The sequence below is a fragment of the Rhodococcus sp. AQ5-07 genome (genome assembly GCF_009707305.1).
In the GTDB taxonomy this organism is placed as follows: domain Bacteria; phylum Actinomycetota; class Actinomycetes; order Mycobacteriales; family Mycobacteriaceae; genus Rhodococcus_F; species Rhodococcus_F erythropolis.
The window spans coordinates 6,054,944-6,109,673 of record NZ_CP046099.1; the positions used below are offsets into that span (position 1 = coordinate 6,054,944).

Consider the following 54,730-nt stretch of genomic DNA (forward strand, 5'->3'; position numbering starts at 1 on the left):
CAAGTGCGGCGATCTTCCCGATTGCCGCGTCCACCTTGCCGTTACGCATGTGGTTGTTCTTGTCTTTCAAGAAGATTGCGACTACGTAGACGTCCCCGTCGCCGAAGTCGACGACTCCTACCTCGTTGCGAACGCCGGCTAGGAACGTGCCGGTCTTGCCGGAGATCGTCGGGCCGTCGACGTACGCGGAGGAGAGGCGGTGAGGCGCGAACTGCAGGCCCATTACCCGCCGCACTTCGGCACAGGCCTCGGCGTCTGCAGCCTTGTCCGTCCAGATGAGGCTGAGCAGTTCGGTCATCTCGCGCGGGGTGCTGGTGTTGCCACCGCGCGCGTTCAACGACTCGCCCGCTGCGATTGCCGCGACGAACTCGTCCTCGGGCAGTCCGAACGGGTTGCCGGTGGAGGTGTTCTGCAAAGTTGCGTAATTCTCGGTCGAGAGTTCCTCGAGAGCAAGCGAAATGATGCCTTCGCAGTCGGTGGTGATGTCGGTCGAGTTCAATCCGAGCGAGCGGAGTCGGCTCATGATGTTCTTGGTACCGACCATCTCTTGCAGGATGTCGGTGGCAGTGTTGTCGCTGACCTGCATCATGAGTAGGCCCAAGTCCCGGATCGATACTTCGACGTCGTCCGTCATCGCTGAAATCCCGGAGGGCCCGATGGTGCGCCTGTCTGCAGGGACCTTGATCCGGTCAGCCAGTTGTATGCGCCCCTCGGATGCCTGGGCGGCGACCTCGAGCATGACGGGAACCTTGTAGGTCGAGGCGGTCACCGAACGTGCATCGGCGCCGGAACCGATTTCGAGTTTTCCGTCGAGGCTGCGGACGTGAAACGCAACGGTGGCGTTTGCGTCGTCACACACGTCGGCGATGGAGGCGAGGATCCTGAGGGGGTTGGTGCTCATGTTCTTCCGTTCCGGGTAGTTGTTGTGGAGGAGAATGTTTCGATCAAGGCAGTGACCTGATCATGAACTCGCGGAGTGAGGCGGGGCGTAAAGATGACAACGCGCCTCGCCTGAGGGCGTGGAATACGTCGGAGGCGAGACCGTGTCGCAGATCGCGCCGATGCGCAGGTGACATCTCTCGTGAAAGACACAGCCGCTCGGCGGGTTGTCAGGCTTCGGGGGCTCGCCGGTGAGGATGATTCGCTCTCGCGCAGCTTCGGAGAACAGTGTCGGCGATGCCGAGGCCAATGCCCGCGTGTACGGGTGTGCGGGGTCGGTCAGAATGCTCTCGGTCGAACCGTACTCCTGCACCTGACCCAGATACAGGACGGCAACCTCGTCGCAGAAGAATCGAACGACTCCTAGATCATGGCTGATGAAAAGGAAGGATGTTCCGGAGTCCTCTTGAATGTCCTTGAGGAGATTGAGGATCTGTGCCTGTACCGAAACGTCCAGGGCGGAGACAGGTTCGTCGGCGACGATGAGTTGCGGTTTCGCGGCGACGGCGCGTGCGATGGCCACTCGCTGGCACTGCCCGCCGGAAAGCTGGTGCGCGTACATATCTCCGTACGACGCACTCAGTCCGGCGCGGTCGAGCAAGTCGTCGACGTCCTTGCGTCGCGCCGAATGCCCGCCGATGCGTAGGGGTTCGGCGACGGCACGCCAGATTGGCAGCTTCGGATCGATCGATGCTCGCGGGTTCTGGAAGATCATCTGCACAGATCCCGGGGCTCGCTTGCGAGAGGACTTGCCGGTGACACGCTGCCCCAGTATTTCCAGGTTGCCGCCGGACGGCTCGAGCAGGCCGGTCACAACCCGACCGAGAGTTGACTTTCCGCTTCCGCTTTCGCCGACCAGTCCGAGAGACCGCCCTGCCGGGATCGACAGGTCGACGCCCCGAAGTGCCTGCACGGCACGGCCGCCCAGACGGGTGCGGAAGGAATGGGTGATCCCCTCCAATCGGGCTACTTCGCGTGTGGAAACGAATTGGTGCGTAGTCATCGAGCCACCTCACTTGCCGAAACGTGCTGATGTGAGCCTGTCATCGGGTGCAGACAGGCCGCGAGACTGTGTCCACTCCTTTCGAGTTCGGGTGAGATGGAAAGACATTCGTCTCCCGCGCGATCGCAGCGTGGCGCGAAGTGGCAACCGTGCTTTCGGTCAGGCAACGCCGGAACGATCCCTCGTACCGTCTTCAAGCGTCGTGCACCCGAGTTCATACTTTCCAAACAGTCGACCAGCGCATGCGTGTAGGGGTGCTCCGGTTCACGCAGTACGTTGTCGACCGATCCGGATTCGACGATCTTGCCCGCGTACATCACGTACGCCCGGTTGCAGTGTTGTGAAACCAGTCCGAGATCGTGCGAGATGAACATCATGGACATCCCCTCGTCTGCTATGAGACTTTGCAACAGATCCATGATCTGCGCCTGCACGGTGGTGTCCAGGGCGGTGGTCGGCTCATCGGCGATCAGCATCGTCGGTTCGCAGGCCAGAGCCATTGCGATCAGTACACGTTGTCGCATGCCACCGGACAGTTCGAAAGGAAACGCTCCGGCAACCCGATCCGGGGCCGGAATCCCGACTCGGGCCAGCAGTTCGCGTACTCGTTTGGCGGCAACGCGTTTGGAGAGCTTGTGGTGGATGCGGACGAGATCGCCGAGTTGTCGTTCGATGCTCACTACCGGGTTCAGCGAGGTTCCGGGGTCCTGGGGGATCATCGCAATGTCTGTGCCTCGAAGCGGCGCCAGCGCACCACGGTCGGACATGTCGAATCGTCGGCCGTCGAAGACCATCTCTCCATGCGCAGCCAGGGACCCTTCGAGGAGACCGAGTACGGAGTACGACGTTACTGATTTGCCGCAACCGCTTTCACCGACCAGAGCGACGCTCTCACCCGAATCTATGTGGAAGCTGACTCCGTCCACTGGTCGCAGTGCGGGATTGTCGGACAGAGCTACGTGGAGATCCGTGATCGACAGTAGCGGTTTCGTCATCGGTTGCTCCTCGGGTCGAGCGCGTGGCGAAGGCCGTCTCCGCAGACCAGCAACGTGATGACGACGAGGGCGATGGTGCATCCGGGGACTATCGACATCAAAGGCAGGTCGATGCTGTGGGTCGACCCGAGGGCGAGCATGTTGCCGAGAGACGAGGTCGGTGGCTGGATACCGAGGCCGACGAAGCTGAGCCCGGCTTCGGCGATGACGGTGAAGGCGAAGATCAAGGTCAGCTGAACCGACACTGATTCGATCATGTTCGGCGTGACGTGCCGAACGATGATGCGCCAGGTCGGAACTCCGCTCACGGCTGCGCTGTCGATGTATTCCTCTTCACGAATCTTGAGCACGACACTGCGGGTGACCCGTGCCAGATACGGCGTGTAGCCCGCAACGAGAGCGATGATCGTACTGGTGACTCCGGCTCCCATCGCGGCGATGAGCGCGAGCGCGAGCAGCAACGACGGCAAGGCCAACCCGACATCGATGAGTCGAGCAATGACGGTGTTCGCAATTCCCCGGGTGAAACCTGCCAGCATTCCCAGCGGTAGCCCGATGACCATGACACCCAACGTCACGGCAGCACTGACGGCGAGTGACGTGCGGAGTCCGAACAGCAGACGGCTCAACTGATCTCGACCCAGATCGTCGGTTCCGAGGAGATGCTCACCGCTGGGTGGGGCGAGAGTCGAGGTGAGATCTTGGACGTTGGGGGAGTGCGGCGCGAGAAGAGGCGCGAGCACGGCCGCCGACACCAGTACGAACAGAATGCTCCATGCCACCTTCTGACCAGGCAAGGAGAGAATGCGGGCCATGAATCGACGCCGCTGACGTGTGCTCGGCGCGATTGGGGAAGACGGGGAAAGCGCAGCCCCGAATGACTCAGTCATTGTCGGTCCTGACTCTGGGATCGATGAGGGAATAGACGACATCCATCAGAAGATTGACAGATACGACAACGATGACCAGCACGAGGATGCAACCCTGCACCACTGTGTAGTCGCGAGCCAAGACGGATTGAACGAGGAGTCGGCCCATACCGGGAACGGCAAAAGCATTTTCGACGAGGAGTGCTCCGCCCATCAGCGCGCCCATCTCCAGTCCGGCGATCGTCACAGTGGGAAGTAGTGCGTTCCGTAGTGCGTATCGAGAGTAAACGCGACGCTCGGGGATGCCGAATGACCTTGCCGTCCGGACGTAATCGGAGTTGAGTGTGCCGATCAAGGATGCACGCGTAGTCTCGAAGAGCAGAGTCGACATACCGACACCCAGCGCAATGGTCGGAAGAATCATGTGTTGGAAATGTGCGCCGATACCGTCACTGAGCGACGAGTATCCGAACGTCGGCAAGACGTTCTGGAACGCGATGATCAACAGGAGAGCCAACCAGAAGCTTGGTACTGCGATACCCAGAGTTCCGACCAGTCGCACACTCCGGTTCGCGCGATCGCTGGTGAACCTCGAAGCGAGGACGCTCAGTGGTACCGCCACCAACAATGCGAAGGCAAGCGCGTACATGCCCAGTTGGAGTGTGACGACGATGCGGTCGGACAGCAAGGTTGTCACCGAGTCGTTGAGCACCAACGACTTTCCGAGGTCGCCGCGAGCGGCTGCGGACAGCCAGTCGAAATACTGGACCACCACCGGCTTGTCGAGGCCGAGTTCGGAACGAATACGTGCGATCTGCTCTGGACTGACGGACCCGCCGGGACCGCTTACCGTGCGAGCGGGGTCCCCTGGGATTGTCCGAAGAAGTACGAACATCAGGAAAGTTGCGGCGAGTCCGACGATTCCCAGCTGCGCGGCATTGATCAACAGGGTGCGCGCGATTCGACGCAGCCGGCCGGACGAGGGCGCGGGCTCTCTCTTCTTCGGCGGCATATCGGAATCAGGTACCGCTTCGATCACGCTCACTTCGCGAGCCAAACCCTCGAGAGCGGATTGGTGCCACCCTCCGTGAATTCGTATCCGCCGACCGACGGGCTGGTTGCGGCGATCTTCTGCGGGTACACGGTGAACGCTGCGTATGCATTGTCCGCGATCAGCTTGGATGCCTGCTGGTACATCTGTGCCCGTTGCTGCGGATCCTGTTCGGCGCGGGCAGCGTCGAGCAGCTTGTCGAGTTCAGGATCGTTGATCGAAGAGGCGTTCAGATCGCCCTTACTGTGGAACAAGGGGTAGAGAATCTCGTCGGGATCGACGGTGGCCGTGGTCTGGCCGCTGTTCATGACCGTGAAATTCTTTGCGGTGTAGATCTTCTGAGCCCAGGATCCGAACTCCTCTTTGCTCAGGTCGACTTTGACACCGACGTTCTGGAGCTGTTCGGCAACCGCATCGGCTTCTGTCGAGAACGGGGCCTGGGTGAAGGTGCTGAACGGAACCGTCGTACCGAAGTCGAAGTTTCCGTTCTTCAGGAATTCCTTTGCCTTGTCTGTTGAAAACGTCTGTGAGGCAAGGCCGGAGAGGTCCGAGTATGCATCGCCGATTTTCGGGCTGAGGGGCCCACTCGCCGGGTCGGCGTATCCCTGGTAAATGCCCTGTGCGATACCGTCACGCTTGATCGCCGCAGAGAATCCGCGGCGGACGTCGACGTTGTCGAAAGGCTTGACCGCCTGGTTGAAACTGACGTAGTTGAACGTGTTGCTGATCGACGTCTTGATGACCGAGTTGCCTCGGCTTTTGACTTGTGCGAGTTGGGCCGGTGTCACACCGAGGACATCGAGTTCCCCGTTGACGAATGCCTGCATCGAGGTGGTCGGGTCCGGAAGGATCGAGATCTTGATCGAGTCCAGGTAGTTGTCGTCAGCCCAGTAGTCGTCGTTGCGGACGAGCCTGATGTACTGACCGGTCTTGTACTCCTCGAACTTGTACGGACCGGTGCCCACCGAAGCTTTGAACGGATCGGTCTTGGCGTATTGCGTCACGGCGGTGGGGGACATCATCATCACCCGTCCACGGCGCAACGAGGCGACGAACCCTCCGGCCGGGGTGGAGAGATTCATGGTTACTTCATTGGGTGCGCTGACCTCGACCGACTCCAAAGACGGAGGCAGGTTCGCACCCGTTCCGTTCGGGTCGAGCAATCGATCGAGATTGAATTTGACGGCTTCGGCATCGAACGGCGTTCCGTCGGTGAACTTCACACCGTCGCGGAGGGCGAAGACGTATTGAGTGGGGGAAGTCTGCTTCCAGGACGTAGCAAGTTCGGGTACCGCCTGACCGTCCTGGAAGTCGACCAGTCCGTTGTAGGCGAGGGTGGCGATCGATGCCGTGCCCACCGAGGTGACGGCTATGGTTCCCATGTCGAACGCAGGTGCAATCGGTTCTGCGCCGATAGAAACTCGCAGTTCACCGCCCCGCTGCGGCTCGCCGGCGGGCTCGGACGAAGCGCCTGCGTCCTTAGCTGCGCCTGAACAACCACCGAGAACCAGTGCGAGTGCTGTTGCAGTTCCGATCAGAGCGGTACGCCTCGAGAACCGCGTCATTGTTATGTCCATCAGATCCACCTTCGGGCCGTTCGTTCGGAACGGCGGGTTCGTACGGAGCCTTGCGAGGATGCATTAGGTGTAATACCTTACCGATTGGATGTCAAGGAATTTCAGTGAACTAGCCCTGAAGTACACCCCGAGAAACGGAATCGAAAAGATGGAAATCGAAGATCATGCAGTGGCTCCACACATCGACCTCGCCAGGCTCGACTCGCTGATTCCAGTCGGGGTCGCCGTCGCAGCGGTGGCCAGTGCCATCACCGAACTTCACGAGGGGAGGCTCGAACAACCACCGCGAACGGTCGTGGCGGACGGCCAGTTGCTCGTGATGTCTGCACTGCATCGGTCCACCCGCGACGCCGTTGTCAAGACGTTGACGATCTACGACATCGACGGAAGTAGGCGCATCGAAGGCACTGTGCTCTGGTACGACGGAGCCACCGGGCTTCCGCGGTTCAGTGTGGAAGCCCACCGGTTCACCGCGCTGCGAACCGGTGCGGTCTCTGGCGTGGCAACGGACGTACTGGCGCCGGAAAGGGTCCGGCGTCTGGCGATCCTCGGCTCCGGCGCCCAGGCCGCGACACAACTTGATTCCTGCTGTGCAGTAAGGGAATTCGAAGAGATTTCGGTATACAGTCGGACCCTCGCCCATGCACAACGATTTGTCGACGAAGCGAAAGTTCGGCATCCAGCACTCCGGTTTTCGGTAGCAGGGTCGGCAAACCAATGTGTCGCAAATGCTGACGTAGTGTGTTGTGCGACCGGTGCCACGTCACCGTTGTTCGACCTCGCAGCACTACCGGCAAACGTCCACGTCAATGCAGTCGGATCTTTCCGTCCGTCGATGACGGAACTGCCTGCCGGGCTCATCGATGCCTCGAGGGTCACCGTGCTGGACGACGTGGCCGGATGCTTGGAGGGGTCGGGCGAAGTTCGGTCGGCAATCGAGCGAGAGTTCCCCATCTCCGACCTCCGATCACTGGGCGCGGTAATGGAATCCGGCGTGGAGCGTCACGGTCGCACGGTGTTCAAGTCGGTCGGGTGTGCAGCACTCGACTGGGGTGTCGGCAAAGCGATCGCGGACAGACTCGAGAGCGTCGTACTCTCCTGAGGGATGACAAAGGCCCGCCCGACGATTCACTTGTCGGGACAGGCCTTTCGGTGACGTCTGCTCGCGCTGGCACATGCGTTCTAGCTGGTCGCATCCTTCTGGATCAGGAGCATCGCGTCGTCGACCGGATCGAAGTACAGAGCCGGATCGGCAACTAGTGCAGCGTCGTCTCCGTGAGTTTGCATGGTGACGACCCAGGCGCGATCGTCGTGTTCAACGTAGTAGGCACCCGCAAGGACCCCGATGGAGCTGCCGCCCTTGAATCCGCCGTAGGTGAACCATTTCGCGGACTCGTCACCGAGCGCCGGATCTTCGGCCAGTATGTCTCGAACCGGTGCACCGCTCTCGGTCGTCGCCATCTCTTGCAACGAGACCAACGCGGCACGCAGGTCGGCGGGCGAGGCGAACCAGTCGATGTCGAAAGGCCATGCGGGGGTGGTGAATGCTGACGCCGGGATGTCCACCAGGCCGCCAGGTAGTGCCGCCAGTATTGCTCGACGCTCGTCCGGGGTTCCGTCGCGCCAGGCGATACGTTGTGCGCCATCGTTGCCCCAGCCGAGTTGGAACAGTGCGCGGGTCGGCTTCAGTGGAATGTTGAGGGAAGGATCCGCCATGCCCATCGGGGCGAATCCGGCCTCGACCTGCTCGCGCCCGACAGCAGCGATCAGCATGTCGGTGGCGGTGTTGTCGCTGATCGAGATCATCTTGCCGGCGGTCTCCCGGACCGTGACTTCGGTTCCCGACGGCAGGTCCTGCATTGTCCCGCCGGGCATCGACTTGAGGTCGTCGGTGATGGTGAGCTTCTGATCCCACGAGAGTGTCCCGTTCTGGACAGCCGTCGCGACCGCGCCGAGAACGTACAGCTTGATCGTTGACCCTGTGGGCTGTGGTGAGGTGTCGCCGACACCGAAGACTTCGGCGTTCTTTCCGCCGGTGACCTCGGTGACGGTCAAGTTCGTCGGCGCGGGAAGTGCTTTGACAGCTGCCTCGAGCTCTTGCCACGATGCGGCAGGCACATGATCGTCTTTGGTCGGTGTTATCGCCATTCCAAGGACCAACCCGCTGCCGTCGACGACGACGTTTATGTCGAACGCGCCGCCGGTGGTACTGGTGATGGAAACGGTGCCGTCGGTATCGCCTCCCTTGTAATTCACTGTTGTCCAGAGCTGTCCGGCTCGGATGGAGTCGAAGTCCGCAGGCGTCAGGACAACTGGTGCGGTGGGTCCGAAGTGCTCGGCGATTTCTTCCTGGGGCAATGGCGCGCTCGTGTTGAACGCACTGAGAAGCCAGCTGATCTGCTTGCCGACGGGGCTGTCGGGGATCGTGACTGTCGTGGGTGTCTCGGTGGCGGAGACCTTTGTGCTGTTGTCCGAGGTTTGTGCAGAATCCGGCCCGGAAGTACATGCGGCGAGGGCGAATACCGCTGCGGAGGCAAGTGCCACCAGCGTGAGCGGGCGACTCTTCCTGCGTGTGTGTTCGAGTTTCATGGACTCATTTCATCAGCGTTCTCTTCGGCGCGCGTCCGTCTGAGGTGTAGACGTACTCAGCCTGAAGTACTGAATCGGTTCATCCTCGAGTACCGTCAACTACTCGTCGTGGTGACACGCATAGTGAAGCTGGACAAAACGGAGAAATGCTGCACCCGAGTAACTTTCGTGAGGACTGCCCGAGTTAGTTCTTGGTCGCGGCCAGGAAAGAAGGCTGCGTCGACAGTGCGGCGATCTCTTCGGGGAGATCAGGAATCCGGCGATCGTACAGATCTGCCAACCCCACCGAGCTGAAGCGTCGGACGGTCCAATTGTGTTCAGTGAGCCACCGGCCGGGATCGGATCGTTTGTCGCTGTAGAACAGTTGCGAAATGTCCAGGTCTCCGAACGGGTTCTCGGCAAAGTACTTGGATCTGATGGTCGCCAGCTTCTTCGGGTCCGTGCCGGCCGGAAAGTCGTTCACTGCCAACCGACTACCAGTGGCCGAGAGTTCGTCGATCCGCTCGAACAGGGCGTCGTGGGCCGGGCCGGGGAGATAAGCGAGCAGGCCTTCTGCGGACCATGCAGTAGGTTCCTTCGGATCGAAACCGGCCTCCGCGAGCGCAGCCGGCCAGTCGTTGCGCAGATCCGTAGGCACAGTGCGTCGATCAGTTTTCGGCTGGGCGTCGCGCGCCGCGAGCACTTCGGCTTTGAACTCCAGTACCTTTGGTTGATCTACTTCGAACACTGTGGATTCTGAGTTCCAATCCAGCCGGTACGCACGCGAATCCAACCCCGCCGCAACGATTACCGCCTGCTTTACTCCGGATTCGGTTGACGACAAGAAGAATTCGTCGAAGAACCTGGTTCGCAATCCCATGAAACCGCCGAAGGGTGTGTCGTCGAGGAGTGCCGGATCTTTCAGAAGAGCTGTGAAATGCGGCTCCGCTGCAGCTTCTACGAACCACGATGCGAACTTGTCTTCGATGATCGCGTCCGAGCGGGCGCTTTCCAATGCGCGGAAGGTCGCCACTGCAAGCGCGGTGAGTCCGACGCTACTGACGATGTCCCACGTATCTCCATCGCTCCGCATTTTCTGGGTGTCCTTCCGCTCTGGACGACTGAGCCGAACCCTCTCGACTTTACGCCCGAGCGACCCCTTGCCGCCTGGAACGGAACGGTCGGAACTGGGGCGCGAACAACAACGAACCGGCATCGGAACATTGTGTAGTGCAAGGCGTTCGGTTTGAAGTCAGCCCTGCCAGGAATCTGCCAGGGTTGTGCCAGTGGACGGCCAGGATGCAGGACTTCACTGGTGTGTGCCCCGTTCGGGACAGCCAGAGAGCGTCTGGAGAAATCTTCGGAGAAGGGATCGATCATGACACGACTATCCGCACCGGAACAACGTAGGAAGTACTTCTGGACCAAGCTCGCGGTGACGGGTGCGGTATTGACCGTACCCATTGCCGTGCTCGCCGCACCGGCCTCGGCAGATACTGTGAATCATGATGTAACACAGGCCGATAACAGTTGGTACGGAGATCAGGGGGGCGATCACTCACACGATTGGGACCGTGGTGGAAACGGCGGCTGGAACCAGGGTGGTAGCTGGAATCAGGGCAACGACTGGGGCAATCAGAACCAATGGCAAGGCGGGCAAGATCAGGCACCCGCGCCGACAGTGAACCCCTTCGCCGGACTGTTCGGATCCAGCTGATCCCCCGGCTACACGACGAATTTCGGGTCGAGAGAGATTGTAAGCCCATGTTGCAGGAAGGCTCGCTCGAGATGTTGGCCGCCGCGGCACGGAGCGGTAGCCATGAAGCCATGACCGATTTGTACGCAGTGTTTCGCCCGATGGTTGTGCTGCGGTGCCGCGCCGAGCTTGATCGGGCCGTCTCCGACTCCGCCGCGGATGCTGCATGCATCTCTGTTCTCACGGCAGTTCGTGACGGATCGGCGGCGAATCAGCCTTTCCTGCGCCTGCTGTACGTGAGTACAAGCGTCGCGATTGCTCGGGCGGCATCCGACCGGTTCAGCAGTGGGCCGCTCCCGCCTCCAACAGCGCTCCCGGTTGTCGAACGCGATGTCCTGGTGTTGCGGTTGATCGTCGGCCTCGACAGTGAGGCGACGGCAACATCGCTCGCCCGTACGACCGACCAGGTGTCACTCGACCTGCATCGTGCGCTGCAGCGCCTGCGAAAGTTGAGTTCTCCGAATGCAATCAGGGAGACGTTGGTGTCTACCTGAGGACGTTCGGAATGCGCAGGTTCAGGCGGGAACGGATCCCTGCCTTACTGGCCGGCGATGTATTCGATCGACGGTCCGGCGGTCCAACCACCGTCGACGGCGATCTCGGAACCTGTTGTGTACGAGGCATCGTCGGAAAGTAGGTAGGTGACCGCACCGACCAACTCCTCCGGGCGACCGACACGGCGATACGGATTGTTGGGGAATGCGCCCTCTTCGAGGCTGATGCCCGTCGGCGCAGTCATGGGGGTGAGGACCATGCCGGGGTGTACGGAGTTGACCCGAATCTTGTCGCGACCGAGTTCGACGGCGGCGATCTTGCTCAGCCCACGCACGCCCCACTTGGCTGCGCCGTAACCGCTGGTCAGAGCCATGCCCATCAGGCCGGCGGCCGAGGAGATGTTCACGATGGATCCGCCGCCTGCTGCCTTCATGAACGGCACCACCGTGTGGATACCGGTGTGTACGGACACCAGGTTGATCTGGATGATGCGTTGGAACGTCTCGAGCGGTTCTTCGGCGACCGTCTGGCCGGAAGCCGAGATTCCGGCATTGTTGACCAAACCGTTGAGCGCGCCGAATTCGGATACCGCGTACTCGGCGGCGGACTTCCAAGACGCCGGATCGGTGACGTCGAGGTGAACGTAACGTGCTGCGTCGCCGAGAGATTCGGCCACTGCTCGACCGTCCTCGTCGAGTAGGTCGCCGATGACGACGCGGCCGTTACGCGCGACGATGCCGCGCGCAAACGCCTCGCCCAGGCCGCGTGCGCCGCCAGTGACGAGAACGATTTTTCCGGAGAGATCCTGAGTCATGATTGTTCCTAACCTGTTGGTGTTGCGAGATATGGCTTCGAGAACGCGCCGAGCGCGCGGGTGATGGCCTTGGGTGCGGGGGTCCGGAGGTCTGCCATCTCGCGCAGTGCGGCCACTACCGCCAGTGTTGCCTGGCCCGAAGCCGCTGTCGTGTCGAGCGAGCCTTCTGGCCGATCGATCAGACGTGCAACTTCTGGGCGGATCAGTTCCATCGTCTCGAAAGTTGCTGATTCCCACACTCTCCGGAGTGCCGCGTCATCGAAGATGATGGGCATCAGTGACCGAGTCATCGGCTCGAAGGACTCGCCGACCGATGCGATAAAGGCCGTCTTCACTGCCGCTGAGAGTCCGTATTCGCGGGATTGCGCGCTGAGGGCGGTGGCAAGACTGCGGTTTCCCTCGTCGAGCATCGGCCAGATGCTCTCTTCCTTGGTGGCAAAGCAGCGATAGAAGGTGCGCTCGGAGATTTCTGCCCGTTCGGCGAGCTCCGCGATGGTCGTCGAAGTGTCGCCGCGTTCGACGAAAGCGGCAGCGCAACTCTGCGAGACGCGGAGAAGTAGTGCAGTGCGGCGGGCTGTTGCCATATCCGCACTGTACCAAAAGTGGCAGAAACTGCCACAAGCTGTGCCGGTCGGTCAGCCGGTGCTGCCTTCGATGCCGGATACCTCCTGCTCAACGGCGCTCTTGATGTTCAGCAGCGTCTTGCGGATGTTGCCGCGCTGAAAGTCGGCGAACGTCTTTCCGCCGGTGGCAACCTTGTCGAATATGTCCGCCGCAAAATCCGGCCAGCCCCGTCTGTCGTCGATCCACGTTTCGGTAACTCGGGTTCCACCGGGGACGGGCTGAAATCGGTACCGCCAGGTTGCAATAGCGGCAGAGATTCGTGGCGTGGCAAGGCCGATCTTGTGAACACGGAATTCGAACAGTTTCCCGGTGTCGGCAGCGGTGACGGTGCATCTTGTGGTCCACTGCGCGCGCCCACGTTTGTTGTGCCCGTCGAACTCCATACCCAGGAAAGCGCTTTCGCGGTCTCCCCGCAAGGTAGCTCCCAGGTTTTCGGGACTCTAGTCGCCCATGCGAGTGGGATCGCTGATGAGCTCGTAGAGAGAAAGCGCGTCGACATTGACGACGACGCTGTCGGAGACGGTGAGTTCGCGAGCCATTTCGGTTTCAGTTTCTTTCTGTCGAACGTGGATGGAATCGGTGCTGATTATTACCCGTGCGGTTTCAGTTGGATCTTGACCGCGCCTTCCTGCTTTTTCTGAAAGATCTCGTAGGCGTGTGGCGCCTGATCGAGCGGCAGCTGATGAGTGGAAAAGGTGTCGACGCCGAGTGGGTCGTCATCAGTGAGCAAAGGCATGATGTCGTCTACCCACTTCTTGACGTTCGCCTGACCCATCCTGAGCTGAATCTGCTTGTCGAACATAGTCATCAGCGGCAGTGGATCAACCATGCCGCCGTATACACCGATCAGAGAAATCGTCCCCCCGCGCCGAACGATGTCGATGGCCGAATAGACCGCACCGAGTCGATCGATTCCTGCGTTACGCATCGCAGGCGCGGCAAGAGCATCGGGAAGGAGTCCGACGAACTGCTGCGCGAGCTTTCCGATCGGAGACCCGTGAGCTTCCATTCCGACAGCATCGATCACCGAATCGGTTCCACGGCCGTTCGTCGCATCTCTGACTGCGTCACCGATCTTGCTGCCGTAGTCGTCGAGATTGAGGGTTTCGATCCCGCGTTCGGCAAGGCGTGCAAGGCGTTCGGGTACACGGTCCACGCCGATTACTCGAAATCCCTTGTGGTGAGCGATGCGGGCCGCCATGTCACCGATCGGTCCGAGACCGAGGATGGTCACGGACCCACCCGGCGGGATGTCGGCGTATTCAACCGACTGCCAGGCTGTGGGAAGCACGTCGGAGAGGTAGACGAATCGCGAATCCGCGGGACCTTCGGGAACTTTGATGTGTGTGAAATGTGCTTGCGGTACTCGAAGGTACTCGGCCTGCCCGCCTGGCACCGAGCCGTACAGCTCGGAGAAGCCGAACAACGCTGCGCCCGTTCCCTGATCGCGGACCTGAGTCGTCTCGCACTGTGTGTAGAGGCTCGAATCACACATGAAACAGTTGCCACACGAGATCTGGAACGGGATCACGACGCGGTCGCCTATCTCGAGATTCGTGACTTCCGAGCCGACTTCTTCGACGATGCCCATCGGTTCATGACCGAGAATGTCGCCGGCATTCATGAACGCACCCAGAGTCTCGTACAGGTGCAGATCGGATCCGCAGATATTCGTCGTGGTGACCTTGATGATCGCGTCACTGGGGTCGACGATCTTCGGGTCCGGAACCGTATCGACGCTTACTTTTCGTTTGCCTTGCCAAGTCACTGCGTGCACTGGGATCGACCTCTCATCGCGGAAATGCTGTTCGCAGTCACCTGCCCGAAAGCGCTGAAATGCAAACAAAACCGGTGAGGGTTGCGGGAAGTGCTGAGAGCGTTAGATTGAGAGGGAGGCGGGCCGAGGCTCCTGAAAGGCCGCACGCCGTATGACTGACAGGACCAAATGACGGGGATGACCGCATGACCGAGAAAGACAACAACGACCAGTCGCCCAAGGGTGGGCACCCAGGGCCCGTGGACAAGGGCGGCGACGGCGGAATGGCAACTCGAGAACAGGCGCCTGAACTGGTCGAGGAGACCTCCGAGAAGAAGTCTGACGACAAGTAGTTTCCTTTTACTCCGCGTTGGGTAACAACGGGGATAGGCCGCATCGGACCGTCCCGGAATCAATGCGGGCGAGGTTCCTCGAGGTTGAGCAGCCAGCCACGGGAACCGCCTTAAGCATCTCCCAGTTCGTGGTTCAGCCGGGTTAGAAGTTCAACCCTGTAACAGCAAGTGATCGAACCGGGTCCGCAGAAGTGTCGGGACCCGGAAATCGTCCAGCGTGCGAACTATCAACTGCTCGGCAACATCCCTGAGTTTCACGTTGGTCTCCTGCGAACGCCACACGAGGATGTCGAAAGCTCGATCGGCAGAGATCCCGTAGATCACCATGAGCATGCCTTTGGCTTGCTCGATCACCCCGCGAGAAGCAGTGATTTCGTTGACCAGCACGTCGACAGATGCTTTCACCGTGCTGTCCAGGGTTTCGGTGACGTCGATGTAGAAGCCTGAGCTGCCGACCACAGCACCCGACTCGTCCACGACGCTGTCGCCGACGACGATTACCGAGTGAGTGTCCCCTGCGGTGTCGATGATGCGGTGGCGGCTGCTGAACGGGCCGCCTGAAGTGCGGATGGCGTGCAGTGTTTGGGCAACGTGTCTTCGGTCGTCGGGATGCTTGTGCGCGAGCATCAATTCCGTCGTCGGAGCCACTTGGTCGGGTTCGTATCCGTGAATCCGTGCGACTTCGTCCGACCACTCCCACCGGTCGCCGTTGCGGTGATAAAGAAAGCCGCCCACCCGGTGTGGAGCCCCCGATCCCGACGTTCGCCCCATCCCGTCCTCGTTCACCACACACGCCCCCTCGTTCTCGACCTCGTCCCAACCGGCGTACTCGCCAGTTAGTTATATCGGACAAATCCGGCGGAGGTGGTGTCGGTCCCATATTTCGGAGCATCGTCTGGATCGCTACCGCATGGGTCGGGGAAACCGGCGCTCAGAGTACGTGGCGACGGTCCCACTTCAGTCGCGGCTGAAGCAGTGTTGCCGCTGTGTCCATTCGGTGATCGCCGCCGCGATGGCCGCAGGCTGATCCTCGGGGGCGAGATGTCCTGCGGGACCGCACTGTTTCACCTCGAGATTTGCGATATTCGATCGGCTCCACGCGACTTCGTCAGGTCCGATCATGAGAAGTTCGGAGGGGCCGCTGAAGGTGAGAAGGAGTTTGGGTACCTCGCTGCTTTCTGCGAGCCAATCGCTGTACGCCGCCACTCGTGCATTCACGTCGCCGGGACTTCCTTCGACGGGGAAGGACCGTGGCCACTCGAGAAGGGGCCGGCGACTCTCCGGCGAGGGGTAAGGGGCGCGATAGGTTTCAGCATCGGTTTCGGACAGTTCTCCGAGAACTGTTCTGTGAAGCGCAATTTCGAGGAAGAAGTTTTCGTCGAGTACCTTGGTCTCGCCGATACCGGGAGCTCTCAGGGCCTCGACCCGCGCTCGTGCGTCTCCCGGGAAGTGCTCGTCCCAGGTCATCGGACGCAGGATCGTTTCGAAGAAGGCAACACCTCGAACGCGTTCGGGATGGCGGGCAGCCCAGTCCAGTGCAAGTGCCCCGCCCCAGTCGTGTCCGACGAGTACGACGTCGTCGAGATCCATCTGGTCGAACCATGCGTCGAGGTAGCGGGCGGTGTCGAGAAAACCGTAGTCGATTGGCGGTTTGCCCGACGCGCCCATTCCGATGAGGTCAGGGGCAAGCGCTTGGCCGAGATTTCCTATCTGCGGGAGGATGTTTCGCCACAGGTAGGAGGATGTGGGGTTCCCGTGGATAAGTACGAAGGGTGTTCCGTCTCCGCACGAGCGGTAGGCCACAGTCGAGTCGAGCACGGGAATTGTGGGCATTGCGACTCCTCAAATAGTTTCCATGTACCCTAATTTAGATAGTAGCCATGTATTCTATTTGAATGCAAGATCGAGAAATATGGACGACGGGGTCGCTGGTGTGGCACCTTGGCTTGCGCTGGCGGGCGGGGGTTGACCGAGCGATCGCCCACCTCGGGTTGACCCACGCCCAGTATTCGGTGCTCGCGTCTCTCCATGGTCTGGTGAGTGCGGGGGAGAGGCCTAGTCAGCGAGAACTCGCCGCGCACACGGGGTTGCAGCGAATCTACATATCCAAGCTCGTGCGAGCGTTGGAGAAGAGCGGGTTTGTTGTCAGCGAACGAGACAGTCGCGATGCGAGAGCCGTTTGCCTCGATCTCAGTGACGAGGGGAAACGAGTCATAGAACTCGCTAAAGACATTGTCCGCCAATTGGATGCAAAGAATACGGAAGTGCTGACGAAAACCGGTGGGCGGGAACTGGCCGAGCTCCACCGCGCCCTCGGTGCGTTACTCGACGCCACCGAAGCCGGCGATGAATGAAGTCCGACCTACTTACTTGGCGCTACGTTCGGCGGCGACGGCAGCGGGTTCGGGTGAGCCGGCCGGCTGGGGCCTGAGGCTGTCGGCACCGATGTTGTAGACGTCACTCGTCGTGGCGAGGGAGTTGGACGTGGTGGACGAGGGAAGCCCGGCGCGCCAGTTGACGATTGGATTCAGAACGCCGAACGGGCCACATCCGGAAGCTGTCGGGACGGCGAAGGGCTGTCCGGTGTGCCCGGTGTTTCGAACGACGGCAGTATCCGGGAAACCTGGAACCTCTTCGAGGACGCCGTATTCGGTCACATCCAAGTTGAGTTGAACGGGGTTGCTGTCCGAGCCCAGGTAGCATTTGCCGCCGAGGAGAGGGTTCGCGATCTTCAATTTGACGGGTAGCTTCACGCCAAGCTGGAATGCATCCACGGTGGGGAGTGCAGACGTCGACTCGACGGTGGCCGAGGCCTTGTTCAGTCCGAAGAGATTGTTGAATGGTAGGTCGATTCCGAGTGCGCCCCCGGGGATGTCGATAGGTTCGGCGTAGATCCCCCGACTGTTGTCGTTCGGTGGGATGAAGACTTGGTCGAATCCGAATTCAGCCTCTGGATTCTCCCGGTAGGCAACTCCGCCTGCGATACGCATCGCCCCGGCGGGAATGCCGACGGAAAGCTTGCCGATCTTCATGTTTCCGCCGGTAACCGTGACGTCCATACAGGTGCTGGTCTCGGGATTGTCGATCGGACATGAATCCCAACCGCCGAAGGGGATCTCCGCTGCCGGGGCGGCTCCTGCAATACCTGCTGACAAGCTTCCCACCGCTGTGACGGTGGCGAACACAGTTGCGGTGGCGAGTGCGCCGAAAAGCCCACGCGACGTCGAACGTCGGGACATGTTTTTCTCCTTTGGGTACAACCGACCAGTCGGGATTGTGATGATGAGTGACGGTAGTCACGTGTGACTTGGATGTACAGACAATTTGAAACAATTCCGACAAAAGTATTACTGCGATCGCCTTCGCTGCTACTTGTGGCTGTGAGGATTGAAATTTGTTGCAGTGCTCTGTGTCTCGTCATTCACCCACGAATCGCTGTGAGGTGCTACGACCCGAAAGGCGTTCGTCGACGGGAATATCGGACTCCTGTCGAATCGAGGGGGCAATGTTTTGTCGGAGTCGCCAACGAGGGAAGTCAGGGCGAGTAACTTTGTCGAACAGCGGCTGATCGGTACTCCGGGCAGCTGCCCGAGAGAACGGATCGCCATGACGCTGATGCTGCCGCTCGACTCGATGTTCCTTCTGATGGAGTCACGGGAGCATCCCATGCACGTCGGTGGCCTGTCGCTTTTCGTTCCGCCGGAAGGAGACGACGGCGAATTCGCCAGGTCGCTCTACCGTTCGCTCACCGACGTCGACTCGATTCGCCCCCTCTTCCGCCGCAAGCCGGTGCAGTTCTTGTCGAACTTCGCGCCGGTGCGTTGGACGGAGGACACGGATGTCGATCTCGAGTATCACGTCCGGTTGCTCGCGCTGCCCAAGCCGGGACGAGTCCGCGAATTGCTCGAGCTGACCTCCATGCTCCACGGCACGCTGCTCGATCGGCATCGGCCGCTGTGGGAGGCGTACGTGATCGAAGGTCTCGCCGACGGCCGAGTTGCCGTGTACATGAAGACGCACCACGCACTCATGGATGGTGTGTCTGCTGTTCAGGCGTGGTACCGCAGCCTCTCGTCGGACCCGCTCGATCGAGAATCGATGCCTCCGTGGGCGCAGCGACCTTCTTCGGGGCGGGTTCGAGCCAGTCGCGGGCTGGACCTGCAGAGGCGGGTGGGCTCCGTGATCGAGACCGTGCAAGATGTGGTCGGGGTGGGCCCTGCGATTGTGAACGCCGCTGCCTCGGCGGTGAAGGACCACGTCGCACCGTTACCGTTTGCTGCTCCGAAATCGATCTTCAACGTCCCGATCACCGGCGCGAGGCGTGTCGCCGCGCAGTCGTGGCCGATCGAGCGCCTGCGCAAGGTCAGTTGCGTTGCAGACGTGACGCTCAACGATGCGGTGTTGGCTATGTGCGCGGGCGCGCTGCGGCGTTACCTGATCGAACTGGACGAGTTGCCGGACAAACCGTTGATCGCGATGGTGCCGGTATCACTTCGTAAAGGCGATGAGGGTGAGGCTTCCGGCAATGCTGTTGGTGCGGTGTTGTGTGATCTGGCAACCGAATTGGCGGATCCGGCGGCCAGACTTCAGAGAGTTCACGACTCGATGAGTAGCGCCAAGTCCCTGATGTCGGGCCTGACGCCCCTGCAGATCACGGCGCTCAGTGCATTGAATGTTGCCGGCCTCGGGTTGCCGCTGATCCCTGGTTCATCCCGACTGATCACCGGGCGCCCAGTCTTCAATCTGGTGATTTCCAACGTCCCCGGCCCGACGACGACGCGATACTGGAACGGCGCGAAGCTCGAGAGCTGTTATCCGGCATCGATTCCGTTGGACGGGCAGGCAATGAACATCACCGTCATCGGCTACGCGGACACCATGCAGTTCGGTCTCGTCGGTTGCCGCCGCAATGTTCCGCACCTGCAGCGGCTCCTGGGCCACCTCGAGGAATCACTGAGTGAACTCGAAGCCGCCGCAGGCTGATCAATTCGATTCGGGCATTCAGACGTCACGTCCGTTCACGACCAACTGGTGGACGTCCAGTTCTTTGTCGTCGAGGCCGAAGCTGATGATGCGTTCGGGGTGGATACGGATGATCGGTGCGTCGAGACCATGCGCACCAGCGCCCGCAACATCCAAAGCCTCTGCCCGTCCACGGATTTCGACGCACCTGACCCGCCATGGATCTACAGATGCGATGTCGTCCACGACAAACGCGACCCGCCCGTTCTCCGCGACGTTGTGAAACTTACGGCTGCCCGTCATGTTGTAACCGCTGATGTCGATCGTGGCTGTATCCGGGTTGTAGTGGAATCCGACCGGACTGACTTGCAGCGTTCCATTCCGTTGAACCGTCGCGAGGCGTCCGAGAGTCTGTGTGGCCAGGTAGTCGAGTTCGATTCGGGTGAATGTCATGAAATCACGCTAGAACCTGAACTGCTGTAGAGGTCAAGATCTCCGAACGTGCAACTCATTCCGTCTCGTCAAGGCCCTCTTCTGCTTCGTCGACCCGGCGCTCGGCCTCGCGAAGCTCATCCTCGGACTCTCGAACCGCGACACCGGCAGCCTTCTCGGTGTTCTCGGCGAACTGTCGTTCCTGTTCTGCGTGTTCGAGATCGGCGCGGAGTTCTTCGATGCGGCGGTCGAGGTCGGACAGCTTTGACCTGGCATCCTCGAACTGGGCGGTCTCGGCCTTGACCCGTCGTCGGATTTTCTCGAGGTCTGCCCTGGCTTCCTTCAATTCTGCTTTCGCCTTGGCTTGTTCGGCCTTGCGATCCGGAGCAGTGGATTTGGCCGGAGCGCTGTCTTCGGTGTGGATCGCGGGGGCATCGTGTACGGAATCCTCCTCCACTACAGCAAGTCCCGCCGGCCCGAAACCGCTGTAACTGGCAGCGGTCACAACTCGTCCGAGTCGGACCTGCGCGGCAGTCTCCTCGTCGGACAGGGCGGCATTGAGGGTCTGCGCGACATCACGTAACGCATCCTCGCCGGCATTCTTTCCACGCGAAGCCGCGATCTCACCGGATTTGTGGGCGAGACTTCGCACCACCTGCTGCCTCTGTGTCGTCAGCCGTCGCAAGTCCTGACCTGAGAGATGGCGTTGGGCGTCGCGTAGCGATTCGCCAAGCGCGAGAAGTGCATCCAGATCTTCGGATAGATTGCGCGAAATGAGATTGACCAACCATCCCACGGTGGTTGGCTTCCGAAGTTTTCCGATCTCCGCGGCCAGTGTGCGGTCGTTGTCCTCCCGGGCGGCCTTCACATGCTTTGTACGCGCCTCGACGAACTCGCCGGGGTCGAGGCCGTAGAGTTCGTCGGCGACATCATCGAGGGTCACACGTCCATACTGTCATTCGGCGAGTGGTTCGAAGACTGTCTTCCAGTCGTTTTTGATGCTCACCACTGTCCACCCCTTTGCGCGCGAGGCGTCGAGTGCGTGCTCGGCTCCGTCCACGTAGTCGAACTCGCGTTCCGGATCGTCATGGAGCACCAGAAGACGAAGTGCCGGAATGTTCGCGTGTTCGGCGAACTGCAACATCGGTAGGTCACCGTTGCTGTTTCCGGCCGCGATGACAGGTCGTCGGCCGATTCGGTTCCATATCTGTACGGGCTTGGCCGGCCCGTCGTCGACGACATCGGTTTGGGGCTGACGAAGGATCGTGCCGCTCTGGCCGTCGTCCTTCCACGTCAATGCCACGCCGCTGCCGATGACGCGATCTCGGGGGATGCCGTAGACCTCCTGACTGATCGGCCGCATGAAATCACGTCCGCCGCCAGAGACTATGTAGTTGGAGAAGCCTTTGGCCGCAAGGTAATCGAGCAACTCCACCATGGGCGAATAGCTGCAGTGCAAATATTTGCGATCGAGAGTGGGATGCGAAGCAGTGCGCAGGTAGGTATCGGCGTGGGTTTCGAATTCGTCGACTGTGACTTCGGCGAATGCCGCCAGGACACCGGCCGCGAGCACCTTCAGTGCGCTGTCGTCGCCGCGATAGTGCTTCGAGATCACATCGTTCAACCAGACGTAGTCCTGTTCGAACGCCGCCTGCCACGGTTGACGGTTGCGAAGAGTCGGATCCTGGTTGGTCATCTCGACGAGGCGGCGCAAGATGAAGTCGAGTTGGATCGGCATCGGCTTCTCACACCACAGGGTTCCGTCGTTGTCGAAGACTGCGATCCGGTCTTCCGGTGCGATTTCGTCCGGACTTCCCTCAGTCGTCGCGCGTTCGACGAATTGCCTGATGGCCTGTTTCGGCGTGCCGTCCTGCCAGCTCGGAAGCGGGTCAGGGTTATCGGAGGTGGAGGCTTCAACGAATTGACTGCTCATGTGGTCCCTGGCTTCCAGTGAGGCGATGACAGACCCGGCACTTTCATACTCGGACCTCCTGCCGAAGATGGCATCGCCCATTTCGGGCGACAGCGCTTCGGTGAGCACAATCGGGGTATGCGATTGACCATGCAGCCGTAGAGGCTGGCATTCAGATCACCTACAAGGAGCCAGGTCATGGCCAACGCATTCAAAGGCGTCGTCAACCTCGATATTCGCGATTCGATTCCCGACTGGAGCCCGTACGAGCAGCCGAAGGCTGCCGCCGGCACGCCGAACATTCTCTACATCGTTCTCGACGACGTCGGATTCGGCGCCTTGGGTTGCTACGGGGGACCGATCGAGACGCCGAACATCGACCGCATCGCGGGCAACGGATTGCGGTACGGGCAGTGGCACACCACAGCGCTGTGCTCGCCGACGCGATCGTGTCTGCTCACCGGCCGGAACCACACGACCAACGGAATGGCTTGCATCAGTGAGTGCGCGGTCGGGTTTCCCGGCGGGAACGGTCACATCCCTCCCGAATGTGCCACGCTCGCCGAGGTTCTGGTCGAGCAGGGGTTCAGTACCGCGATGGTCGGGAAATGGCACCTCTGCGCCGAAGACGAGATGAATCTTGCTTCCACGAAACGGAATTGGCCGGTCGGTCGCGGATTCGAGCGGTTCTACGGCTTTCTCGGTGCCGAGACCAATCAGTGGTATCCCGACCTCGTCCACGACAACCACCCCGTCGAACAGCCGTCGACGCCGGAAGAGGGGTATCACTTCAGCGTCGACATCACCGACAGAGCGCTCGAATACATCGGCGACGTGAAGTCGATAGCTCCGGACCGGCCTATATTTCTCTACTACGCACCCGGGTGCGCACACGCTCCACATCACGCGCCCCGCGAATGGGCCGATCGCTACGCGGGCAGGTTCGACGCAGGGTACGAAGCCATGCGGGATGAGATTCTGGCGAGGCAGAAGGACATGGGACTTGTCCCGAACGACACGACTCTGCCCTCACTCAACCCGATAGGCACTCCTGACACCCGCACCGGACCTGACGGTAAACCGTTCCCGCCGCTGGATTTCACCCGCCCCTGGGACACCCTCTCCGCTGACGAGCAGCGACTGTTCTCACGGATGGCGGAGGTGTACGCGGGCTTCCTCTCGCACTGCGACGATCAGATCGGACGCCTGCTCGAATACCTCGAAGAAATCGAGCAGCTGGACAACACGATCATCGTGGTGGTTTCCGACAACGGTGCCAGTGGTGAGGGCGGACCCGACGGTTCAGTCAACGAGAACAAAATCGCGAACGGGGTACCCGACGACCTCGCCGAGAACCTGGCAAAGCTGGACGAGTTGGGCAGCACCGAGACGTACAACCACTATCCCAACGGGTGGGCGATGGCGTTCAACACGCCCTTCAAGATGTGGAAGCGGTACTCGTTCAACGGCGGAACCTGCGACCCCTGCATCATCTCGTGGCCGGAGGGCATCGACGCCCGAGGTGAGATTCGAGATCAGTACCACCATGCCATCGACGTCGTCCCGACTCTGCTCGACTGCGTCGGTGTCGACTTGCCCGACACGGTGAAGGGATACACCCAGCACCCGATCCAAGGCGTGAGCATGCGGTACAGCTTCGACGCAGGCAACATCCCCACCGCCAAGCACACCCAGTTCTATTCGATGCTCGGAGGACGAGGGATTTGGCATGACGGGTGGAAGGCCGTCACCACGCACCCGACTCTGAGCGGGTGGGGTCATTTCTCGGAAGACACCTGGGAGCTCTACCACACGGAGGTGGACCGAGCCGAGCTCCGGAACCTTGCCGGCGAAGAACCCGGCAGGCTCGCCGAGCTCGTGGGGTTGTGGTTCCACGAGGCCGGCGCCAATCAAGCTCTGCCACTGGATGATCGGTCCGGTGTCGAACTCCTCACCACACCTCGCCCCCAGCTGGCTCCGCCGCGCAACCGGTACGTCTACCGTCCAGGGGGAGCCGAGGTACCGGAAGCCGTCGCTGTCAACCTTCGTAATCGTTCATACTCGATCGGGGCAGTTGTCGACTTGGCCGAACCGGGTGCGGCCGGTGTGCTGTTCTCGCATGGCGGCAGGTTCGGTGGTCACTCGCTGTACGTCAAGGACAACCGACTGCATTACGTGTACAACTTCCTCGGCAGTGAACAGCAGAAGATCGATGCCACCGAAGACCTTCCCATCGGCGAAAATGTAATCTTGGCAGCAACTTTCGACAAGGAAGGTGAGGATCCGCCGGGCACTGCGCACGGGGTGCTCGGCCTCTACTACGGCGATCGGAAAGTCGGTGAGGGCAGAATCCGCACTCAGCCAGGCAAGTTCAGCATCGGCGGTGGCGAAGGGCTCAATGCAGGCCGTGACAGCGGGGAGCCTGTGACCGACGACTACCCGGGTACCTCACCATGGGCGTTTACCGGTGGAACGCTCAGCCGGGTGGCGATCGACGTCAGTGGGGAACCGTACGTCGACCTCGAACGCGAAGCAGTGGCGATGCTCTCGCGTGAATGACAGATCCGCGTGCGTCTAATCCGAGCTGGGTGGAAGGTATCTCACGGTGGGTACTCCGCCGGGACCGTCCAGGCGGACTTCGGCATCGACCTGGTAGACCTCGGCTATCAGGTCGGCGGTGAGGACCTCGGTCGGGCTTCCGTGGGCAACGATGGAGCCACGGTTCAGCATCACTATCGAATCGCAGAACATGGCGGCCAGATTCAGATCGTGCAATGCCATGATCGTGGTGGTGGGCAGGCGACGCACGAGCGCGAGCAATTCGAGTTGATGGTTGATGTCCAGGTGATTGGTCGGTTCGTCGAGCAGCAACTCGTGAGGTTCCTGAGCGAGGGCGCGCGCGATCTGCACGCGTTGGCGCTCCCCGCCGGACAGGGTGTGCCACGACCGGTCGAGCATCCCGGAGAGGTTGGTGTGTTCGATCGCCGCGCGGACGGCGTCGCGGTCGGAACCTGAATGCCCGCCCCACAATCCGCGGTGCGGGGTGCGTCCCAATTCGACGACCTCGGCTACCGTCAGGTCGATCTCCGTGTTGCTGTGCTGATCGACGGTGGCAATCCGACGCGCGACATCTCGGCGTTTCCAGTCAGGCAACGGAGTTCGGTCCAGAGTCACCTCCCCGATTGTCGGACGGTTCTGCCCGGCAAGCAGTTTCAGCAGTGTCGATTTTCCCGAACCGTTGGGGCCGAGAAGCCCCACCGTACTTCCGACGGTGGGGGACACGTCGAGGGCGTCGACTATGAGCGCCCCGCCGACCCGCCAGCTGACGCCGGCCGCTTCGAGTGTCATGGCCTGGCCTTTCGTCTCCAGAGGATGACGGCAAACGCAGGCACGCCGACCAACGCGGTTACCACACCGGCCGGGAGTTCCTGCGGCGCAATGGCTGTACGTGCCACAGCGTCGACCCAGACCAGGAAGATCGAGCCGATCAGTGCGGACGCGGGCAGCAGTCGCCGATGGCTCGGACCGACGAGAGCCCGTGCCGCATGCGGGAGGACGAGGCCCACAAAGCCAATGGCGCCTGCGACGCTCACGATCACCGCCGTCATCAAAGCTGTTGCCAACAACAGGGTCACGCGCACTCGCCACACGTTCACCCCCAGCGACGACGCCGCGTCCTCGCCGAAGGCAAAGGCGTCGAGTGCGCGGGAGTGAGTCAGACAGACCACGAGGCCGACGGCGACCACCGCAGCGCAGAGCGCGACGTCGAGCCAGTCGGCGCCGCCGAGTGAGCCCAGGAGCCAGAACATCACGCCGCGAGTCTGCTCGGGATCGGCCGAGGTGATCACGATGAACGAGGTGAGCGCCGAGAACAGTTGGGTCGCGGCGACTCCGGCCAGGATCACCCGATCCGGCGTGCCGCCGGCCGCATGGGCGAGCAGCAACACAAGGGCGAAGGAGATCACCGCGCCGATGAAGGCGCCGCTCGACAAGCCGATCACCCCCGACCCGACTCCGAGGATCACGATCAGTACGGCACCGGTCGAGGCGCCGGACGAGATACCGAGGACAAATGGATCAGCCAGTGGATTGCGAAGCAGAGACTGCATGATCGCCCCGCACAGCCCGAGGCCCGCACCGCAGAGCGCAGCGAGCAGAGTACGTGGCAGACGAAGATCCCACACGATGCCGTCGCGGATAGGGGTGACGTCCGCCGCGGTACCGCCGAGATGGCCGACGACGATCGAGGCCACCTCACCGACCGACAGACCGGCCGGCCCCAACGTGATCGCCACGGCGGCCGACCCGGCCAGCGTGACAACACCGATCACCCACAGCAGGGCGACGGTCGTCGGGTTGTGACGCAGGCGAACTCTTGTCGTCATCTCACGCCGTAGACCACGTAGTCGTCGAACAGTTGCCAGACCGTTCCCGACTCTCGAAAACCTGCTTGCGCGAGCGCCGCCAACTGGAAGTCGACGGCAGTGGGCGCGGTAGCGTCGCGTCCGGCGAATCTGCGCTCTCGCTCGTCGGTCATTGGTCCGATGCCGGGAGTTGCCCGCAACTCCTCCCACCAGCTGTCCCACTCGGGAGCACCGGCAGCAAAGGCGGAGCGTTGCGTCTGCTCGTCGTGAGCCTTCGCCCATCGACCGATGACAGGGAAGCGGCTGTCGAAGCGAAAGTGATCACCGTTGAGCAGGACTCCGTCAGGACTCAGCAGTTCGCGGCACTGCCGGTACACCTCGACGAGCTGTTGTGGTTGTAACCAGTGCAGCGCTGTTGTCGACACTATCGCCTGCACCGGTGCAGTCACCGAAGTCGGCCAATCGGTGCTCAGCAGGTCTGCGTCGACCAGCTGCAGTCGGTCTCCGAAACGAGTCGACGACTGACGGGCGACTTCCAGCAGCATCGGGTCGTAATCGATCCCCACAACGCTCGCGTGCTTGAACTTCTCGAGGACCTGGGCGCTCAGTGAGCCCGGTCCGCAGGCCAGGTCGACAACCGTGAACGGGGTGTGCGCGTACTGCAATTCGAGAACGTCGAGAATCGCGTCGAAGCGCTTTTCACGGTCGGCGATGTATGCCGCCTGCTGGTCGTCCCACTGACGCACCAGTTCACTGATCTCCGCGGACATCTAGACCACACCCAACTGGCGCAGCCCGTCGGAGAGCTGTTCGATGCCACCGACATTGCGGATCGAGGGATCCATCGTCGTTCCCTCGAGGATGATGTAACGCTTGTTCTTCACTGCGGTGAGCTTGCTGGCGACCGGGTCCGATTCGAGGAACGCGATCTTGTCTGCGGCACTGTCGCCGTCTCCGCCGCGGTCGAGATCTGCGAGCACCAGCACGGTCGGGTCTCGATCGAGCACACTCTCCCAACCGATTTCGGGCCAGTACTGTTTATTGTCGTCGAAGGCGTTCTTCGCGCCCACCGCGTCGGTCATGATTCCCGGTGCACCGCAGCACCCGGCGAAGTACGGAGTCTTCGTGGCTGCATACCACCACGCCAGCGTCACGTTTTCGGCTCCCAGCGACGCCGTGGCGGTGGCCGCGCGATCCTTCAAACTCTCGGTCAACTCGACACCTTTGTCCTTGACGTCGAACAGTGTTGCCACGTCGCCGATTTCGGCGTATAAGTCGTCGAGTGTGAGGGCCTTGCTCTGCTCGGCATCCTGACCGGTGCACTCGCTGGGCGACTGGTACGTCGCGACCCCGAGGTCGGTGAACTTGGTCCGGTCGGCGATGCCTTCCGAGGTGAACGTGTAATTGAAGGTCGTGTAGACCATGTCCGGTTCGCGTTCGAGGACACTCTCGAAGGACGGGAACTCGGTGTCGAAAGCTTGAACCTGACCGCGTGCCTCACGTAACTCGGGGAGTACGTCGTCGTCGCTCATGGCGTAGCCGGCCATCCGGTCCTGCACTCCCAGTGCGAACAGCATTTCGGCCGCAGGCTGATTTACCGCGATCGCCCGTTCGATCGGTCGCTCCACCGTGACGTCTCGGCCACAGTTCTGGACTGTCACGTGCGATTGTTCGGAAGAGTTGGATTGTCGGGCAGCACTGTCGTCGGAGGAGCAGGCAACCAACGACGCGCTCAACAAGGCCGCGACGGCAGCGGCGGGTAGGCGAAGTCTGGACAGACGCATGGAATCTCGTTCTCGCAGGGGCTCGTTCGCGGAGCCCGTTACCGTGTGAACAGGCGCCTGTTGACCCCTGCTGCCAGCCGGTATTCGGACTCGAGATCGCCCCACCCGAGCGCCTTCCCAGATTTTCATCCAGTGGCGTAAGCCCGGGCGGTCACCCTCACCGCTGCGCGTCAGTTCCGGATTCACACCGGATTCCCTGACCCCCTGTGTGGAGGTCCGCTGGCACAGAGGAACTTATCACCGCAGTGCACGGCCGGTCAGGTCGGCCGGTGTACGCGATCAGATCTCGATGGCCAGGTCGTCGATGTCGGTGAGGGTTCCACCGTCGGCGAGGATTCGCTCGTAGTTCTCGCGCCGACGGAGGTCGATTTCGGTGTTGCTGATGCCGCGCTTCCAGTATCCGAATATCGCGACGTCGTCTTTGTCGAGTCCGACGGTCGACCGAAAGTGCCTACGGATTGCGCGCATCTCGTTGCGTTCACCGGCTCCCCACACGACGTAGCTCGCGGGATCGGCGAGCTCGCGTGCTCGTACCGCCAGTGGGCCGTCGGGCTCGGCGAGATCTGCGCTCACGCGGTGAAGCTCCAGGCCGGGGACGGCGGGCAGTTCGGCGAAAGCGACCTCGTCATCTGTTGTGACCCAGCCGATTCCGACCACGTCGGTAGGTAGCTGCTCGATGATCGAGTACAGCGCAGGTATTGCGGTGCCGTCCAGAAAAAGTGCGATCCGTCGACCGGGAACGTCGGGGACCAAGAAGTGTGGTCGCGGACCGGTGAGACCGAAGGTGTCACCGATGGTCAACGCCGCTGCCCACCTCATCATCGGGCTGGTCTGTCCGTGCAGGACCACGTCGATGACGATCGATCCGGTGGCGGAATCGTAGGAACGCACCGTGTACACACGCGAAGCGTCGTCGAAATTGGGCCCGAGATTCATTCGTACGGTGACGTTCGGGCGTGACCAGGTCGGATCGTCGGTCGACTCCGTCAAATGAGCCGTGATCCGCAGCAGGTGGTCGCTCGGTCGCTCCATTGCTTCGACGACGGCGAGAACGTCGTTGAGTCCGCGATTGTGGTCAGCGGTTCGTAGGACGCTCGCCCGGGGAGTTGTTGTGCTCGTGGCGTCTGCATGTGTCATCGACTGTGCTCCTGGATCGGGTTTTCGAGATGCCATCAGGTTAGTGCTGCCTAAGTCGGCAAAGTTGTCCAGAAGTGACATCTGATTACCTGAATCAAACCTGCGTCGCGGACAACGCGTTTGAGCGACTTGTACTCGCGCTGCTACGGTGCCTGTGATGTCCATACGCCGCTGTACTCTCGCTTCCGGCCGTGCACTGCGCACGGCCCGATTCGGCGTAGCGACATTCCGACGGGGGCGTAAGGCGATCGACCGCCGCCCCTCTGGTCTTGTCTGGATCGAAAGAGCCTTGGCCGCACCGGCCGGATCCGTCTGACATTCGCCACTTCGGCGAGCTTTGCCTCGCCGAGATTTCGCAGTGCCACACCTGTTGCAGTGCTGCGCATTTCCCGTACCTGAAGTTTCTCGCGGGTGAGTTGTGAGTGTCGGCGCCGCCGAGCCTGGATTACCAGCCAACTCGTTTTCGTGAAAGGTACACAGCAATGAATCGTTTCGAAGGTCGTCGTATTCTCGTCACCGGCGCAGGATCGGGAATCGGGCAGGCCACCGCGCTGCGGTTGCTCGCCGAAGGTGGCCGCGTGGTCGCTGCCGACATCTCCGAGAAGGGTCTGGCAGACACCCGGAAGTCGGCTGAACATGCCTCGACGGAGGGTCGTCTCGACACCGTCGTCGTCGATATCGGTGACGAGAGTTCCGTCATCACGGTTGTGGGTCAGGCAATTTCGGCTCTCGGGGGATTGGACGTACTGGTCAACGCCGCCGGGATATTGCGAGGCGGGCACACCCACGAGACCTCACTGGACTTGTGGAATCAGGTGATCTCCGTGAACTTGACCGGCACCTTCCTCGTCACTCGTCGGGCACTGCCAGCTCTCCTGGCCACCGGCAACGCAGTGGTGGTGAATTTCAGCTCCACCTCCGCAGCCTTCGCGCACCCGTACATGGCCGCATATGCGGCGAGTAAGGGAGGAATCCAGTCCTTCACTCACGCACTGGCTCTCGAATACGGCAAGCAGGGTCTGCGCGCCGTCGCGGTAGCTCCGGGCAGTGTGAAGAGCGGGATCACCGACACCACGGCGTCGTACCTGCCGGAAGACACCGACTGGTCGCTCTTCGGCAAGCTGTCGCCAATTCTGAGCACTGATCTGGAGTCCGGTGGTGCTCCCATGGCCGGGCCGGAAAGTGTTGCGGGAGTTATCGCGATGCTGGCATCCGACGATGGTGCCTTCATCACCGGCACGGAGATCCGTGTGGACGGCGGCACTCACGCCTGATTCTGTGTCCGTCTGACGGCCTGGCCTGGGGCAGGCCGTCAGACGTGAGCCGTCATTCTCGCGAGCGAGTGATAGCGGGGACGACGTAGGACTGATCGAGTACGGCGGGCGAAGGTTCGTACATTCTCAGGACCGGTCGGAAGTCTCCGCGCGGGCAGGGGAGCCAGTTCGCCTTCGCCGTGGCATCTTTCGGCTCCTCGTGACTGATTGTGATCGTCAACGCACCGTCGGCGTCGTGGACGATGCCGGGAGTGCGGTCGCCGATCGAGTATCGGTCGATGGGGTTCGCCACGAGGAAGAAGTCCGGCACCGAGTACATCGTCAGCGACCAGAAGGCGCTCACCGGCGGAGTGGGGTCGAGTCTGATCGTGTAGGTGCGGTTTCCGTTCAATTGCGTTCCCTGATCGTCGACGTAGGTCATGATGTACGCCGCTTCGTAGGGGTGGTTGCCCCACAGCCCGCCCTTGGCCGCCGCCGCTCGTTCGATGATTCGCAACCTGGGATCGGCGATCTTGAATTGTGGATCGTCGATTGCACCGACCTCGAAGTAGTCGAGGTTGTAGTCGAAGGCGTGGAAAGTCAGCTTCCAACCGTTGGCCTCGGGGCTGGAGCCGTGCGTGAGTGCTTCGTGCAGATTCTTCTCTCCGGCGGTCAACCCGTCCGCGAGCGCCGCAGCGTCGTCGGCAGACAGCGATACATAGGGAGAGGCCCCGTGCTCGGTGACTCCGATCGGTGAGAACGAATCCTGGAGTTCTCGATCGCGCGGGGCCGGCGGAAAGGCCTGCGACCAGATGCGGAGTTTCTCAAGGAAGAGGAGGTCCTGGCTGACCTCGGAGTCGGGGACCGGTAGACCGGCCGGAGCCCCGGCGGAGTCGACGACGGTCAGGGTGGTGGCGTCCTGCAAGGCGTGCACGGCGGGGAGGTCGTCGTCGCCGCCGCACGCCCACCGACCGACGATCGATGCAACGGTCGTGGGAAATCTGATCACTGTGGTCTGGGCGGTCGGGGTTCCGGTCCAGGTGGGTGGGACGAGAAGGAAGTCTCCGCTCTTGGTGCCGGTGGCACGGTGCCCGACGTAAGCGAAATTGTTTGTCCAGGCGTCGACGAACTGGAGGACGTAGTAACGGCCATCGGTATCGGGGACGTGCAGCGCAACGGGGCCGACAGAAAGGTCGATCTGCGCCATGGAATACACGGTGTCGTTGTTGATCGTGACAAAAGTATCTGCCGGGCCGGCGAGTGTGCGGGCGTGACTGAAGGTGTTGAAAGGTGCGGCGGGGTTCGCTCCGACACCGTCGTGAACGTACCGATGGACCTGGTCGAGATTGAAAACGAGGGGAAATCCGTAGATGTACGCCTGAGCTGCAAGCTCGGTGCGACTGGTGTCTGTCATCTCTGCCCTCTCGTAGTTCGTCGGTTCGACGTCCACCTTGCGGGAACCCTGCCGTCGAGGCATCACCCGCCGAGGGTGACGACGGTAGAGGGAGAGGCCATGTCGGATCAGGAAACAGCGGTGCTGACTGCAACTGCAGACGAGTGGAACGTCGCGATGTGCTCGAACGACGCCGAACGGATCGGCGACTTCATGGCCGACGACTGGGTGATCGTCTCGGAATCCGGGGTATCCACCAAGGCGGAGTTTCTGGGTTTCGTGGCCTCTGGCGACCTGACTCATTCGGCGATGGATCGCGTCGGGCGCGCTCGCGTGCGTTTCTTCGGTGACGTTGCGCTTTTCACCACGCGGATCACCAATACTGCGCACTACGACGGAAGGCAGTACGACGCCGAGGAGTGGACCACCGACGTGTTCGCCCGGCGAGACGGTCGTTGGCGCTGCGTGTTGAGCCACATCACGCCGGCCGTCGAGGCCAAGATCGAAGGCATCGAACCGTGAGGGATAAGAAAAAGAAAGGCCAATGTTTTAACGCCGACATTATTGGGTAGTAATACGAGTTTCGTATTGATGATGTCGATTATCGGATTTCTTGATTGTGAAGTTTTTGTAGTAGCGTCAGTTGAGTAGATCATTTCTATACGCATACCGGATGAGGTTCTCACATGATTGTTCTCGGCATTATTCTGGCGTTGATCGGCTTTTTCACGGGGTTGAGCATTCTGACCACCGTCGGCATCATTCTGGTCGTCGTAGGTGCAGTTTTGTCCATCCTCGGTGCTACCGGGCGTGCAGTGGGCGGACGAAAAGTCTGGTATTGATCGATACTGCGCGAGTAGCTGAGAAGGCGGTACCTGATCTCTTCGGAGATCGAGTACCGCTTTTTCGTTCTCCAATTGATTTTCGGTGTCTCTACCCGAAAGTATCGCTCTGAGCTGCGTCGGGTAAACATGAAGGATGCTTTCTCGAGATCATGCGGAAGAGAAACCTGTGGAGAGATTCAGGTTTCCTCGCAGATGGAATCAAGTTGACGAGTCACGCCGCGGTTTGGTGTTGGCGTGGGTGGCCTTCACACTGACGTTCGGTGGAGCACGTCTGGTGACCTGGTTGATCCAGATCGACACCAGGGACGTCGGCGACATCAGTGCCGGTGGGACGCACCTTCACCATTACCTGTGGGGAATTCTCCTGTTGGCCGGGGTGGCGATCTTCGGCCTCGTAGACCGAAGCCCTCGCGCACGAACATGGATGGGCATCGCGTTGGGTATTGCACTCGGGCTCATCGTCGACGAGGCCGCGTTGCTGATCACTCTCGACGACGTCTACTGGCAGAGCGACGGTTGGCCCAGTATCGCCATCGCAGTGTCGATCATCGGAGTTGTGGGAACCGGGCTGGCACTGACCCGAAGCGGAGCGGAGAGGCCTCGAGGTTGATCCGACTACGGCACGGGTACTCACTCCCGTGCCGGGAAGTCGCGCGGATCGTGAGGTGGCTTGAATGGATCCCAGTTCCGCAGACCGTTCACCGGACTCCGAAAGTGAAGTCCAAGCCGTAGATCCGATGGTGGAAGCGGAACGCGAAGCCGCAGCATTGGCGACGCCTGTCCGGCCGCTGGGTGAGCCCGGACCGAGATTCGACCGTCGGTCACCGTTCTTCATCGGTCTGAGCGCCGCGGCCGGAGTTGCCGTGACTTATGCGGTGATCGAAGTGCTGCTTGCGGCGCGAGGCATGCTGATCCTGATCGTGGTCGCGCTGTTTCTCGCGGTGGGCATCGAACCGATGATCGTCTGGCTGGAGCGGAGACATTTCCGGCGCTGGATCGCAGTCACCGTGGTACTCCTCGGAATTGCAGTGATGTTGGCGCTGTTTCTCGTTGCTGCGATCACCCCGCTGGTCGAGCAGGGACGTCAGTTTGCATCACACGCTCCCGAACTCCTGACACACATTCGTGACCGGTACCCGATCGTCAACGACCTCGACGAGAAGTATCACCTCGAGCAGCACCTCACCACGCAACTGGATGGTTCGGGTTCTGCGCTCGCGACGGGTTTGCTCGGTGCGGGGCGGGCGGTGTTCAGCGCAGTCGCCGACGCCGGAATCGTTGCTGTACTGACGACGTACTTCTTGATCGACTATCCACGAATCCGCACGAATCTGTATCGGCTGGTGCCACATTCGCGGCGGCCCCGAGCAATCGCCATCGGTGATCAGATACTGGCAGGTGTGGGTGGGTACGTCCTCGGCAATGTTCTGATCTCCGTGATCACCGCAGTGTGCACCTTCGCGTGGTTGTTGATCTTCGACGTGCCGTACCCGTTGATCCTGGCGCTGCTGGTCGCTCTGCTCGATCTGATCCCGATAGTCGGTTCCACGATCGCAGGGGTTATCGTCGCCCTGGTCTCCCTGACAGTCTCTGTCCCAACGGCATTGGCGACAGTTGCATTCTTCATCGCGTTACGTCTGCTCGAGGACTACCTGCTCGTTCCGAAGATCATCGGGAAGACGGTAGCGGTCCCGGCGTTGGTGACTGTGGTCGCGGTCCTGTTGGGCGGAGCGTTGCTCGGTATTGTCGGTGCGTTGCTGGCGATTCCGGTCGCTGCGGCCTTGCTGTTGCTCGCAAGAGAAACGCTCTTCCCTCGCCTCGACGCTTCTTGACCGGTTTCTATCGGACGCTTCGCGCGCGACGCCGCGAACCAGGATTCGGCTTGGGGCACATCCGAGTCGGGATGGTTTCCCCTTCGTCGGTGATACGGAATACCGATACTTTCTCGCTACACCCGTGATTCAGATCGACCGCGTATGCGATGGCGGCGCGATCCGAGACGAAATCTTCCATCACCGTAGTACCGTCCGGTAGTTCGATTCTGTAGTTTTCCATGACTTACACAACCTTCTTTCGCTAAGACGATCCTACCCGGCCCGCGAAATGGCAAACCGTGGAACATAACGTGCGACAGTCAACTTCGCGCCGCGCCGGTGCAATGTTTCGACAGTTCGCCTGTGGGGTAGTGAGAGTCGGTCAGCCCGCTCAGGCGGTACGAATCGAACCATGGAGGATCCGCGCAATGAGCGCAGTATCGAAAGCGATGTACAAGCCACTCTCACTGGCGACGAGCGTCCTCGGCGGCATTTTGGCCGGTGCCGTCTTCCAGCAGGTGTGGAAGCGCATCGGTGACGACAAGAATGCGCCCGAGCCAAAAGATTTGAGCAGGTCGAGTAAGGAAGTCCTGATCGCCGCCGCCCTGCAGGGAGCCATCTTTGCTGTTGTGCGAGCCGCTGTGGATCGTGCGGGGGCAAAGGGCTACCAGGCCCTTGCTCACGAAGATCCCCGGTAGGAACGCCCGGTTCGGTTCGAGTTCAGTCGACGACGGCCGCGATTGCCTCGATCTCGACCAGTTGATCGTCGTAACCGAGAACGGTCACACCCATCAGAGTGCTTGGGGCGTCGTGATCACCGAACGCGTCGCGGACTACCTCCCACGCCGCAACGAGGTCGGCTTGATTGCTCGACGCCACCAGGACGCGGGTGTTGATCACGTCGGTGATGGACGCGCCCGCGTCCGAGAGAGCTGTTCTCAGGTTGTCGACGGCCTTGGTTGCCTGTCCTGCGTAGTCGCCGATGGCGGCAGTGGAGCCGTCCTCGTTCAACGGGCAGGATCCGGCCAGGAAGATCAGTCGAGCCTCGGCGGGAGCCGTTGCTGCATAGGCGTATTCAGCGACCGATGAGAGTGATGTGGAACGGATCAGAGTTACCGACTTCGACATATTTTCCCCAAGGAATAGTAAAGTTTTGCAGCGAGTCTTTCACAGCGCGCCAGGGGTTGCCAATTCATTGTCGGACCCATCCATCCACGCTACGGCTACGAATCACTGTCAATGAGCCGAGAAGAAGAGCACGCAGCATCTGTCGACGAATGGCTGACAACCAAACAGGTTGCCGCACTGTTCCATGTCGACAGGACCACGGTGTCCAGGTGGGCGAGGGAGGGCAAGGTCGGCACTCTGAGAACGCTTGGCGGACATCGGAGATACCGAAGATCGGAGATCGAGAAGTTGTTGCGCAACCGTTTGACGACGCTTGATCCGAACTAGCCTCCGACATGAAACAGACAGGTCGCCGAGCACGATGAGGGCTCGGCGACCTGTCTGGTCAGGATGAAGTAATTACGCCTTGGGGACGCGGATGATGAGTGCGTCGCCTTGTCCGCCGCCGCCGCAGAGTGCGGCTGCGCCGATGCCGCCGCCGCGGCGTTGCAGTTCGAGGGCGAGGTGCAGGGCGATGCGGGCGCCGGACATGCCGAGGGGGTGTCCGACGGCGATGGCGCCGCCGTTGACGTTGACCTTGGCGGGGTCGAGGCCGAGTTCGCGGGTGGAGGCGATCCCGACGGCGGCGAACGCTTCGTTGATTTCGACGAGGTCGAGGTCGGTGGGGTCGATGCCTTCCTTGGCGCAGGCTTTGGCGATGGCGCGGGCGGGTTGGGACTGGAGGGTGGAGTCGGGTCCGGCGACGACGCCGTGGGCGCCGATTTCCGCGATCCAGGTCAGGCCGAGTTCTTCGGCTTTGGTTTTGCTCATCACGATCACGGCGGCGGCGCCGTCGGAGATCGGGGAGGCGGAGCCGGCGGTGATGGTGCCGTCCTTGCTGAACGCGGGACGCAGTTTGCCGAGGGATTCGGTGGTGGTGTCGGCGCGGATGCCTTCGTCCTGTGCGAAGACGATCGGGTCGCCCTTGCGTTGGGGGATGGAGACGGGGACTACTTCGTTGTCGAAGTAGCCGTCTTTCCAGGCGCGGGCCGCGTTCTGGTGTGAGGCGGCGGCGAAGGCGTCCTGCTCGGCGCGGGTGATGTGGGCGGTTTCTTGTTGGTTGACTTGTTCGGTGAGCAGGCCCATGGCCTGGTCGGTGAAGATGTCGTGGAGGCCGTCGTAGGCCATGTGGTCGCGGAGGGTGACGTCTCCGTATTTGAAGCCTTCGCGGCTTTTTTCGAGCATGTGGGGTGCGCGGGACATCGATTCCTGCCCGCCGGCGACGACGATGTCGAATTCTCCGGCGCGGATGAGTTGGTCGGCGAGGGCGATGGCGTCGATGCCGGAGAGGCACACTTTGTTGATGCTCAGGGCGGGGACGTTCATGGGGATGCCGGCGGCGACGGCGGCTTGGCGGGCGGGCATCTGGCCGGCGCCGGCGGTGAGGACCTGTCCCATGATGACGTAGTCGACTTGTTCGGGGGCGACTCCGGACTTGTCGAGGGCGCCTTTGATGGCGATGCCGCCGAGGTCGGACCCGGAGAGGTCTTTCAACGATCCGAGGAGTCGACCCATCGGGGTACGAGCTCCCGCAACAATCACAGTGGTCGTGTCGGTCATGCCAGTTCAACTTTCAGTTCGGTGCCGGTCGCGGCAACAACGTCTTCGACGCTGACATCGGGGGCGAGTTCACGCAGGACAAGTGGGCCTTCGTCGCTCACATCGATGACGGCGAGGTTGGTGATGATCCGATTCACCACGCCCTGGCCGGTCAGGGGCAGGGTGCACACGTCGACGATCTTGGGGTTGCCGTCGCGGTCGTTGTGCTCCATGACGACGATGACACGCCGGGCACCGTGGACGAGGTCCATTGCGCCGCCCATTCCCTTGACCATCTTGCCGGGGACCATCCAGTTTGCGAGGTCACCCGTCTTCGACACCTGCATGCCGCCGAGAACGGCGGTGTCGATGTGGCCGCCGCGGATCATCCCGAACGAGAGGGCCGAATCAAAATATGCCGCACCGGGATTGACGGTCACGGTCTCCTTGCCGGCGTTGATGAGGTCAGGATCGACGTTGTCCTCGGTGGGATACGGTCCGGTACCGAGAATTCCGTTCTCCGAGTGCAGGACCACACGAACGTCCGACCCCAGGTATCCGGGAATCAGTGTGGGAAGACCGATTCCGAGATTGACGTACTCGCCGTCGATCATCTCTGCAGCCGCCCGCGCTGCCATCTGCTGGCGCGTCCAACCCGTCACTGTCACTGGTGCGGTCATCGTGAGGTTCCTTCCGAAGCGCTGACGGTTCGCTTTTCGATTCGCTTGTTCTGAGGGCCGGTGTGCACAATTCTCTGCACGAAGACTCCGGGCAGGTGTACCGATGCCGGGTCGATTTCACCGGGCTCGACCAGACGTTCCACCTGAGCAATGGTGACCCGTCCCGCCATCGCGGCGAGCGGGTTGAAGTTCATCGCGGTCTTGTCGAACACGAGGTTGCCGTCGGTGTCACCGAGAACAGCGTGCACGAGTGCGTAGTCGGCGTTGATCGCCTCTTCCATCACGTAACGCTTGGTTCCGAAGACGCGAGTCTCCTTCGGAGGCGATGCAATAGCGATCGAGCCGTCGGCGTCGTAGCGCCAGGGCATTCCGCCGTCGGAGATGGGGCTACCCACTCCGGCCGGTGTGAAGAATGCGGGGATTCCGGTTCCGCCGGCGCGCAGACGCTCGGCGAGCGTGCCCTGCGGCGTCAGTTCCACTTCGAGTTCGCCGGCCAGGTACTGCCGGGCGAACTCCTTGTTCTCACCGACGTACGACGCGGTCACCCGTCGGATACGTCCGGCGCTCAGCAAGATTCCGAGACCGTGATCGTCGACGCCGCAGTTGTTGGAGAACACCTCGAGGTCGGTTGCACTCGTTGCTGCGATCGCGTCGATCAATACGTCGGGGATGCCGCACAAACCGAATCCGCCGACGGCCAGCGTTGCTCCGTCGACGATGTCGGCGACCGCGTCCGCCGCGGACTCGTACACCTTTGCTGTCATGTTTTCTCCCTGCCAAGCGTTCATTGAGTAGACACTCACTCACTTCGCTATCCAGTGAACTATCTCCAGTTCACAGGTTCAAGGGATCTTGAATATCAACACAGAACTGATCGACTGCTGACCATCTGAAGAAAATTCGTTCACTGAATGGACGCTAGGATGAACTCATGCCTACTCACGAGCAATCACCGGCCATGGTCGCGCGGGTGGCGGCACTTCTGCGAGCCCTCGGCGCCTCTGAGTCAACGGGCATTTCCACCACTGAATTGGGCAAGGTCACCGGCCTCGCTCGGCCCACCGCGCACCGACTGCTCACGTCTTTGGCTGCCGAAGGACTGGTCGACCGTGACGCACGAACCGGTCGGTGGTCTCTCGGCCCGGAGTTGTACCTCCTGGGCGCCGCGGCCGGAAATCGGTACGACATCACCGACCGCGCTCGCGACATCGTCGACGACCTCGCCCGGGTCACGGGGGAGAGTGCATTCCTCTCGGCACGTCGCGGCGACGAGACCGTCTGCATCTTGAGTCAGGAAGGCAGTTTTCCGCTGCGATCTCACGTGCTGCACGAGGGGAAGCGATTCCCGTTGGGGGTCGCGTCGGCGGGGCTTGCCATCTTGAGCCACCTACCGACGCGGGACGTCGACGACTATTTCGCCCGAGCGAATCTGGAGTCGGAATGGGGTGAGATCCACAGTGAGGCATCAATCCGCGAGCGAATAGAGTCGACGCGTGTCACCGGCTATGCCGTCAATCCAGCCCTCATCGTCGAGGGAAGCTGGGGAATGGGTGCCGCGGTGTTCGACCGCAACGGGCGCCCGGACTGGGCGCTGAGCCTGACGGGAGTGGAAACCCGCTTTCGGCCCACGCGTCATGCCGAGTTGGGAACGCTACTTCTCGAGTACGCTCATACACTGTCGAACCGACTGAAAACGCATGCAGTGGTCTAACTTTCGGGTACCGGTTCGTGCGCAGTAGTAGTTCTTGCCTTCGTGCGTACGTGCGCCTTTTCGCCCTGCGGGCCGAACAGATGCAAGATCTCCACGACCTGTTCATCGGCGGGCCCGAACCAATGGGGCTCGGCGGTGTCGAACTCCGCGACTTCACCGGGGTGCAGGACAACCTCGTTCGTACCCAGAATGAGACGCAGATCCCCAGCGAGGACGTAGAGCCATTCGTAGCCGGCGTGGGTGACGAGCTTCGGTGGACGTGGACCGATCACCTGTTTGAAGACCTGCACCCGGCCCGGATAGCGCGTCAACGGAACGACGGCACTGCCGTTCTTGCGTCGACTCGGGGTGAGATGGACCCGAGGATCGCCCGTGGCGGGAGCGCCGACGAGTTGGTCCAGCGCGACCCGGTGAGCACGCGCGAGCGGTAACAGCAGATCGAGGGTGGGACGACGCTTACCCGATTCGAGTCGCGACAGTGCGCTGACGGAGATGCCGGTGGCGTCGGACAGGGCCTCGAGGGTCAAATCGCGATCCCGACGAAGCGTTCGCAGTCTCGGCCCGATATCGGTAAGCAACTGCTCGAGTTCGGCGTCCATGCGCTCATCTTTGCAGTTTCTGCAAATTTCTTACCGGCTTTGCAGGCTGGGTTGCGACGATCCTTTCGACTGGCGAGCACGGCAGAACACTTCGAGAGATGGAGTCCGAGATGAAACCTTCGAGCGGGATCGACGAACCGCAAGTGATCGGACTTGACGCACGCCGCCGGTGGGGCATTCTGGCCATCTGCTGCACGAGCTTGTTCGTCGTCGGGTTGGACACGACCATCGTCAACGTCGCTCTCCCCGCGATCGGGGAGGGATTCGGCGTCGGAACCGTTGGTCTCGAGTGGATTGTCAACGCGTACACACTCGTCTTGGCGAGCTTGCTGATCTCGTCCGGCGCCCTGGCCGACAGGTTCGGTAGAAGGCGGATCTTCCAGATCGGACTGGTCGTTTTCGGGGTGGCGTCGATCGTCTGCGCGCTGGCCCCGTCGGTGGGAGTTCTGATTGCGGCGAGGATCGCGCAGGGAGTCGGTGGGTCGATGCTCAGTCCGGTGGCCCTGGCGATCGTCGTCAACGTGATGACCGACCCGAAGGAGCGAGCCAAGGCGATCGGCGTGTGGGCTGCGGTCTTCGGTCTGAGCATGGCAGCAGGACCGATAGTCGGCGGAGTCCTCATCGAGAGCTTCGGTTGGAGATCCGTTTTCTGGATCAACGTGCCCGTCATCGCAGTCGTTCTTGTGCTGACCGCGGTGTTCGTACCGCAGTCCCGGGCTGAACAACCTCGACGTCTCGACTTACCGGGGCAGGTGCTTCTGATGGTCGTCGTGGGCGGATCCGTGGCGCTGCTCATCGAAGGCCCACGAATCGGGTGGCTGGCCGCCGGCGCAATCGCGGGTTACGTCGCCGTCGCTGCCGCGCTGGCAGCGTTCGTCCGCGTCGAATCGCGAAAGAGCGAGCCGCTCATGGACCCCTCGCTGTTTCGGCACCGACCGTTCACCGGGGCAGTCCTCGGCGCGATCGTGGTGTTCGTGGCACTCAACGCGACGCTGCTTCTCGGCACCTTCTACCTTCAACAGGCGCGTGAAATGACTCCCGCCGCCGCGGGCGCGATGACACTACCGATGGCAGTCGCCGCAACCATCTGTGCGCCGTTGTCGGGGATTCTCGTCGGACGCTTCGGTGCACGATTGCCGTTGCTGATCGCCGGAAGCTTCACCGCGCTCGGCGGATTGTGCCTGGTCTCTCTCGACAACAGCACAGGCACTGCGACGTTGCTCGTCGCGTACCTGTTCCTCGGTATCGGCTTCGGTTTCTCGAATGCTCCGATCACCAACACCGCCGTCAACGGACTACCGAGAGCGCAGGCAGGCCTTGCCGGCGGGATCACCTCCAGTGCAAGGCAGTTCGGCGCTGCTCTCGGTGTGGCGCTGGCCGGCGGCATGATCGCCGGCAGCGCACAATCAGACATCGCCGAGGCATCGAGAGCGGGTTGGATCCTTGTCGTCGCATGTGGACTCGTGGTTCTTGTCATCGCCCTGATGTCAGGAGGTTCCGAGAAGACGAAGGGGTGAGGAGTGTGAGTTCACCCTGCGCGGGTGATTCCAACGCCGCTGCCGCCGGATAGAGATTATGGGTATCTGATCGTCGTATCCGAGCGGGGAGTGCCATGTGCCAGACACCTAAGGACGCAACACCGGCCACCGTGACGGTGAATCGCGAAGCGGTCACGCGGTACGCCATGGATGACCGGCAAGATTTTGTCGACGCGGATCGTGGCTTGATCGCACCGTTGCCTGGCAATGTTCTCGGCGACGACGGGCATGTGGTCTTCGACCCCGAGGCATTGGCGTACATCGGCGACGACGTTCCGGCGCCGGACACCGTCAATCCCAGTTTGTGGCGCCAGAGTCAGGTAATTCGCCGGGGTGGGCTCTACCAGGTGACGGATCGCCTCTACCAGGTGAGAAACAACGACATCGCAAACCTGACGGTCGTCGAGGGTGATGAAGGCCTGATCATCATCGACTGCATGGCGGGAGTCGAATCAGCGCGCCAGGGCATGAAGATGATTCGCGAGCACGTCAGCGACAAGCCGGTTGCAGCGATCATCTACACGCACACCCATATCGACCACTACGGCGGAGTCAAAGGCATCATCGACGTCGAGGACGTTGCGTCGGGAAAGGTGCCGATCATCGCGCCGGGCACGATCGCATCGTTCGACAAGTTCGCAATCGGCGAGAATGTTGTCGCCGGCAATGCCATGGCGAGGCGGTCGTTCTATGCCTTCGGCGGATTGCTCGACCTCGGTCCGAAAGGGGCGGTCTCGTGCGGGATCGGCGTGCTCAGCACCAAAGGCCCTCAGATCTCGTATATTTCCCCCACCGACGGCATCACCGAAACCGGAACGAAGCGAGAAATTGCGGGTCTGGAGTTCGAATTCCTCTATGCACCCGATACCGAGGCTCCGGAGGAGATGCACATCTGGATCCCCGAACTCGCCGCACTGACGTGTGCGGAGAACGCAAATCATTCACTCCACAACATCCAGACCCTGCGCGGTGCGCGTACCCGCGATGCCCGTAATTTCGCGCGATACCTGGACGAGACTTTGGAACGGTGGGGCGACGACGCGGCGGTTCACTACGGACCGCACACATGGCCGGTGTGGGGCAACGAGAACCTCGTTGGCTTCATCGAATCACAAAGGGATACCTACAAATACATTCACGACCAGGCGCTCCGGCTGGCGAACAAGGGATACACGCCGCTCGAAGCTGCCGAGGTGATCGAGCTACCCGAGGAACTCGGCCGCAAGTGGCACAACCGCGGTTACCACGGAACTCTGCATCATGACGTGCGTGCCGTGTACACCAAGGAGCTGGGAATGTGGGACGGCGATCCGGTGACGCTTCATCCACATCCACCGGTCGAGTCGGCGAAGAGGTTCGTCGATCTCCTTGGCGCGCAGAAGATCCTGGATGAGGGTAAGCGAGCATTCGACGCCGCAGACTACCGGTGGGCGGCAGAGATCCTGCACAAGTTGGTGTTCGCTCAACCGGAGAACACCGAGGCGAAGAACCTTCAGGCTGACGTCTACGAGCAGATGGGGTATCAAGCCGAGGGACCTCAGTGGCGAGGTATCTACCTTTCGGCAGCGTTGGAATTGCGTGAGGGCTCGCAACCCCCGCCGTACATCACTGCGAGCGAAGACAGCGTCCTCGCGATGCCCATCGATATCTTGTTCGACTTCGTAGCAGTGCATCTCATCGGAGGCAAGGCAACTGACGTCGACCTCCACATCGATTTCGTGTTCACCGATCACGACGACGAGACCTGGACGGCCTGGGTCAGGCGCGGCGTCCTCAATGCCCGCCGGGGAGCGGCGTCGAACACGCAACTGACGGTGTCCGGGCCGAAAGCTGCACTGATCGGCGCACTTCTGCAACCGGGCGCGGCTGCGGAACTTGCCAAAGCCGGGAAGATTTCGCTCACCGGAGACGAATCGGCGCTGGAGACATTGGGAGGGCTGCTGGATACCTTCGATCCCAGTTTCAATATCGTCACGCCGTGAGGAAGGGATAGTTTTCGATGTGTACACGCTTGGTCTACTTGGGGCCCAACGACACTGTGATCACTGCTCGATCGATGGATTGGAAGGTCGATCTCGGAACCAATCTCTGGGCATTTCCGCGGGGCATGACGCGCGAGGGTTGCGCGGGTCCGAACTCGATTCAGTGGACGTCGAAATACGGAAGTGTTGTCGCAACGGCCTACGACATGTGCACAACCGATGGGGTCAACGAGGCAGGACTGTCTGCAAATCTCTTGTGGTTGGTCGAGTCCGAGTACCCGGCATACGACGGCTCGACTCCGGGTCTGTCCATCGCAGCGTGGGCGCAGTATGTTCTGGATTGTTTTGCGACAGTTCAGGAAGCAGTCGAGGTCTTGGCAGCGGAACCGTTCACCGTCGTGACTGCTGCTGTTCCCGGTGAAGACCGTCTCGCTACCCTTCACATGTCACTCTCGGACGCCAGGGGAGACAGTGCGATCATCGAATACGTCGGTGGACGCGCGACTATTCATCACAGCCGTGAGTACCAGGTGATGACAAATTCTCCGATCTTCGATCAGCAACTCGCGGTCAACGAGTACTGGAAGCAGATCAACGGGACTGTGATGCTGCCCGGAACGAACCGTGCCGCTGACAGATTCGCCCGCGCGTCGTTCTACGTGGATGCGATACCGCAGACGGACGATCCGCGGTCCGCGTTGGCGTCGACGTTCAGTGTCATTCGCAATGTCTCGGTGCCGCTGGGTATTTCGACTCCAGACGAGCCCAACATCTCGTCGACCCGCTGGCGTACGGTGGTCGATCACAAACGCACGCTCTATTTCTTCGAGTCTGCGATGACCCCGAATACGTTCTGGGTGGATGTGGCGTCGATGGATCTCGGGGAGGGGACGCCCGTCCGCAAGCTCGGGCTGGGCCCGAACGAGAGCACGGTCTACTCCGGAGACTCCACCGACCAGTTCGAACGGGCGGAGGCCTTCACGTTCGCAGGAGCGTAGGGATTCTGGGACCCACGAAAGCCTAATTGTGAAACTTCTTGACATTTCTACTCCGTTCAGATGAAACTTTGTTGCATATTCGGGTTTCGTCAACGGAGGACGGCATGGGCATCACAGTGCAGACACGGAACGATGGTGCGCAGCTCAAACGGCGCAGGGCGCTCGTCGCCGGCTCCGTCGGAAATTTCATCGAGTGGTACGAGTTCGGTGTGTACGGGTTCTTCGCGACGATCATCGCGTCGAACTTCTTCAGCGCCGACGGCTCCGGCGACCTCGAAAGCCTGATCAAGACCTACGCGTCGTTTGCGCTGGCCTTCTTCTTCCGCCCAGTGGGGGCAGCGCTGTTCGGCCGACTCGGTGACCGCATCGGCCGACGCCCCACCTTGGTGATCGTTCTTCTGCTGATGTCGGGTGCGACGACCCTGATCGGTGTGCTCCCCACCTACGAGAGCGTCGGAATTCTGGCACCGCTGCTCTTGACGGTTCTTCGGATCCTCCAGGGACTGTCGGCCGGAGGCGAGTTCGGCGGCGCGGTGTCGGTGATGACCGAGTTCGCGCCCCCGGGACGACGCGGACTGTACGGGTCGTGGCAGTCGTTCACGGTCGCGCTCGGATTGCTCGCCGGTGCCGGAATCGCGGCGCTCCTCGCGACAGTTCTCGACTCCGGTCAGCTCAACGACTGGGGCTGGCGCATCCCGTTCCTCCTTGCACTTCCGATGGGCCTGGTCGCCCTGTGGCTCAGGCTCCGACTCGAAGAAACGCCGTCGTTCGAGCGTGCCCGCGCAGTCCAGTCCGAACCGACAGTTGATGCGGCGACGCCGGTAGCGCAGCCGACCGTCGGCGAGACCGCCAGGGCGATCCTGCTCGGCATCGGTCGGTTGATGGGCTGGTCTGCGGCGGGTTACACGTTCCTCGTCGTGATGCCGACTTATCTTCAGAGTTCACTCAACGCGACATTCCATCAGGCACTGGTTGCTTCGGTACTTGCCAATGCCGGCTTCGCGGTGACGATTCCGCTCGCGGGCGGGCTCAGTGATCGCATCGGGAGACGCGCGGTCATGCTCACCGGCACCGTTTTGATCTTGGTCCTTGCGTTGCCGCTGCTCAACGTCCTGCAGAATGAGCAGACGTCTCTGACCGCCAAGGGATTTGCAGTGTTTGCCGCCGGCGCCGCAGTGGGACTTGTCGCCGGACCCGGACCCGCCATGCTCTCCGAGATGTTCCCCACCTCGGTCCGGTACACCGGATTAGGACTCGCATACTCCCTGTCCAACGCGGTCTTTTCGGGCTGCGCCGGTCTGATAATCACATGGCTGATCAAGGAAACTTCCAATCTCGATATTCCGGCCTACTTCGTGATGGCAACGTGCGCCGTCAGCGCGATCGCTTTGAGTACCTTGCGAGGAAATGCCCACAAGCGGGCACTCGTCGACTGACCGCAGCTTGCCCGAATGCCGAAACGATCCGAGTAAGGAAAATTTCATGAGAGTCATCGGCCTGATGTCCGGTACTTCGTACGACGCTATCGATGCTGCCGCAGCAGATATCCGGATCGACGGGGACACTCTTGTGCTGACCCCACTGGGGATGGTCAGCGAACCATATTCCGGTGAGTTGCGGGCAGCGGTGGCCGCTGCGGTACCGCCTGCGTCCACCACTGTCGGTCAGATCTGCCAACTCGACACCGAGATCGGGCAGGCATTCGCGGCCGTGGCTGCGCGGGCGAACGCGGAACTGTGTGGCGGCAGTGCGGAATTGATCTCTTCACATGGGCAGACGATGTTCCACTGGGTCGAAGGAGCGCAAGTAAAGGGCACTCTCCAACTCGGGCAGCCGGCCTGGATAGCCGAGAAGACCGGATGCACCGTCGTGTCGGACCTGCGCTCTCGCGACGTGGCGACGGGTGGACAGGGTGCACCATTGGTCAGCGCGTTCGACGTATTGTGGCTCAACGGAAGAACTTCGGGTTCCGTCGCGCTCAATCTCGGTGGCATCGCGAACGTCACTGCTCCGGGTGGCGGCGGTACGACGGCAGATGGTCCCGCAGTACCGATTGCCTTCGACACCGGCCCGGCAAATGCGCTGATCGACGCGGCGGTAAGCGAATTCACTGCGGGGGAGCAGTGGTTCGACCTCGGTGGCGCTCTGGGTGCAGCCGGCACGCCGAACGTCGATCTGCTCGCACATCTACTGAGCGAACCGTATTACACGCAGCCCGCTCCCAAGAGCACGGGCAAAGAATTGTTTCATCGGGACTATCTGCTCGCCGCTCTGCGGGGCTACGAGTCGTTGTCTCTGGCAGACATCGTCGCGACTCTGACTGCACTTACGGCCCGGACCGTCGCCGATTCCGTCAAAGCACTCGCGGCCACCGAAGTGGTGGTGTCAGGTGGTGGCACCAAGAACCCGACGTTGATGGCGATGCTCCGTGACGAACTGGGCGACATCGCGCTTGTCTCTTCGGACGAACTCGGAGTCACCTCCGACATCAAGGAAGCATTGGCTTTCGCGGTTCTCGGCTTCCTCACCGCACACGGATTGCCCGGCAGTATTGCTTCGTGCACCGGTGCGCGTCACGCAAGTGTGCTCGGATCTTTGACGCCAGGAAGCCGTGGGCTGCCTAGAATCACATCGGTGCCGTCAGCTCCGAAAACGATGCGAATCGAGGCGTTATGACTTTGGACCGGAGTGCTCCGGCGTCCGTCGACCTGCTTGCTCGTATTCGCGCATCACTGAGCAGCCTCTCACCTGCCGAGCTGCGGATCGCCGAAATCATCGAAGCCGACCCCAGCCTGGCGTCCACACTGACGGTCAACGATCTTGCCGAACGAGCGTCGACAAGCACGGCGACAGTGGTCCGCACAGCCAAAAGGCTCGGATTCGAGGGGTATCCCCAGCTTCGTCTGGCATTGGCGGCCATCAGCGGTTCCGCGTCAAGTGATTCGATTCCACTCGGTGTGGACATCGTTGCCGCCGACTCTGCCAGTGAAGTCATGGCCAAACTCGCCGAGTTCGAATCCGAACAACTCAAGGGCACAGCACAATTGACTGACCCTGTTGCACTCGAAGAAGTGGTGTCGCGGATTCGATCCGCCCGCCGGGTCGAGGTGTACGGCATCGGCGCGTCAGGCATCGTCGCGCAAGACCTCACGTTGAAGCTCTCGCGTATCGACGTCAACTGCCGGGTTCATCTCGACCGAGACGCGGCGATGGTCAGCGCCAGTTTGCTCGGACCGGACGACATAGCAGTGGGAATCTCGCATTCCGGCGAGACTTCTGATGTGGTCGAACCGCTTGCCCTTGCCCGTCGTACCGGGGCGTCGACGGCCGCGATCACCGGCGGGGCGCGGTCGACGCTCGCTGTGCAGTCACACCACGTTCTACTCACTGCCGGTAGAGAATTCGGTTTCCGGTCGGCAGCGATGGCAAGCCGCACCGGCCAGCTGTTGGTAGTCGACACAATTTTTGCGATGGTCGCGCACTCGCTGCCGAGCGCCCTGTCTGCGCTGCAACGCAGTCATGATGCCATTGCTTCGAAGCGTCACTGACGAGGAGTCGTCGCTGTGATTACTGACGAGGAGTCGTCGTAGTGAAATTTGATCGAGGAGGACTCGCCACAATGCAATTGGACATGCTGTCTACCGAGAGACCGAACCCTCTCACCCGCGATCTCGACGTCATGTCGGTGTCGGATCTGCTGACGGTGATGAACCAGCAGGACGCAATCGTGGCCGACGCGGTCGCGGCGGTGTTACCGGCCATCGAAGCCGCAGTCGATTCGATCGTCACCGCTCGGGCACAAGGTGGTCGGCTGATCTACCTGGGAGCTGGGACCAGTGGGCGTCTGGGAGTGCTCGACGCGGTGGAATGCCCTCCGACTTTCGGGACCGATCCAGGCGAGGTGATCGGAATCATCGCCGGTGGCCCGGGAGCGTTTCTGAACGCCGTCGAGGGAGCAGAGGACGATCCGCGAGCGGCTGGGGCCGACCTCGACGCAATCTCGTTGAACGCCACGGACGTCGTGGTGGGTCTGGCGGCGAGTGGTCGTACTCCGTATGTCATCGGGGGACTTGATCATGCCCGCGCACTCGGCGCCGCAACAGTGGCAGTCTCGTGCAACCGAAATGCGGCAATGAGTTCGCACGCCGGAGTGGCCATCGAAGTGGAGACCGGCCCCGAGATCCTCACCGGATCGACGAGGCTCAAGGCCGGGACTGCACAGAAGATGGTGTGCAACATGCTTTCGACGGCAAGCATGGTCCGTTCCGGCAAGGCGTTTCACAACCTGATGGTCGATCTTCGGCCTACCAACGCCAAACTGGTCGATCGTGCAAACCGGATCGTCGCGGCAGCCACCGGAGTGGATACCGAGATCGCTTCGGAGACCATCGAGAATGCCGACGGTCATGTGAAGGCAGCGGTCGTCATGTTGTTGGCCGAATGCGACTTCGCCGAAGCAACCGAATTGTTGGATCGCGCTTCGGGTTCCGTACGCGAGGCCATCGTCGGAGCCGGCAAGAGCAGAGAGGAAGCCTGAATGGAAATCGTCATAGTTCCCAGTCCGGAAGACGGCGGGCGAATCGCTGCCGACATCGTTTGCGGCGCAATCGAAAAAGGAGCGCGGACGCTCGGCCTCGCGACGGGATCGTCACCGCTGCACACGTATCGGGAGCTGATCAAGCGGCATCGAGAATCGGGAGTGTCGTTCGCGGCGATGAGCGCGTATCTTCTCGACGAGTACGTAGGTCTCACGCCCGATCAGCCGCAGTCCTACGCGCACACTATCCGCACGGAACTCGTCGATCATCTCGACATCGACAATGCGCGAGTGTTCAGCCCCGACGGGGGAGCCGCGGATCCCAGTGAAGCTGCACGGCGTTACGACGCTGCCATCGTCGACAACGGTCCCATCGACGTGCAGATTCTCGGCATCGGTCTCAACGGGCACATCGGCTTCAACGAGCCGTCCTCCTCACTCACATCGCGTACCCGAGTGAAGACCTTGACCGAGAGGACCCGCGCCGACAACGCGCGGTTCTTCGCAGACCCAGCCGATGTGCCGCATCACGTGATCACGCAGGGTCTCGGAACCATCAGTGATGCAAAGCATCTTGTGCTGATTGCGGAGGGGGCGCGCAAAGCCCCCGCGGTCCGGGCTGCGATTGAAGGTCCGGTGTCGGCGTTCTGCCCGGCATCGGTACTTCAGTTGCATCCGCACGTGACAGTCGTCGTCGACGAGGCAGCGGCCGGTGAACTCCAACTGGCGGACTTCTACCGCTACACAACCGAGCACAAGCCGGCCGAGCAGGGTTACTGAAAAGCGGGTTACTGAAAAGCGGGTTTTTGAAAAGCGGACTTGATCTCCAGCGCAGTTGAGGTCCTAGCCTCGGGGCATGATCAACGCTAGAGGTTCAGCGGTATCCCCGCCGGCGGCGCCCCGGATTTTCTCACCACCGCTCAGGGTCGCGATCGTCGGAGCGGGGCCGGCGGGAATCCACGCTGCCGGCGCTCTCGCTGAACTGGCTCCTGGTACCAAGATAGACATGTTCGAGCGTCTGCCGACGCCGTACGGACTCGTGCGCTACGGTCTCGCCCCAGGGCACGCCGAGTCCGAAAAGTTCGTCGATTCTCTGCACACCGTGCTGGTCGCCAGTGACTTCCGGCTGTTCTGCAACGTAGAGATCGGAAAGGACCTTTCCGTCGAGGACCTACGTTCTTCCTACGACGCGGTGATCATTGCAACCGGTGCGCCGCGGGATGCACTACTCGACATTCCAGGCGTCGAGCTTCCCGGTTCATTCGGGGCCGCCGATTTTGTCGGTTGGTACAACGATCACCCCGACGCCCCCCAACATTGGCCCCTGCACGCCGAGTCGGTGGCAGTGGTCGGCGGCGGCAATGTCGCGCTCGATGTCACGCGGATGCTCCTCGTAGAGGCGCAATCGCTGCAGGCCGCGGACGTCTCCGACGAAGTTCGGGAAGGGATCGCCGGCAGTCGCGTTCGTGAAGTACACATCTTTGTCCGGCGCGGACCCGCCGACGCTCGCTTCTCCCCGAACGAGTTGCGCGCTCTCGGTGAACTACCCGGCGTAGATGTTGTCGTCGATGCTGCCGATGTCGCGCCGGACCGGCATATCGAGCGGATGACAAAACAGTTGGTGCACGCCCGACTGGCAGTCGAGACACTCCGTGGTTTCGCGGACACTGCACCTGCCGACCGAACTGCCCAGCGTCGAGTTCACCTGCACTTCTACCGACAGCCCGTGGAGATTCTCGGTAACGGGAAAGTCGAGGCACTCCGCGTCGAGCGGACTGACCCCGACGGCTACGGTCACGTCACCGCTTCGGGTGTCTGTACCGACTATCCGGTTCAAGCTGTGTACCGGGCAATCGGATTCCTCGGCACGCCACTTGCCGGGGTGCCCTTCGATCACGGGCGCGGCATAGTTTCGCACCGGAGCGGCGCGGTGGTCGACGAGAGCGGTCTACCGATCGCGGGCTTGTTCGTGACCGGTTGGATGAAGCGCGGTGCCGCGGGGCTGATCGGTGCGGCGCGGCCAGACGCCCGCCAAACAGTCGAAACGATGCTGCGCCAACTTGATTCGTTCGGCGGGCGCCGAGCAGATCGCAGCCGGATCGAGGAGGTCCTCGCGGCCGGCGATCTGTTTCCCGTCGATTGGGAAGGATGGCTTCGTATCGATGCCGCCGAAAAGGACCTCGGTGTCGAGCACGGACGTCCACGCGTCAAGATCGGTGACCGCGAAGAACTCGTTCGTATCGGCACGAAGTCGGCAGTTCACGCCGAATAGATTCGCTGGGGTCAGAGGTACCGCCGGGGTTACGCTGAAATGAGTCGCCTCGATTCATCGTGCTCGAGGTGCGGAGCAGAACTCATGAATGAACGTGGTGCGCAGGCCAGTGACGCGACAGTCGCGAGCGGGCCCCTGACCGAACGGGGCACCGTCACCGAGTTGCGCCTGTCCGCACTGCCAGTAGTACGCGGCGAATCGAACGATGCCGACGGTCTCGGGCGCCTGGTCGGGGACTGGGAGGCGGGACGAACGCCGTCCGACCTGAGTGAATATCTGCCCGATCCAGCCAAGATTCGTCGGGGCGCGCTGATCGAACTGGTCGGAATCGACATGGAGTACCGCTGGCTGAAGAATGACGGTCCGAAACGACTCACGGAGTATTGCGCCGAGTACCCGGAATTGCTCGAAGAGCCACTACCGGCCGAGCTTCTGTACGAGGAGTTCCGGCTGCGGAAGCAGGGCGGGGAGGATGTCGTAGCGGCCGAGTACCTCAGCGAGTTCCCTTTGCAGGCAGAGGGTTTCGAGCGGTTGTTCGACCGTGATTCGATGGCCGGCCGCGAAGACGTGATGATGTTGGGGCTCTCGGGTTTCGACGAGTTCGAGATCGGGCAGCGCCTCGATGATTTCGAACTGGTGTTGGAACTCGGGCACGGTGCATTCGCCCGAGTGTTCCTGGCACGGCAACTGTCGATGCAGCGGTGGGTTGCGTTGAAAATCTCGCGCAACGTCGGGGTCGAGCCGCAGACTCTCGCCCAACTCGACCATCCCAACATCGTTCGTGTCTTCGATCAACGGCTGCTCGAGGAACGCGCACTGCGAGTTCTGTTCATGGAATACGTGCCAGGCGGGACCTTGCTCGACGTGGTCAAACTTGTCCGCGTGACACCGCAGGCTCAGCGGTCCGGACAACTACTTCTCGACGCCATCGATCAGACTCTGGCGAAGAAGGGGGAGATGAAACCGAGCGAGACGAGTTTACGGAGCGAGATCGCAGCGATGTCGTGGCCGGAGACCGTGGCCTGGATGGGAATGAGACTGGCCGACGCCCTCGAGTACGCGCGTGAGCACGGCGTACTACATCGGGACATCAAGCCGGCGAACGTACTTCTCAGTGTCGAAGGCATTCCCAAACTCGCCGATTTCAACGTCAGTTCGAGCGAGGAGGTTTCGACCGAGGATGCTGCCTGCTTTGTTGGAGGCTCGCTTGCCTACATGTCTCCAGAGCAGTTGGAGGCCTGTGCCGTGGGGGCTCCCGGCACACTCGACACCCGTAGCGACATCTATGCACTCGGCGTGATGCTGTGGGAACTCCTAACCGGGAGTAGGCCTTTCGCGGACGACGGCACGGGGGAGAACCCACCGTCGCCCAAGAAGGCGCTCGAGGCACGTCGGCGTGGGGTGGATCCCGCGGCCGAGGCCCGGTTACCGGACGACTGTCCGCCGGCGCTGCGCCGAGTGCTGGTGAAGTCTCTTTCGCCCGAGAGGGACGGAAGGTGGTCTGGCGGACGAAAGCTTGCCCGACAGTTCGCACTGTGCCTGGACCGGTCTGCCCGGAACCTGGTGGACCCGCCGGAAGGGAGCCCGCGTTCGACGTTGTGGAAATGGGCACTGCCGATTCTTCTGGCCGCGATCGGAATTCCGAATCTCCTGGCGGCAGGCTACAACTACTACTACAACAAGATGCTGATCATCTCGGGACTCTCGCCCCAGGCTCAGCAGCACCTCGAGCAGGTTCATCTGGTCATCGGGGTGGCCGCGTTCTCGCTCGGTGCCGCGGCGATCCTGTATTGGTGCCGGCTTGCGCTCACTGTGCCTCACGGACTGCGTCACGGTCAGACGTACAACGCGGAGGTCTTGAACAAAGCGCGTACCGCGACGCTGAACGTCGGACACCGCGCGGTGGTGATCGCATTCGGTCTGTGGGTCCTGGCCGGTATCGCATATCCAGTTGCGTTGCAGATTGCCGCCGGAGGTATTCCGCAACGAGCATACGTGCACCTGATGTCGTCGCTGGCAGTGTGCGGCGCCGTCGCAGTCGCGTATCCGTTCTTCATCCTGACGTACTACTCGGTTCGATGTCTGTATCCGATCTTGTTGTCACACGGCGAGTTACGAAGCGACGACGGACGCGATATTCGCTCGTTGGGTCGGAGCAGCACGCGTTACCTCGCAGTCGCGGCGTCGGTTCCACTGGTGGGAATCGCGGGACTCAGTTTTGTCGGTTCCGGGGCAGGGGAGGAACTCAACGCAACCGTCCGTGCGCTGTGTCTGGGCGGGATCGCGGGCTTCATCGTTGTGTATCAACTGTTTCGACGGATCGAAAGTGATCTTCGAGCACTGCTGCGCGTTGTGTCTCTCGAGGTGTCGGCGTCTCCGTAATTGCCTGACAACCGCACCCGGGTTGGCCTATTTGGCAGTGCTCTTGCGCGGTCGGCTGCGACGAACTGCTTTGGTGGGCGGCGGAGACTTCTCTTCTGATTCTTCCTGAGGGTCGTCGCGCCAGTGAATCTCGATTTCTATCTCGACCTCGTTGCCGTCGACTTCGATCTCGAGTTCCCACCGAACCTGTTCCGGAACACTGATTTCGATCGAGTCCCCACCCGACCCCAGTTCCACTTCCGATCCACTGGCGAGGGCCTGGCCGAGGGCGATGAGTCGGTCGGCGACTTCCTGCCGTGAGAGTTGTGACTTCCTCTTGATCTCCAATTTGGGCACGATCACTCCTGACCTCGGCGGATTCTCCCCTTCACCGTAGTTGGAACAAACGGAAGATTGTTACCTTTGGACGATGTCGACCCGCTACCACGTCACCTCCGCCTTGAACCGTGCGTCGATCCAGCGGTATGGATTGGACTGGCGCCGAATGGGCTCAGCTCGCGGAATCGCAGGAAGTCTACGAGCAGAGCAGGAGGGATGCTTCCTCGCCAGCGACGAGGGCGAACGGGACTGGTTTGTCAGAATGAACAACACCGGCGGCGCGGTTGACGTATGGGAAGTCGACGGTATCG

Annotated in this window: 57 protein-coding genes and 1 riboswitch (2 of these 58 cut by a window edge); of the genes, 26 read left to right on the plus strand and 31 right to left on the minus strand. The window is 61.4% G+C overall.

All coding sequences use genetic code 11. From position 1 onward, the window contains the following. The 6 genes in view from GJB56_RS28045 to GJB56_RS28070 are tightly spaced (at most 60 nt apart) and all read right to left on the minus strand, a layout consistent with a single transcriptional unit that may run on beyond the window. A protein-coding gene (locus GJB56_RS28045; RefSeq protein ID WP_113682220.1) for a serine hydrolase crosses the window boundary here: on the minus strand, window positions 1-901 show its 5' portion. It extends 59 nt beyond the left edge of the window; 901 of the gene's 960 nt are visible here — the first part of the coding sequence; it begins with the start codon at window positions 899-901; its stop codon lies beyond the left edge, outside the window. 60 nt (window positions 902-961) lie between these two features. After that, window positions 962-1,942 carry an oligopeptide/dipeptide ABC transporter ATP-binding protein gene (locus GJB56_RS28050; RefSeq protein ID WP_021343104.1) on the minus strand — a complete coding sequence of 327 codons (981 nt, stop codon included), beginning with the start codon at window positions 1,940-1,942 and terminating at the stop codon, window positions 962-964. After that, complete coding sequence (locus GJB56_RS28055) at window positions 1,939-2,937, minus strand: ABC transporter ATP-binding protein (RefSeq protein ID WP_069147090.1); 999 nt, start codon at window positions 2,935-2,937, stop codon at window positions 1,939-1,941. Before GJB56_RS28055 ends, GJB56_RS28050 begins: the two co-directional genes overlap by 4 nt. Next, the gene (locus tag GJB56_RS28060) at window positions 2,934-3,827 is read right to left on the minus strand and encodes an ABC transporter permease (RefSeq protein WP_031332944.1); all 894 of its coding nucleotides are present in this window, start codon (window positions 3,825-3,827) and stop codon (window positions 2,934-2,936) included. The genes GJB56_RS28055 and GJB56_RS28060 overlap by 4 nt, the downstream gene beginning before the upstream one ends. Then, window positions 3,820-4,851 carry an ABC transporter permease gene (locus tag GJB56_RS28065; protein ID WP_113682221.1) on the minus strand — a complete coding sequence of 344 codons (1,032 nt, stop codon included), beginning with the start codon at window positions 4,849-4,851 and terminating at the stop codon, window positions 3,820-3,822. Before GJB56_RS28065 ends, GJB56_RS28060 begins: the two co-directional genes overlap by 8 nt. Next, window positions 4,848-6,434 carry an ABC transporter substrate-binding protein gene (locus GJB56_RS28070; RefSeq protein ID WP_154606706.1) on the minus strand — a complete coding sequence of 529 codons (1,587 nt, stop codon included), beginning with the start codon at window positions 6,432-6,434 and terminating at the stop codon, window positions 4,848-4,850. Before GJB56_RS28070 ends, GJB56_RS28065 begins: the two co-directional genes overlap by 4 nt. 148 nt (window positions 6,435-6,582) lie before the next feature. On the opposite strand from GJB56_RS28070, the gene GJB56_RS28075 reads away from it, so the two are divergent. Further along, window positions 6,583-7,536, plus strand: a complete 954-nt coding sequence (locus tag GJB56_RS28075; protein WP_162793404.1) for an ornithine cyclodeaminase family protein — start codon at window positions 6,583-6,585, stop codon at window positions 7,534-7,536. 80 nt (window positions 7,537-7,616) lie between these two features. On the opposite strand, the gene GJB56_RS28080 is transcribed toward GJB56_RS28075, so the two are convergent. After that, on the minus strand, window positions 7,617-9,023 hold the full coding sequence (locus GJB56_RS28080) for a serine hydrolase (RefSeq protein ID WP_113682224.1): 1,407 nt from the start codon (window positions 9,021-9,023) through the stop codon (window positions 7,617-7,619). A 184-nt stretch (window positions 9,024-9,207) separates the two neighbouring features. Further along, window positions 9,208-10,095, minus strand: coding sequence for an SAM-dependent methyltransferase (locus tag GJB56_RS28085; RefSeq protein ID WP_020968642.1), 888 nt, complete (start codon window positions 10,093-10,095; stop codon window positions 9,208-9,210). 285 nt (window positions 10,096-10,380) lie between these two features. Here GJB56_RS28085 and GJB56_RS28090 point away from each other — a divergent pair, with 285 nt between their 5' ends. Then, window positions 10,381-10,719 carry a hypothetical protein gene (locus tag GJB56_RS28090; RefSeq protein ID WP_113682226.1) on the plus strand — a complete coding sequence of 113 codons (339 nt, stop codon included), beginning with the start codon at window positions 10,381-10,383 and terminating at the stop codon, window positions 10,717-10,719. 47 nt (window positions 10,720-10,766) lie between these two features. Further along, window positions 10,767-11,252, plus strand: coding sequence for an RNA polymerase subunit sigma (locus GJB56_RS28095; RefSeq protein WP_113682227.1), 486 nt, complete (start codon window positions 10,767-10,769; stop codon window positions 11,250-11,252). A 44-nt stretch (window positions 11,253-11,296) separates the two neighbouring features. On the opposite strand, the gene GJB56_RS28100 is transcribed toward GJB56_RS28095, so the two are convergent. The 4 genes from GJB56_RS28100 to GJB56_RS28115 all read right to left on the minus strand — a co-directional run bounded on the left by GJB56_RS28100 (window position 11,297) and on the right by GJB56_RS28115 (window position 14,468). Beyond that, window positions 11,297-12,067, minus strand: coding sequence for a glucose 1-dehydrogenase (locus GJB56_RS28100; protein ID WP_113682228.1), 771 nt, complete (start codon window positions 12,065-12,067; stop codon window positions 11,297-11,299). 8 nt (window positions 12,068-12,075) lie between these two features. After that, window positions 12,076-12,651, minus strand: coding sequence for a TetR/AcrR family transcriptional regulator (locus GJB56_RS28105; RefSeq protein ID WP_113682229.1), 576 nt, complete (start codon window positions 12,649-12,651; stop codon window positions 12,076-12,078). Window positions 12,652-12,702: 51 nt separating this feature from the next. Further along, a complete protein-coding gene (locus GJB56_RS28110) occupies window positions 12,703-13,107 on the minus strand; it encodes an SRPBCC family protein (RefSeq protein ID WP_230091094.1) in 405 nt (134 codons plus the stop codon). A 173-nt stretch (window positions 13,108-13,280) separates the two neighbouring features. Continuing rightward, window positions 13,281-14,468 (minus strand): zinc-dependent alcohol dehydrogenase, encoded by a 1,188-nt coding sequence (locus GJB56_RS28115; RefSeq protein WP_113682230.1) that lies wholly within the window; start codon window positions 14,466-14,468, stop codon window positions 13,281-13,283. Window positions 14,469-14,653: 185 nt separating this feature from the next. Here GJB56_RS28115 and GJB56_RS31485 point away from each other — a divergent pair, with 185 nt between their 5' ends. Next, the gene (locus tag GJB56_RS31485) at window positions 14,654-14,800 is read left to right on the plus strand and encodes a hypothetical protein (protein WP_019747202.1); all 147 of its coding nucleotides are present in this window, start codon (window positions 14,654-14,656) and stop codon (window positions 14,798-14,800) included. Between the two features lie 150 nt (window positions 14,801-14,950). Here the strand turns inward: GJB56_RS31485 and GJB56_RS28120 are convergent, their stop codons facing one another. Continuing rightward, window positions 14,951-15,571 carry a PAS and ANTAR domain-containing protein gene (locus GJB56_RS28120; protein ID WP_029254621.1) on the minus strand — a complete coding sequence of 207 codons (621 nt, stop codon included), beginning with the start codon at window positions 15,569-15,571 and terminating at the stop codon, window positions 14,951-14,953. Window positions 15,572-15,757: 186 nt separating this feature from the next. Continuing rightward, window positions 15,758-16,633, minus strand: a complete 876-nt coding sequence (locus tag GJB56_RS28125; RefSeq protein WP_070387166.1) for a haloalkane dehalogenase — start codon at window positions 16,631-16,633, stop codon at window positions 15,758-15,760. Between the two features lie 62 nt (window positions 16,634-16,695). On the opposite strand from GJB56_RS28125, the gene GJB56_RS28130 reads away from it, so the two are divergent. Then, window positions 16,696-17,154 carry a MarR family winged helix-turn-helix transcriptional regulator gene (locus GJB56_RS28130; protein ID WP_020906474.1) on the plus strand — a complete coding sequence of 153 codons (459 nt, stop codon included), beginning with the start codon at window positions 16,696-16,698 and terminating at the stop codon, window positions 17,152-17,154. A 12-nt stretch (window positions 17,155-17,166) separates the two neighbouring features. On the opposite strand, the gene GJB56_RS28135 is transcribed toward GJB56_RS28130, so the two are convergent. After that, entirely contained in the window at window positions 17,167-18,039 is an 873-nt protein-coding gene (locus tag GJB56_RS28135; RefSeq protein ID WP_113682232.1) for a hypothetical protein, read from the minus strand. Between the two features lie 367 nt (window positions 18,040-18,406). Between GJB56_RS28135 and GJB56_RS28140 the strand changes: the two genes are divergently transcribed. Beyond that, complete coding sequence (locus tag GJB56_RS28140) at window positions 18,407-19,783, plus strand: WS/DGAT/MGAT family O-acyltransferase (RefSeq protein WP_020906476.1); 1,377 nt, start codon at window positions 18,407-18,409, stop codon at window positions 19,781-19,783. An 18-nt stretch (window positions 19,784-19,801) separates the two neighbouring features. Here the strand turns inward: GJB56_RS28140 and GJB56_RS28145 are convergent, their stop codons facing one another. From GJB56_RS28145 to GJB56_RS28155, 3 genes are read right to left on the minus strand one after another with little or no spacing between them, the layout of a single operon-like run. Then, window positions 19,802-20,215 (minus strand): PPOX class F420-dependent oxidoreductase, encoded by a 414-nt coding sequence (locus tag GJB56_RS28145; RefSeq protein WP_030537614.1) that lies wholly within the window; start codon window positions 20,213-20,215, stop codon window positions 19,802-19,804. Between the two features lie 55 nt (window positions 20,216-20,270). Continuing rightward, window positions 20,271-21,137, minus strand: coding sequence for a hypothetical protein (locus tag GJB56_RS28150; RefSeq protein WP_113682233.1), 867 nt, complete (start codon window positions 21,135-21,137; stop codon window positions 20,271-20,273). Between the two features lie 12 nt (window positions 21,138-21,149). Continuing rightward, window positions 21,150-22,127, minus strand: coding sequence for an HAD family hydrolase (locus tag GJB56_RS28155; protein ID WP_113682433.1), 978 nt, complete (start codon window positions 22,125-22,127; stop codon window positions 21,150-21,152). A 177-nt stretch (window positions 22,128-22,304) separates the two neighbouring features. Here GJB56_RS28155 and GJB56_RS28160 point away from each other — a divergent pair, with 177 nt between their 5' ends. Beyond that, window positions 22,305-24,665 (plus strand): arylsulfatase, encoded by a 2,361-nt coding sequence (locus tag GJB56_RS28160; protein WP_113682234.1) that lies wholly within the window; start codon window positions 22,305-22,307, stop codon window positions 24,663-24,665. A 15-nt stretch (window positions 24,666-24,680) separates the two neighbouring features. Here the strand turns inward: GJB56_RS28160 and GJB56_RS28165 are convergent, their stop codons facing one another. The 5 genes from GJB56_RS28165 to GJB56_RS28185 form a co-directional block, all read right to left on the minus strand. After that, window positions 24,681-25,454, minus strand: a complete 774-nt coding sequence (locus tag GJB56_RS28165; protein WP_019747215.1) for an ABC transporter ATP-binding protein — start codon at window positions 25,452-25,454, stop codon at window positions 24,681-24,683. Further along, complete coding sequence (locus GJB56_RS28170) at window positions 25,451-26,491, minus strand: FecCD family ABC transporter permease (protein ID WP_113682235.1); 1,041 nt, start codon at window positions 26,489-26,491, stop codon at window positions 25,451-25,453. The genes GJB56_RS28165 and GJB56_RS28170 overlap by 4 nt, the downstream gene beginning before the upstream one ends. Next, the gene (locus tag GJB56_RS28175; RefSeq protein ID WP_113682236.1) at window positions 26,488-27,240 is read right to left on the minus strand and encodes a class I SAM-dependent methyltransferase; all 753 of its coding nucleotides are present in this window, start codon (window positions 27,238-27,240) and stop codon (window positions 26,488-26,490) included. The genes GJB56_RS28170 and GJB56_RS28175 overlap by 4 nt, the downstream gene beginning before the upstream one ends. Then, on the minus strand, window positions 27,241-28,254 hold the full coding sequence (locus GJB56_RS28180) for an ABC transporter substrate-binding protein (RefSeq protein WP_020968657.1): 1,014 nt from the start codon (window positions 28,252-28,254) through the stop codon (window positions 27,241-27,243). It abuts the gene before it with no gap. A 58-nt stretch (window positions 28,255-28,312) separates the two neighbouring features. Beyond that, window positions 28,313-28,493, minus strand: a riboswitch (cobalamin riboswitch). Window positions 28,494-28,533: 40 nt separating this feature from the next. Continuing rightward, complete coding sequence (locus GJB56_RS28185; protein ID WP_113682237.1) at window positions 28,534-29,391, minus strand: siderophore-interacting protein; 858 nt, start codon at window positions 29,389-29,391, stop codon at window positions 28,534-28,536. 482 nt (window positions 29,392-29,873) lie between these two features. On the opposite strand from GJB56_RS28185, the gene GJB56_RS28190 reads away from it, so the two are divergent. Next, window positions 29,874-30,665: an SDR family NAD(P)-dependent oxidoreductase gene (locus tag GJB56_RS28190; RefSeq protein ID WP_113682238.1), complete on the plus strand. Its 792-nt coding sequence runs from the start codon at window positions 29,874-29,876 to the stop codon at window positions 30,663-30,665. Window positions 30,666-30,717: 52 nt separating this feature from the next. Here GJB56_RS28190 and GJB56_RS28195 read toward each other — a convergent pair whose 3' ends face one another. Further along, complete coding sequence (locus tag GJB56_RS28195) at window positions 30,718-32,058, minus strand: DUF1254 domain-containing protein (protein ID WP_060938364.1); 1,341 nt, start codon at window positions 32,056-32,058, stop codon at window positions 30,718-30,720. Window positions 32,059-32,157: 99 nt separating this feature from the next. Between GJB56_RS28195 and GJB56_RS28200 the strand changes: the two genes are divergently transcribed. The 4 genes from GJB56_RS28200 to GJB56_RS28210 all read left to right on the plus strand — a co-directional run bounded on the left by GJB56_RS28200 (window position 32,158) and on the right by GJB56_RS28210 (window position 34,714). Further along, a complete protein-coding gene (locus GJB56_RS28200) occupies window positions 32,158-32,559 on the plus strand; it encodes a nuclear transport factor 2 family protein (protein ID WP_029537656.1) in 402 nt (133 codons plus the stop codon). 164 nt (window positions 32,560-32,723) lie between these two features. Next, window positions 32,724-32,879: a DUF6131 family protein gene (locus GJB56_RS31490; protein ID WP_003945564.1), complete on the plus strand. Its 156-nt coding sequence runs from the start codon at window positions 32,724-32,726 to the stop codon at window positions 32,877-32,879. 136 nt (window positions 32,880-33,015) lie between these two features. Next, a complete protein-coding gene (locus tag GJB56_RS28205; protein ID WP_019747223.1) occupies window positions 33,016-33,492 on the plus strand; it encodes a hypothetical protein in 477 nt (158 codons plus the stop codon). A 64-nt stretch (window positions 33,493-33,556) separates the two neighbouring features. Beyond that, complete coding sequence (locus GJB56_RS28210) at window positions 33,557-34,714, plus strand: AI-2E family transporter (RefSeq protein ID WP_019747224.1); 1,158 nt, start codon at window positions 33,557-33,559, stop codon at window positions 34,712-34,714. A gap of 7 nt (window positions 34,715-34,721) precedes the next feature. On the opposite strand, the gene GJB56_RS28215 is transcribed toward GJB56_RS28210, so the two are convergent. Next, window positions 34,722-34,937 carry a hypothetical protein gene (locus GJB56_RS28215; RefSeq protein WP_019747225.1) on the minus strand — a complete coding sequence of 72 codons (216 nt, stop codon included), beginning with the start codon at window positions 34,935-34,937 and terminating at the stop codon, window positions 34,722-34,724. 187 nt (window positions 34,938-35,124) lie between these two features. Here GJB56_RS28215 and GJB56_RS28220 point away from each other — a divergent pair, with 187 nt between their 5' ends. Further along, entirely contained in the window at window positions 35,125-35,394 is a 270-nt protein-coding gene (locus tag GJB56_RS28220) for a DUF4235 domain-containing protein (protein ID WP_007734706.1), read from the plus strand. 22 nt (window positions 35,395-35,416) lie between these two features. Here GJB56_RS28220 and GJB56_RS28225 read toward each other — a convergent pair whose 3' ends face one another. Next, window positions 35,417-35,824, minus strand: a complete 408-nt coding sequence (locus GJB56_RS28225) for a RidA family protein (protein ID WP_113682239.1) — start codon at window positions 35,822-35,824, stop codon at window positions 35,417-35,419. A 111-nt stretch (window positions 35,825-35,935) separates the two neighbouring features. Between GJB56_RS28225 and GJB56_RS28230 the strand changes: the two genes are divergently transcribed. Then, window positions 35,936-36,151, plus strand: coding sequence for a BldC family transcriptional regulator (locus GJB56_RS28230; RefSeq protein WP_021333209.1), 216 nt, complete (start codon window positions 35,936-35,938; stop codon window positions 36,149-36,151). Between the two features lie 72 nt (window positions 36,152-36,223). Here GJB56_RS28230 and GJB56_RS28235 read toward each other — a convergent pair whose 3' ends face one another. From GJB56_RS28235 to GJB56_RS28245, 3 genes are read right to left on the minus strand one after another with little or no spacing between them, the layout of a single operon-like run. Then, a complete protein-coding gene (locus GJB56_RS28235) occupies window positions 36,224-37,423 on the minus strand; it encodes an acetyl-CoA C-acetyltransferase (RefSeq protein ID WP_029254638.1) in 1,200 nt (399 codons plus the stop codon). Then, the gene (locus GJB56_RS28240; RefSeq protein WP_113682240.1) at window positions 37,420-38,082 is read right to left on the minus strand and encodes a 3-oxoacid CoA-transferase subunit B; all 663 of its coding nucleotides are present in this window, start codon (window positions 38,080-38,082) and stop codon (window positions 37,420-37,422) included. The genes GJB56_RS28235 and GJB56_RS28240 overlap by 4 nt, the downstream gene beginning before the upstream one ends. Continuing rightward, on the minus strand, window positions 38,079-38,846 hold the full coding sequence (locus GJB56_RS28245) for a CoA transferase subunit A (protein WP_153211317.1): 768 nt from the start codon (window positions 38,844-38,846) through the stop codon (window positions 38,079-38,081). Before GJB56_RS28245 ends, GJB56_RS28240 begins: the two co-directional genes overlap by 4 nt. Window positions 38,847-39,013: 167 nt before the next feature. On the opposite strand from GJB56_RS28245, the gene GJB56_RS28250 reads away from it, so the two are divergent. Then, a complete protein-coding gene (locus GJB56_RS28250; protein ID WP_113682241.1) occupies window positions 39,014-39,793 on the plus strand; it encodes an IclR family transcriptional regulator in 780 nt (259 codons plus the stop codon). Here the strand turns inward: GJB56_RS28250 and GJB56_RS28255 are convergent. Further along, complete coding sequence (locus tag GJB56_RS28255) at window positions 39,790-40,392, minus strand: helix-turn-helix domain-containing protein (RefSeq protein WP_113682242.1); 603 nt, start codon at window positions 40,390-40,392, stop codon at window positions 39,790-39,792. The genes GJB56_RS28250 and GJB56_RS28255 overlap by 4 nt on opposite strands. Before the next feature lie 110 nt (window positions 40,393-40,502). Here GJB56_RS28255 and GJB56_RS28260 point away from each other — a divergent pair, with 110 nt between their 5' ends. From GJB56_RS28260 to GJB56_RS28305, 10 genes are all read left to right on the plus strand, one after another. After that, complete coding sequence (locus GJB56_RS28260; RefSeq protein ID WP_113682434.1) at window positions 40,503-41,909, plus strand: MFS transporter; 1,407 nt, start codon at window positions 40,503-40,505, stop codon at window positions 41,907-41,909. 95 nt (window positions 41,910-42,004) lie between these two features. Further along, a complete protein-coding gene (locus GJB56_RS28265; protein WP_113682243.1) occupies window positions 42,005-43,912 on the plus strand; it encodes an alkyl/aryl-sulfatase in 1,908 nt (635 codons plus the stop codon). Between the two features lie 17 nt (window positions 43,913-43,929). Next, window positions 43,930-44,910 (plus strand): linear amide C-N hydrolase, encoded by a 981-nt coding sequence (locus GJB56_RS28270; RefSeq protein ID WP_029254644.1) that lies wholly within the window; start codon window positions 43,930-43,932, stop codon window positions 44,908-44,910. Between the two features lie 104 nt (window positions 44,911-45,014). After that, window positions 45,015-46,346 (plus strand): MFS transporter, encoded by a 1,332-nt coding sequence (locus GJB56_RS28275; RefSeq protein WP_029254645.1) that lies wholly within the window; start codon window positions 45,015-45,017, stop codon window positions 46,344-46,346. Window positions 46,347-46,392: 46 nt separating this feature from the next. After that, complete coding sequence (locus GJB56_RS28280) at window positions 46,393-47,586, plus strand: anhydro-N-acetylmuramic acid kinase (protein WP_020906499.1); 1,194 nt, start codon at window positions 46,393-46,395, stop codon at window positions 47,584-47,586. Next, a complete protein-coding gene (locus tag GJB56_RS28285; protein ID WP_042950990.1) occupies window positions 47,583-48,458 on the plus strand; it encodes a MurR/RpiR family transcriptional regulator in 876 nt (291 codons plus the stop codon). The genes GJB56_RS28280 and GJB56_RS28285 overlap by 4 nt, the downstream gene beginning before the upstream one ends. A 71-nt stretch (window positions 48,459-48,529) precedes the next feature. Beyond that, window positions 48,530-49,447: an N-acetylmuramic acid 6-phosphate etherase gene (gene murQ / locus GJB56_RS28290; RefSeq protein ID WP_020968668.1), complete on the plus strand. Its 918-nt coding sequence runs from the start codon at window positions 48,530-48,532 to the stop codon at window positions 49,445-49,447. Then, window positions 49,448-50,227, plus strand: a complete 780-nt coding sequence (gene nagB, locus GJB56_RS28295) for a glucosamine-6-phosphate deaminase (protein WP_029254646.1) — start codon at window positions 49,448-49,450, stop codon at window positions 50,225-50,227. 76 nt (window positions 50,228-50,303) lie between these two features. Continuing rightward, the gene (locus GJB56_RS28300; RefSeq protein WP_113682244.1) at window positions 50,304-51,719 is read left to right on the plus strand and encodes an FAD-dependent oxidoreductase; all 1,416 of its coding nucleotides are present in this window, start codon (window positions 50,304-50,306) and stop codon (window positions 51,717-51,719) included. 84 nt (window positions 51,720-51,803) lie between these two features. Beyond that, the gene (locus tag GJB56_RS28305) at window positions 51,804-54,101 is read left to right on the plus strand and encodes a serine/threonine-protein kinase (protein WP_113682245.1); all 2,298 of its coding nucleotides are present in this window, start codon (window positions 51,804-51,806) and stop codon (window positions 54,099-54,101) included. Window positions 54,102-54,128: 27 nt separating this feature from the next. On the opposite strand, the gene GJB56_RS28310 is transcribed toward GJB56_RS28305, so the two are convergent. Continuing rightward, window positions 54,129-54,437 carry an amphi-Trp domain-containing protein gene (locus tag GJB56_RS28310; protein WP_024487387.1) on the minus strand — a complete coding sequence of 103 codons (309 nt, stop codon included), beginning with the start codon at window positions 54,435-54,437 and terminating at the stop codon, window positions 54,129-54,131. Between the two features lie 244 nt (window positions 54,438-54,681). Here GJB56_RS28310 and GJB56_RS31765 point away from each other — a divergent pair, with 244 nt between their 5' ends. After that, window positions 54,682-54,730 carry the start of a hypothetical protein gene (locus GJB56_RS31765; RefSeq protein ID WP_225989345.1) on the plus strand. The gene runs 113 nt beyond the window's last position, so only the first 49 of its 162 coding nucleotides appear in the window; the start codon lies at window positions 54,682-54,684; the stop codon falls past the right edge of the window.

What these genes read in the sequence shown, in the direction of transcription:
- GJB56_RS28135 (WP_113682232.1), bottom strand. Translation starts at nt 18,039, where the DNA reads ATGTCCCGACGTTCGACGTCGCGTGGGCTTTTCGGCGCACTCGCCACC.
- nagB (WP_029254646.1), top strand. Translation starts at nt 49,448, where the DNA reads ATGGAAATCGTCATAGTTCCCAGTCCGGAAGACGGCGGGCGAATCGCT.
- GJB56_RS28090 (WP_113682226.1), top strand. Translation starts at nt 10,381, where the DNA reads ATGACACGACTATCCGCACCGGAACAACGTAGGAAGTACTTCTGGACC.
- GJB56_RS28175 (WP_113682236.1), bottom strand. Translation starts at nt 27,240, where the DNA reads ATGTCCGCGGAGATCAGTGAACTGGTGCGTCAGTGGGACGACCAGCAG.
- GJB56_RS28275 (WP_029254645.1), top strand. Translation starts at nt 45,015, where the DNA reads ATGGGCATCACAGTGCAGACACGGAACGATGGTGCGCAGCTCAAACGG.
- GJB56_RS28270 (WP_029254644.1), top strand. Translation starts at nt 43,930, where the DNA reads ATGTGTACACGCTTGGTCTACTTGGGGCCCAACGACACTGTGATCACT.
- GJB56_RS28055 (WP_069147090.1), bottom strand. Translation starts at nt 2,937, where the DNA reads ATGACGAAACCGCTACTGTCGATCACGGATCTCCACGTAGCTCTGTCC.
- GJB56_RS28060 (WP_031332944.1), bottom strand. Translation starts at nt 3,827, where the DNA reads ATGACTGAGTCATTCGGGGCTGCGCTTTCCCCGTCTTCCCCAATCGCG.
- GJB56_RS28105 (WP_113682229.1), bottom strand. Translation starts at nt 12,651, where the DNA reads ATGGCAACAGCCCGCCGCACTGCACTACTTCTCCGCGTCTCGCAGAGT.
- GJB56_RS28225 (WP_113682239.1), bottom strand. Translation starts at nt 35,824, where the DNA reads ATGTCGAAGTCGGTAACTCTGATCCGTTCCACATCACTCTCATCGGTC.
- GJB56_RS28240 (WP_113682240.1), bottom strand. Translation starts at nt 38,082, where the DNA reads ATGACCGCACCAGTGACAGTGACGGGTTGGACGCGCCAGCAGATGGCA.
- GJB56_RS28300 (WP_113682244.1), top strand. Translation starts at nt 50,304, where the DNA reads ATGATCAACGCTAGAGGTTCAGCGGTATCCCCGCCGGCGGCGCCCCGG.
- GJB56_RS28260 (WP_113682434.1), top strand. Translation starts at nt 40,503, where the DNA reads ATGAAACCTTCGAGCGGGATCGACGAACCGCAAGTGATCGGACTTGAC.
- GJB56_RS28095 (WP_113682227.1), top strand. Translation starts at nt 10,767, where the DNA reads ATGTTGCAGGAAGGCTCGCTCGAGATGTTGGCCGCCGCGGCACGGAGC.
- GJB56_RS28155 (WP_113682433.1), bottom strand. Translation starts at nt 22,127, where the DNA reads ATGAGCAGTCAATTCGTTGAAGCCTCCACCTCCGATAACCCTGACCCG.
- GJB56_RS28245 (WP_153211317.1), bottom strand. Translation starts at nt 38,846, where the DNA reads ATGACAGCAAAGGTGTACGAGTCCGCGGCGGACGCGGTCGCCGACATC.
- GJB56_RS31490 (WP_003945564.1), top strand. Translation starts at nt 32,724, where the DNA reads ATGATTGTTCTCGGCATTATTCTGGCGTTGATCGGCTTTTTCACGGGG.
- GJB56_RS28130 (WP_020906474.1), top strand. Translation starts at nt 16,696, where the DNA reads ATGCAAGATCGAGAAATATGGACGACGGGGTCGCTGGTGTGGCACCTT.
- GJB56_RS28255 (WP_113682242.1), bottom strand. Translation starts at nt 40,392, where the DNA reads ATGGACGCCGAACTCGAGCAGTTGCTTACCGATATCGGGCCGAGACTG.
- murQ (WP_020968668.1), top strand. Translation starts at nt 48,530, where the DNA reads ATGCAATTGGACATGCTGTCTACCGAGAGACCGAACCCTCTCACCCGC.
- GJB56_RS28200 (WP_029537656.1), top strand. Translation starts at nt 32,158, where the DNA reads ATGTCGGATCAGGAAACAGCGGTGCTGACTGCAACTGCAGACGAGTGG.
- GJB56_RS28210 (WP_019747224.1), top strand. Translation starts at nt 33,557, where the DNA reads ATGGATCCCAGTTCCGCAGACCGTTCACCGGACTCCGAAAGTGAAGTC.
- GJB56_RS28220 (WP_007734706.1), top strand. Translation starts at nt 35,125, where the DNA reads ATGAGCGCAGTATCGAAAGCGATGTACAAGCCACTCTCACTGGCGACG.
- GJB56_RS28085 (WP_020968642.1), bottom strand. Translation starts at nt 10,095, where the DNA reads ATGCGGAGCGATGGAGATACGTGGGACATCGTCAGTAGCGTCGGACTC.
- GJB56_RS28160 (WP_113682234.1), top strand. Translation starts at nt 22,305, where the DNA reads ATGGCCAACGCATTCAAAGGCGTCGTCAACCTCGATATTCGCGATTCG.
- GJB56_RS28080 (WP_113682224.1), bottom strand. Translation starts at nt 9,023, where the DNA reads ATGAAACTCGAACACACACGCAGGAAGAGTCGCCCGCTCACGCTGGTG.
- GJB56_RS28230 (WP_021333209.1), top strand. Translation starts at nt 35,936, where the DNA reads ATGAGCCGAGAAGAAGAGCACGCAGCATCTGTCGACGAATGGCTGACA.
- GJB56_RS28195 (WP_060938364.1), bottom strand. Translation starts at nt 32,058, where the DNA reads ATGACAGACACCAGTCGCACCGAGCTTGCAGCTCAGGCGTACATCTAC.
- GJB56_RS28205 (WP_019747223.1), top strand. Translation starts at nt 33,016, where the DNA reads ATGCTTTCTCGAGATCATGCGGAAGAGAAACCTGTGGAGAGATTCAGG.
- GJB56_RS28215 (WP_019747225.1), bottom strand. Translation starts at nt 34,937, where the DNA reads ATGGAAAACTACAGAATCGAACTACCGGACGGTACTACGGTGATGGAA.
- GJB56_RS28120 (WP_029254621.1), bottom strand. Translation starts at nt 15,571, where the DNA reads ATGGGGCGAACGTCGGGATCGGGGGCTCCACACCGGGTGGGCGGCTTT.
- GJB56_RS28125 (WP_070387166.1), bottom strand. Translation starts at nt 16,633, where the DNA reads ATGCCCACAATTCCCGTGCTCGACTCGACTGTGGCCTACCGCTCGTGC.
- GJB56_RS28170 (WP_113682235.1), bottom strand. Translation starts at nt 26,491, where the DNA reads ATGACGACAAGAGTTCGCCTGCGTCACAACCCGACGACCGTCGCCCTG.
- GJB56_RS28280 (WP_020906499.1), top strand. Translation starts at nt 46,393, where the DNA reads ATGAGAGTCATCGGCCTGATGTCCGGTACTTCGTACGACGCTATCGAT.
- GJB56_RS28190 (WP_113682238.1), top strand. Translation starts at nt 29,874, where the DNA reads ATGAATCGTTTCGAAGGTCGTCGTATTCTCGTCACCGGCGCAGGATCG.
- GJB56_RS28070 (WP_154606706.1), bottom strand. Translation starts at nt 6,434, where the DNA reads ATGGACATAACAATGACGCGGTTCTCGAGGCGTACCGCTCTGATCGGA.
- GJB56_RS31485 (WP_019747202.1), top strand. Translation starts at nt 14,654, where the DNA reads ATGACCGAGAAAGACAACAACGACCAGTCGCCCAAGGGTGGGCACCCA.
- GJB56_RS28140 (WP_020906476.1), top strand. Translation starts at nt 18,407, where the DNA reads ATGACGCTGATGCTGCCGCTCGACTCGATGTTCCTTCTGATGGAGTCA.
- GJB56_RS28185 (WP_113682237.1), bottom strand. Translation starts at nt 29,391, where the DNA reads ATGACACATGCAGACGCCACGAGCACAACAACTCCCCGGGCGAGCGTC.
- GJB56_RS28145 (WP_030537614.1), bottom strand. Translation starts at nt 20,215, where the DNA reads ATGACATTCACCCGAATCGAACTCGACTACCTGGCCACACAGACTCTC.
- GJB56_RS28050 (WP_021343104.1), bottom strand. Translation starts at nt 1,942, where the DNA reads ATGACTACGCACCAATTCGTTTCCACACGCGAAGTAGCCCGATTGGAG.
- GJB56_RS28305 (WP_113682245.1), top strand. Translation starts at nt 51,804, where the DNA reads ATGAATGAACGTGGTGCGCAGGCCAGTGACGCGACAGTCGCGAGCGGG.
- GJB56_RS28100 (WP_113682228.1), bottom strand. Translation starts at nt 12,067, where the DNA reads ATGACTCAGGATCTCTCCGGAAAAATCGTTCTCGTCACTGGCGGCGCA.
- GJB56_RS28075 (WP_162793404.1), top strand. Translation starts at nt 6,583, where the DNA reads ATGGAAATCGAAGATCATGCAGTGGCTCCACACATCGACCTCGCCAGG.
- GJB56_RS28265 (WP_113682243.1), top strand. Translation starts at nt 42,005, where the DNA reads ATGTGCCAGACACCTAAGGACGCAACACCGGCCACCGTGACGGTGAAT.
- GJB56_RS28285 (WP_042950990.1), top strand. Translation starts at nt 47,583, where the DNA reads ATGACTTTGGACCGGAGTGCTCCGGCGTCCGTCGACCTGCTTGCTCGT.
- GJB56_RS28180 (WP_020968657.1), bottom strand. Translation starts at nt 28,254, where the DNA reads ATGCGTCTGTCCAGACTTCGCCTACCCGCCGCTGCCGTCGCGGCCTTG.
- GJB56_RS28235 (WP_029254638.1), bottom strand. Translation starts at nt 37,423, where the DNA reads ATGACCGACACGACCACTGTGATTGTTGCGGGAGCTCGTACCCCGATG.
- GJB56_RS28250 (WP_113682241.1), top strand. Translation starts at nt 39,014, where the DNA reads ATGCCTACTCACGAGCAATCACCGGCCATGGTCGCGCGGGTGGCGGCA.
- GJB56_RS28165 (WP_019747215.1), bottom strand. Translation starts at nt 25,454, where the DNA reads ATGACACTCGAAGCGGCCGGCGTCAGCTGGCGGGTCGGCGGGGCGCTC.